This is a genomic window from Pseudomonas sp. FW305-25, assembly GCF_017351415.1.
Taxonomy (GTDB): Bacteria; Pseudomonadota; Gammaproteobacteria; order Pseudomonadales; family Pseudomonadaceae; genus Aquipseudomonas; species Aquipseudomonas chlororaphis.
In genome coordinates this window covers 1-56809 of sequence record NZ_JACNDE010000002.1, presented here as the reverse complement: position 1 = coordinate 56809, position 56809 = coordinate 1, and the positions used below count along the sequence as shown (strand labels likewise).

Sequence of the window (56809 nt, the reverse complement as noted above, 5' to 3'; positions counted from 1 at the left end):
ACAACGTGGTCTTTTATCAGAACATCCCGCAATTGCAGGAGAAGCTCGCCATGTTGCGCGCCGACCCGGCCCTGGCGCAGAGCATCGCGCGAAACGGACGCGATCTGGCGGTCTCTGGGTTCAGCTTCGCCCGTATCGGGCAGCGTATTGTCGAGGAACTCCAGCCCGCATTGCGGCCTCGTGCACCCTTGAGCTTTATCGAGCGCGTACGTTCGAAACTGGGTGTTTGACAGCGGTCACCGAGCCCTTAATAGTGATCGCACTTTGTCGTAGGTGAGAATCAAGTGCAGTTTAGTCAAGAGAGTGACATCACGTTGGTGGTCACCAGTTGCGGTCGCCTGGACCTGCTCAAGCTCACGCTGGAGAGTTTCGATCGCTTCAACAGTGCGCCGATCCGCGAAGTCTTCATCACCGAAGATGCTGGCGACGAGCGGGTGCGCACGGCTGTGCCCGCCCACTGGAAAGATCACTGTACCTTCTTCGTCAACCGGCCGAAGCTCGGGCAGTTGGCGTCGATCGACCTGGCCTACGAGCAGGTCAAGACCCCCTATATCTTCCATTGCGAAGACGACTGGGAATTCTACCGCCCGGGTTTCGTCGAGGATTCGAAAGCGATTCTCGAGCAACGCCAGGACATCCTGCAGGTCTGGTTGCGCAGTTATGCCCACGACCTGCGAATCCATAGCCCTTACATCCACTTGGGGGCTCGCGAGTTGATCGGCGGTGTGCCCTGTTATCCGCTGATCTCCGACAAACCCGAGTGGCAGAGCTTTTCCCTGAACCCGGGCCTGCGCCGGATGGCGCAATATCGGCTGTGTGCACCTTTCGCCGGGCACGGCGGCGAGAAAGCGCTGTCCAAGCGCTATGCTGAGCTGAACCTGACAGCTGTCAGCCTGGAAGGCGACGCGGTGCTGCATACAGGCTTCGGTCTGCATGTGGAGACTGCCGCCGAGCGGCAGCGTAAGGCTCGGCGCAGTCGTCGCGAGCAAATCAAGCTTGTTTTAGTCCTGTTGGTTGGAGTCGGTATTGGCTGGTTTATCAATTAGTTCTACCGGTTTCACTTTCCCGAATACCGCGAAAGGGCTATGTGCCCAATGAGCATTCTCAACATCATGTGGGCAGGCGGCAGTGCATTTGCCTCCGTTCACAAGGTTCACCAGCAGATCCTCTCTCAGGCCGAGCCAGGCACTGTGGTCAAGACCTGGCTGCTGCAAGGCTCGTCCACCGGATGCGTTGCCGAAGTGGGGGAATGCCGGGAGTGGAACCTGTCGTCGGCGCGGCTGAAGGGCAAGCATTTCTGGCGCTTGCTCAAACCCTGGCTGCGGGCGAGTTTTCGCAAGGCGTTGCAGGAGAGCGATGCCCAGGTGCTGCTGCTCGATGGCCTGGGGGTGGCGCGTACCTTGTTGCCGGTCCTCAAGTCATTGCCGCACATGCGTGCGGTGGTGGTGATCCACGGCTCCACGCGCTTGCACCGCAAGGATCAACAGCTGTTCCGGCAGTTCCCCGCTTCGCAGCTGACTCTCGCGGCTGTTTCGCAGACCCTGGCTTCATCCCTCGAAGACGATTTGCAGATGCCGGTGACGGCCTTGCGTAGCGCGTTCAATCCGCACGAGTTCAACGCAAGGCTGCTACCGCGTGCCGAGGCCCGGGCCACCCTCGGCCTGCCCGCGGGCGATGCTCCGGTATTCGGCGCGGTCGGGCGTCTGGTGGACGATAAGGGTTTTGCGTGCCTGTTGGAGGCCTTCGCCAAGGCCCTGGCGAGCCGGCCGGAGATGCGTCTGGTGATTATCGGCGAGGGTTCGAATCGCACAGCGCTCGAGGCCCGCATCAACCGGCTGGGCCTGCAAGACAAGGTTTCGCTGCCTGGGCATCTGAAGCATGCGGCGATGCTTTACAAGGCATTCGACTGGGTGGCCATCCCGTCGCTGGACGAGGGCCTGGGGCTGATCCTGCAGGAAGCGGTGATGTCCGGTGTACCGGTGCTGACCAGCGATTTGCCCGTCTTTCGTGAGCAGTTGGCTGCAACCGGGCGTTATGCGCCGGTAAATGACATCGACGCTTGGCAGGAGGCCATTCTTCAGGCCCTCGGCCTGCCCGTCCGGGGTATCGCGGCGGATCAGTACGCTGCTCTGGCCCCCGATCTGGCCTGGCAGCGCTTCAGCCAGGCGGCCACTACCCTGCTGTCATGCCGAAAGTAGGGCCTGTTCCAGCGCTTGTATCGGAAAGCTCCCGTTCAGCTTCTCCCGGGCAATATAGCGAGCGAAGTGTTGCAGGTTGCGTTTGACCAGATGGCGCGGCAATGGCCCGCGGAAGAAGCGCATGTCGGCCACGTCGATCAGGCCGAAGCGGTTATCCGGGGTGATGACGATGTTGCCCAGGTGCAGCGAGCGAAAGTAGATCCCCGAGGTGTGCAGGCTACGAATCAGCTCGACCAGGGTCGGCAAGGTCTGTTGCCAGTCGAAACCTTCCTTGCTGGCGACCTGGCGCAGGGTTTCGCCTGGCAGCGGGCGGTAGAGCACCGCGGTCATGCCGGGTTGTTCCAGGCGGTAGAAGTCCAGAACCTGCAGCGTGGGAACGCCGAGTTGTTCCAGGCGTGCGGCGTTGTCGATAAAACGCTTCGAATAGGGCCGAAACAGGGCGGATGAAAAAAGACGCTTGCGCCGGAACAGTTTCAGAATATTCCCATCCTGCAACAGGTAGACTTTCGGGCCGTAACTGTCGGCCTCCAGAATCCTGGCGCCTTCAATCATCTGATTCAAAGTGGCTTGGGGAAGCCGGGAGCATTGCATCGTAGGAAGCCTTGTCGAAGTGGCGGGCACAGTGACGGGCAATGATGCCGAAAAGTTGTTGTTTTAACCATGCCGGTTTGGCTGGTGAACCATTTAGGAGCGAATAGATGCAGGCCACACGTTGGGCGCAAGTATGGATGACAATCGGGTTGCTATGGTTTTTGCTGGCCATCGCACTGGCGCCCACCAACAAGCTCTACCAACAGGGGCTGGTGGCCTTCCTGTGGTTGCCGGCAATGATTCTGGCCTGGTCCGCGCGTGAGCGCCTGATCGAGTGGTGGCGTGCCCAGCGCTGGCTTGGCCTGGCATTGTTGGGGCTGGCGATATGGGGGCTGATCAGCCTGACATGGACGCAAGCGGCGGACCCGTCGCGCGAGGCCAAGCGCTTGTTGTACATCGCAGTGTTCCTGCTGTTCTTCCCGGTTTTCGCCAATGCCCGGACTGAGCGGGTGATCCGCACCATGCAGTGGGGCGGGCTGGGGCTGGCGGTGACGGCACTGATGGCCATCATCCAGTTCTACTGGATCAACGGAAATGTCTGGTGGGCACGCCTTGTAGGGTTGGGAGAGCTGGCTCATCCGATCCTGGGTGGTTATGTCATCGGCCTGGCCGCGATCTGGCTGCTGCACTGGGTGCCGCGTACTCGCGGTCTTCAAGCCGTATGGCTGGTGGCTTTGGCGCTGCTTGGTGGGTTTGTCGTGCTGTGCCAGAGTCGCGGTGCTGCCCTGGCTCTGTTCCTGACCGTGTTGGCGATGCCGATCTGGTGCCGCGACCGACTCAGCCGTATGTTCGCGGCCGCGGCATTGTTGCTGGCGATGCTGGCGTTCTGGTTTCTCGAACCTTTGGTCATGGCACGTGGCGTTTCCTTCCGCCCGCAGATTCTGATGGCCAGCCTGCAGATGATCGCCGAACATCCATGGACAGGCCTCGGCCTGGGCTCGAGTTATGACGTGCTGGTCGACGGTTTGACATTCGACCATGCCCACAACCTGTTCACCCACATTGCCATTGAACTGGGTATCCCCGGGCTGCTGCTCTGGGTCGTGGCCTGGTTTGCAGCGCTGCGTGAAGCCTGGCGCGCCCGTGAAACGCTTTATGGCCGGGGCGTCATCGGGATCTGGCTGTTCTCTTTCCTGGCCATGCAGTTCGATGCCGCCAGCCTGACCGGAACCCCTCGCGCCGAATGGTTCATCAGTTGGCTGCCGATCGGTCTGGCCACTGTTTTGGTCTGGGCACGGGGCGGTCACACAGGCTGTGATAAAATCCCGCGTTCCTCCTAAACAGTGAGCTCGACGATGAGTGATGCACCGCTCAAAGCGGAACAGGATTCCAGCCTGAAAATCTATTTTCGGCTGTTGGGGTATGTAAAACCCTATATAGGCATTTTCCTGCTGAGTATCGTGGGCTTCGTGATATTTGCATCCACCCAGCCGATGCTGGCGGGCATTCTCAAATATTTCGTCGACGGCTTGAGCAATCCCGAAGCGGTGCTCTTCCCCAACGTTCCCTATCTGCGCGACTTGCAGCTATTGATGGCGGTGCCGCTGCTGATCATCCTGATCGCGGCGTGGCAGGGGCTCGGCTCTTTCCTCGGCAACTACTACCTGGCGAGGGTTTCCCTGGGGCTGGTGCATGACCTGCGGGTCGAGCTGTTCAACAAGCTGCTGGTCCTGCCGAACCGCTATTTCGATACCCATAACTCCGGGCATCTGATTTCCCGCATCACCTTCAACGTCACCATGGTCACCGGTGCCGCCACCGACGCCATCAAGGTGGTGATTCGCGAAGGCCTGACGGTAGTGTTCCTGTTCGTCTATCTGTTGTGGATGAACTGGAAGCTGACCCTGGTGATGCTGGCGATCCTGCCGTTGATTGCGATCATGGTTGGCAGCACCAGCAAGAAATTCCGCAAGCAGAGCAAGAAGATCCAGGTGGCGATGGGCGATGTGACCCATGTGGCCTCCGAGACCATTCAAGGCTATCGCGTGGTTCGCAGCTTCGGTGGCGAAAGCTACGAGCAGCAGCGTTTCGTCGACGCCAGCCAGAGCAACACCGACAAGCAGCTGCGCATGACCAAGACCGGTGCGGTCTACACGCCGATGCTGCAACTGGTGATCTACTCCGCCATGGCGGTGCTGATGTTCCTGGTGCTGTTCCTGCGTGGCGATGCCACCGCGGGCGACCTGGTGGCCTACATCACCGCGGCGGGCCTGTTGCCCAAGCCGATTCGCCAGCTCTCGGAAGTCAGTTCGACCATCCAGAAAGGCGTGGCGGGCGCGGAAAGCATCTTCGAACAGCTGGACGTCGAGCCTGAAGTCGATCGGGGACAGATCGAGCGTGAGCGCATAGAGGGTCGCCTGGACGTGCGCAACCTGAGCTTCACCTATCCGGGCACCGACCGGGAAGTGCTGAAGGACATCAGCTTCTGTGCGGCTCCCGGGCAGATGATCGCGCTGGTCGGCCGCTCCGGCAGCGGCAAGTCGACCCTGGCCAGCCTGATTCCGCGCTTCTATCACCACGAAACGGGGCAGATTCTTCTCGATGACGTGGAGATCGAGGATTACCGCCTGCGCAACCTGCGCCGGCATGTGGCCCAGGTGACCCAGCATGTGACCCTGTTCAACGACAGCGTGGCCGCCAACATTGCCTATGGCGACCTGGCCGGGGCGCCGCGGGAAGACATCGAGAAGGCGGCGACGGATGCCTATGCCATGGACTTCATTTCGCAGTTGCCCGAAGGCCTGGACACCCAGGTTGGCGAGAACGGCGTGCTGCTCTCCGGCGGTCAGCGCCAGCGTCTGGCGATTGCCCGGGCCCTGTTGAAGAATGCGCCGTTGCTGATTCTCGACGAGGCTACCTCGGCCCTGGATACCGAATCCGAGCGGCATATCCAGGCGGCCCTGGACAAGGTGATGAAGGGACGCACCACCCTGGTGATCGCGCACCGCCTGTCGACCATCGAGAAGGCCGACCTGATTCTGGTCATGGATCAGGGGCGGATCGTCGAGCGCGGTACCCATGTCGACCTGCTGGCGCAGAACGGCTACTACTCGCGCCTGCATGCCATGGGCCTGGACGAGCCAGCTTCTGAAGGCATTGCCTGAGCCAACGCCAGGGTGGGCACTGCCCACCCTGGAACCGTCCCGGCGTGCAATGCGCCGGCGGTCTTTGTATCCCGCCCCTTACAGTCTTGACCAAGCCTAAATAATCCAGCGCCTCGTGCTTGTTATGGTTCCAGCCTCAATCGTCGACTGAATCGAGGGGGCCAACCCCGTCGCGCGGGTACTGGAATGCTGCAACGTTATCTGTGGAAATTATTGCCCAAGTCGCAACGGGCGTTTTTGCTTGGGCGCCTGTCGGTGGTGGACCGGCAGGTGGTGAACAAGGCCATGTCCGCCAACGTCCGTTTTCCGGCGCCATTCCGTCAGCGCGGTTGTGTGTTCATCCATGTGCCCAAGTGCGCGGGGAGCAGCCTGTGCTCGGCATTGTTCGACGGCTGGACGCCCGGCCATCTGCCCCTGTACTGGTACGAGCAACAGTTTCCCCAGCAATTCGCCAGCAGTTTCAAGTTCGCCGTGGTCCGCGATCCCCTGGAGCGGGCCTATTCGGCCTATGCCTTCCTGCGTGGCAACGAGCTCAGTCGTCGCGACCAGGCCGCCCAGCGGCTGGTCAGCCACTATCGCGATTTCGACGATTTTGTCGGTCGCTGGCTGCACCCGGAAAATATCCACAAGCAGCTGCACTTCGCCCCGCAGACCGATTTTCTGGTGGACTCCATGGGACGCCTGGACATGGATTTCATCGGCTATCAGGAGCACCTGCAGCGCGACTATCAGTTGCTCAGCGAGCATCTGGGCGTGAGCAGGGCTCTGCCGCATCTCAATGAATCGCGGCAACGGAGCGAGGCGCCCGCCCGGGACTTCTGCACGGTGCGCACTCGACGGTTGGTACGTCGGGCCTACCAGCGCGACTACGAGATGCTCGGCTATGAATGAGCCCCTGCCGCCAAGTTGCCCACAACCGGACATCCGCCCCTGCAGCCTGTCCCTGACCGCGATCGAACGGGCGGCGCTCAAGCAGCAACGTCCGCGGTGTATCTGGCTGACCGGTTTGTCCGGCGCCGGCAAATCGACCCTGGCCAACCTGCTGGAGTTGCGGTTGAACGGGCAGGGCCTGCATACCTTTGTCCTCGATGGCGACAACGTGCGCGGCGGCCTGTGTCGTGACCTGGGCATGGACGCCGAGGCGCGCAAGGAAAATATCCGGCGCCTGGCCGAGGTGGCGAGGTTGATGGTGGAGGCGGGGTTGATCGTGATCGTTTCGGCGATATCACCGTTTCGCGCGGAGCGCGCCGCTGCCCGGGCCTTGTTCGCGGCGGACGAATTTCTTGAGGTGTACGTGAGCACTGCGTTCGCTGTCTGTGCCCGACGCGATCCCAAAGGCCTCTATCAGGCGGCGAGCGAAGGGCGTATCCGGGACTTCACCGGGCTCGACAGCCCCTATGAAGCGCCACTGGATCCTGACTGCGAGATCGATACCGAAACGGTTGGACTGGCCTGCGCGACAGACCGGCTCATGGCGCTTTTGCTCAATAAATGAACAGTTTGGGGCGATCGCGAATACTCGTGCAGTGGTAGAACTAGGCAGCGTTCACCCTGTGTTAATATCGCGCCCCTGTTCATTTTGTATGTGGGTTGCTCCATGAAGTTGTCCATGCCGCGATTCGATCAAGCCCCTGTCTTGGTGGTCGGCGATGTCATGCTCGACCGTTACTGGCATGGTGGTACCTCACGGATTTCCCCTGAGGCGCCGGTACCGGTAGTCAAGGTCGAGCAAATCGAGGACCGCCCGGGCGGTGCCGCGAACGTTGCCTTGAACATTGCCGCGCTCGGCGCACCGGCCTCGCTGGTTGGCGTCACCGGCGACGACGAGGCTGCCGACAGTCTCTCCAACAGTCTTGAGGGGGCGGGCGTCCGCGCCTTGTTCCAACGCATTGCCCACCAGCCGACCATCGTCAAGCTGCGGGTCATGAGCCGGCACCAGCAACTGCTGCGTATCGATTTCGAAGAACCTTTCGCCACCGACGCCCTGGCGTTGGGCGCTGAAGTCGACCGGTTGCTGGACGGCATCAAGGTGCTGGTGTTGTCCGACTACGGCAAGGGAGCCCTGAGGAATCATCAGGCGCTGATCCAGGCCGCGCGTGCCCGTGGCATCCCGGTGCTGGCGGACCCGAAAGGCAAGGACTTTTCGATTTATCGCGGCGCCAGCCTGATCACCCCGAACCTCAGCGAGTTCGAAACCATAGTTGGCGGTTGCATCGACGAGCACGACCTGGTCAGCAAAGGCGCCAAGCTGATGCACGACCTGGAACTGGGCGCCTTGCTGGTGACCCGTGGCGAACACGGCATGACCCTGCTGCGTCCCGATCACCCGGCGCTGCACTTGCCGGCCCGGGCCCGTGAAGTGTTCGACGTCACCGGTGCCGGCGATACGGTGATTTCTACCCTGGCGGCGGCAATCGCGGCGGGTGAAGAGCTGCCGCACGCGGTGGCCCTGGCCAACCTGGCCGCCGGCATCGTGGTCGGCAAGCTGGGTACCGCGGCCATCAGCGCACCGGAGCTGCGTCGCGCGATCCAGCGTGAAGAAGGTTCCGAGCGCGGTGTGCTGAGCCTCGACCAACTGCTGCTGGCGATCGACGATGCGCGTGCGCACAAAGAGAAGATCGTCTTCACCAACGGCTGTTTCGACATCCTCCATGCCGGCCATGTGACCTACCTCGAGCAGGCGCGGGCCCAAGGCGATCGCCTGATCGTGGCGATCAACGACGATGCCTCGGTCAGCCGCCTGAAAGGGCCGGGCCGTCCGATCAACAGCGTCGACCGGCGTATGGCGGTACTGGCCGGCCTGGGCGCGGTGGACTGGGTCATCAGCTTCCCCGAGGGTACGCCGGAAAACCTGCTGGCCCAGGTCAAGCCGGACGTGCTGGTCAAAGGCGGGGATTACTCGGTCGACCAGGTGGTCGGCGCCGATATCGTCAAGGCTTATGGCGGTGTGGTGAAGGTGCTGGGCCTGGTGGAGAACAGTTCCACCACGGCCATAGTCGAGAAGATCCGCAAGACCGAATAAGGCTTGCTGCCTCACCGCCCACTCTCGCGAAAGCTGGAGTGGGCGGTGAAGCGCTCAACGTTGCCGGCTGGTCTTGGTCGGTACCATCTTGCGCAATATCTGCCGTGCCTTGCCGGTAAGACGCTGGAGTTTGGAGTCCTTCTCCGGCGCGCTCAATCCCTGCTGCTTCAGCCAGTCCTTCCAGCGAATCCGCTCGTCACGCACCAGCCAGCCTTGCTGCCGGGCGAAGCTTTCGGCCAGATACAGGCCGCGGGTGCTCGCCGGGTGCAACTGATCCTTCTTCAACGTATAGAGCTCGGCGCACGGCTGACCGTCCTTGAGTGGCATCAGGTACAGGTCCGGGCGCTTGCGATCCAGGCGAGCCACCAGTTGGTCGCCCTCCAGGCGTTCGTCGACATGGAACAGGCTCAGGGACTTGGCCTCTTTCGGCACGTCCAGGCGCAGGTCATAGATCAGCTGCAGTGAAGCGGTGGGCAGGTGCACATAGGCCCGCGGCCGTTCCAGCAACTGCAGGTTGGCGCAGCGTACCGGGCGTGCCGCGCCTGATAGCGGCGTCAGGCGAAAGGGCAGGGCCTCGCGATAGTGCAGGGCGCTCGAGTAGGGGGCGGGCAGCCAGGTGTCGTTGAAGCGCCCGCCGAGCCAGCCTTCCGGGGTTTCCAGCAGGCATTCTTCGGCGATTTCCTGGATGGCGGTATGCAGCGGCAGGTTCAGCTCATGGGCCGGGACGTAGCCGGAAATCAGCTTGAGCACCACGTCGCCGCGATCCTGCCGGCGCTGGCGCACCAGCACCCAATAGTCGCGGTTCTGCCAATGCAGGGTCAGGCGTACCGAGACGCCGAGGTTGGCCAGCTCCAGGGCGAAGCGCTCGGCGTCGGCCACCGCAACCGGGCGCCGGCGCTGCAGGGTCTGCGCAAAGTTCAGCGGCATGCCGACGCTCTGATAGCTGAGGCCTTCGGGCGTCGCTTCGACGAACAGCGGCAGGGTCTTGAAGTTGCTGGGGTTCTTTCTTATGAGCGTACGCGGCATGTCGGCTCCTTCTTGCGTCGGGGTCGGCCGCGTGGGCGGCATCAGTTCTTGCGCAACACCTGCGCGACAGTGGCGACATTATGGGCCAGGTGCAACGGATTGATGGTCCCGACAATAGCACTGGCGACGCCCGGTTGATCGAACAGCAGTTCGAAGCTGGCGCGTACCGGGTCGACACCGGGGCTCAGGCACACATGGCCGCTGGCCAGGGCTTTTTTCACCAGAATGCCCTTGCCGTGGGCTGCGGCGTAATCGATGACGGCTCGCTCGTTCTGTTCGTTCAGATTGTAGGTGACCATGGCACAGTCACCTTGTTCCAGGGCCTTGAGGCCGCCCTCGACGGTTTTCCCGGAGAGGCCGAAGCCACGGATCTTGCCTTCCTGCTTGAGCTCGGCCAGCGTCTGGTACACCTCGCACTGCTCAAGGATGTGCAGGTCATTGCCGTCGGAATGCACCAGCACCAGGTCGATGAAGTCGGTTTCCAGGCGCTGCAGGCTGCGCTCCACCGACAAGCGGGTATGCGCGGCGCTGAAATCATGGCGCGACAGGCCGTTTTCGAACTCTTCGCCGACCTTGCTGACAATCACCCAGTCCTGGCGTTGCCCGCGCAGCAGCGGGCCCAGGCGCTCCTCGCTGCGGCCATAGGCCGGCGCGGTGTCGATCAGGTTGATGCCCAGGTCGCGGGTCAGCTTGAGCAGCGTGCGGGCTTCGGCGTCATCCGGAATCTGGAAGCCGTTGGGGTACTTCACCCCTTGGTCGCGCCCGAGCTTCACGGTGCCCAGGCCCAGTGGGGAGACCAGCAGCCCGGTGCTGCCGAAGGGGCGATGCAGGTCGTGCAGGGTCGCTTGGCTCATGGCAGCAGTTGCTCCCACGCCGGTTGGGCGATGGCGGGTTTGGGCAGCGTCGGCAACGCAGTCGTGGGGCCCGGCTTGATACCGTCGCGCTCGAGGGCAGCGAACACCCGATCGGCGAAGTCCGGGGCCAGGGCCAACTTGGTCGGCCAGCCGACCAGCAGGCGGTCCTGTTCGGCGAGAAAGGCATTGTCCGGACGGGTCAGGCCCGACTGCGCGGGCTCGGCGCGGTCCACCCGCAGGGTGGCCCATTGCGCCTGGCTGAGATCGACCCATGGCAACAGGTTGCCGAGTTCTTTCTGGGCGGCGGCGATCTGCGCCGCCGGCTCGCGCGCCACGCCTTCGGCTTCGGCGATGTCGCCGCCGAGGTACCAGACCCACTGGCCGTCGGCCGCCGGGTGGGTGGTCACAGTGATCCGTGGCTTCGGCCCGCCGCCCAGACAGTGGGCGTACAGCGGTTTCAGGCTCGGGCCCTTGACGATCACCATGTGCAACGGCCGGCGTTGCATGGCCGGCTGGCTCAGGCCGAGGCTGCTCAGCAGCTCGGCATTGCCGGCGCCGGCGCTGAGCACGATGCGTTGCGCGCGGATTTCCCGCTCATCGACCCGCAGGCCCAGCAATTGCCCGTTTTCCAGCAGGGGTTCGATCTTCTGCCCGGCCAGCAGGCTATCGCCGCCCAGTTCGGCCAGGCGCCCGATCAGGCTCGGCACGTCCACCACCAATTCGGCCAGGCGATACACCTTGCCCTTGAAGCGACGGTCCTGCAGGGCTGGCGGCAACTGGTCGCCCTTGACCTGATCGACACGGCCACGCACGGCCTTGCTGGCGAAAAAACTGGTGAGGTTGCCGGCCAGGGTGCCGGGGGACCACAGGTAATGGGCCTCGGACAGCAGGCGCACACCGGACAGGTCCAGCTCGCCGTTGCCGGCCAGGGCCTCGCGCCAGCGGCGCGGCATGTCGGCGATGGCTTCCGAGGCGCCGGTCAGGGCGCCGTGCAGGGCGTACTTGGCGCCGCCGTGAATGATTCCCTGAGACTTGACGCTTTGTCCGCCGCCGAGGCTGGCGCTCTCCACCAGCACGGTGGAAAAGCCCTGGCGACGCAGGCGGGCGTTCAGCCAGAGGCCGGCGACTCCGGCGCCGACAATCAGCACGTCGGTGGAAATAACGGATGGCATGCAGCGACCTCGGAGAACAAATCGAAGGCGCAAGTTTCAAGCCTCAAGCCTCAAGCTGCAAGCGTGACGCTCACTCTTGCTGCTTGAGGCTTGTAGCTTGCCGCTGCTTTTCTAATGCCCGGCGGTCTTGGAAAACAGCTGGATCACCACCACGCCCAGGACGATCAGGGCCATGCCGAGCATTGCCGGGATATCCAGCTTCTGCCCGTAGAGGAACAGCGCGGCCACGCTGACCATGACAATGCCCATGCCGGCCCAGACCGCGTAAGCCACGCCCACTGGCACGGTGCGCACCACCAGGGTCAGCATCCAGAAGGCCACGCCGTAACCGACGATGATCAGCAGCAGCGGCAGTGGAGTACTCAGGCCTTTGACCGCTTTCATCGAAACGGTGGCGATCACTTCGGCGCAGATGGCGATGGCCAGGTAGGTGTAAGCGTTCATGGGAGAGTCCTCGTGTTTGGGCTTGCTTGATGAGGTCGGCATTCTAGAGATTGTGCAGATGGGGTAAAGTCATTACCTATCTGTTTTGAAGATGGGTTGCCTTATGAATGTGCAGTGGAATCTGGAGCAGATGCGGCTGTTCGTCAGCGTCGCCGAGCAACGTTCGTTTTCCGCGGTGGCCCGTGACCAGCACAAGGCGCAATCGGCGGTCAGCAGCGCGATTGCGCTGCTCGAGGCCGATCTCGGCGTGCTCTTGTTCGAGCGCAGCAGCGGTCGCCAGCCGAAACTCACTGAGGCGGGTCGTGCCTTGCTTGCGGAGGCGCGGGAAGTGCTGCGCCAATGCGAGCGCTTGAACGGGCGGGCGCTGGCGTTGATGCGGGGTGAGGAGGCGCGCTTGCGGCTGGCCCTGGACGAGGCCATGCCTTTCCAGCCGGTGCTCGATAGCCTTGAGGCGTTGTCCGAGCGTTTCCCCAGTCTTGAGGTCCAACTGGCCAGCAGCGCCCAGGGTGATGTGGCGCGCAAGCTGCTGGACCGTCGGGCCGACCTCGGTTTGCTGTTTCACCATGAACAGATGTCCGAGGCCCTTGAGCGACGGGCCCTGGGCAGCGTCGAGATGGTCACGGTGTGCGCGGTCGGGCACCCGTTGGCCGGCGAAAAACAGGTGGATCGCCAGCAACTGGGGCGGCATCGACAGTTGTTGATTTCCCCGCAGTTGAGCACTTACCCCAGTGGCGAGCAGGTCAGCCCGCAAGTCTGGCGTGCCGACAGCTTCTACGCGATGGCCGAGCTGCTGATGCGCGGCCTGGGCTGGGCCTGGCTGCCGCGGCATGTGGTGCAGTATCCGACCTATCAGAACCAGATGGTCGAGTTGGCCAGCGAATGGACCCCGCCGGCGCTGGTGGTGGAATTGGTCTGGCGTCGCGATGAACCCCTGGGGCCGGCGGCGCATTGGCTGGCGGAGCGTTTTGCCGTGCACTTGCGGGCGATTGGCTGAAAAAGCCGATAAACTCCGCCGCCATGAATAGAACTCTCTACACCGCGCTGTTTTACCTGGGGCTGCCATTGGTGGCGATTCGTCTGTGGCTGCGGGCGCGCAAGGCGCCGGCCTATGCCCGGCGGATTGGCGAACGTTTTTCCTGGGGGCTGCCGGCGATGCAGCCGGGCGGGATCTGGGTGCACGCGGTGTCGGTAGGCGAGAGCATCGCCGCCGCGCCGATGATCCGTGCCTTGCTGGCGCGTTATCCACAGATGCCGATCACGGTCACCTGCATGACCCCCACGGGCTCGGAACGTATCCAGGCGCTGTTCGCCAACGAGCCGCGCATCCAGCACTGCTACCTGCCTTACGACCTGCCTTGCGCCGCCGTGCGTTTTCTCGATCGGGTCCGGCCGAAGCTGGCGGTGATCATGGAAACCGAGCTGTGGCCCAATCACATTCACCAGTGCGCCAGGCGCGGGGTTCCGGTAGCGCTGGCCAATGGGCGGTTGTCGGAGCGCTCGGCCCGGGGTTATGGGCGCTTTGCCAAGCTGACCGCACCGATGCTCGCTGAAATGAGCCTGTTTGCGGTGCAGACCGAGGCCGAGGCCGAGCGTTTTCGCCAGTTGGGCGCGCGCCCGGAAACAGTCGAGGTGACGGGCTCGATCAAGTTCGACCTGAGCATCGACCCACAACTGCTGGTGCGCGCCAGCGAGCTGCGCGAGCAATGGCAAGCCGGCGAGCGTCCGGTGTGGATCGCCGCCAGTACCCATGAAGGCGAAGACGCCGTGGTGCTGGATGCCCATCGCCAACTGCTGGCCAGCCACCCGGATGCCTTGCTGATCCTGGTGCCGCGTCATCCAGAGCGCTTCAATCCGGTGTTCGAGCTGTGCCGGCAGCAGGGCTTTGAGACCATTCGCCGCTCGAGCGCCGAGCCGGTCACCGCCAGCACATCGGTGCTGCTGGGCGACACCATGGGCGAGCTGCTGTTTCTCTATGCCCTGGCGGACAGCGCCTTTGTCGGTGGCAGCCTGGTGCCCAATGGCGGGCACAACCTGCTGGAGCCGGCGGCCCTGGCCAAGCCGGTGCTGAGCGGGCCGCACCTGTTCAACTTCCTGGAGATCGCGGCGATGCTGCGCGAGGCGGGCGCCCTGCAGGAAGTGGACGATGCCCATGGCCTGGCGGTGGCGGTGCAGCGCCTGTTCGAGTTGCCCCGGGATGCGCAGAAGATGGCCGATGCCGGACTGCGGGTGATGCGCAGCAACCAGGGCGCCCTGCAGCGCCTGCTCGACGGGTTGGATCGCTTGCTGTAGCCGCCGCCGCAGGCTGTGATCGACCGGAACGGTCGTAAAAAAGGCCACCGCCATTCAATTGAATCGCGGTGGCCTTTTTGCGTGTCCTGCGGACAGGATCACAGCCTGCGGCAGCGGCTACAGGTTACTGCCCCGGCCGGGCCTTGAGCTGTTCCGCCGCGGCCTTGGCCAGGTCCGGCGGCAGGAAGTCGCGGTCCGGGTTGTAGTCGGCTTTCAGGTAGCGCGACAGGTCCTGCAAGTCGCCCGGATTGAGGGTGCCGGCGGCTTGCTTGAGGCGCAGGTTGTCGAGGATGTAGTCGTAGCGGCTGTTGTTGTAGTTGCGCACCGAGGTGTACAGCTGGCGCTGGGCGTCGAGCACGTCGACGATATTGCGCGTACCGACCTGGTAGCCGATTTCCGTGGCTTCCACAGCGCTCTGGTTGGAGATGATCGACTGGCGCCGGGCCTGGACCTGCTCGACATCGGTGTTCACCGCACGGTGCAGGTTGCGGGTGTTTTCCACCACCTGGCGCCGCAGGGCTTCACGGCGCTGCTCGCTCTGGGTCAGGCGCGAGTAGGACTCGCGGACCTGGGAGCTGGTCAGGCCGCCGCTGTAGATCGGAATGCTCAGTTGCAGGCCGATGCTGCGTTGTTCAACGTCACTGCCGTAACGCTGGCCCAGCGGGGCCGGGTTGCTGAAGCCGAGGGCGTCGTTGTCGCCTTTCTTGTATTGCGCCACGGCGTCGAGGGTCGGGGCGTGGCCGGCCTTGCGCTGCTTGAGGGTTTCCTCGGCGGCGCTGACCGCGTAGTTGCTGGCCAGCAGGTTGAGGTTCTGCTTGGCCGCGGTATCGACCCAGGCCTTGGCGTCATTCGGGGCCGGAGCCAGCACCGGCAGGCTGTGGACGATGCCCTGGATCGCGTTGTACTGGCGGTTAGTCAGGGTGATCAGGGCTTCGAAGGCGTCATCCACCTGGCGCTGGGCGAGGATCCGGTTGGCCCGCGCGGTGTCGTAGCTGGCCTGGGATTGCAGGACGTCGGTCTTGTCCGACAGGCCGACGTCGAAGCGTTCGTTGGACTGGTCGAGCTGACGCTTGAAGGCGGCCTCTTCGGCCTTGGTCGAGGCCAGGTTGTCCTGGGCGCGCAGCACTGAGAAATAGCTCTCGGCGCTTTGCAGGATCAGGTTCTGCTCGGTGGCCGAGAGTTCCAGCGCGGCTTGTTCGTTGACGTCCTTGGCCGCCTGCAGCTGGAACCAGCGGTCGGCGCGGAAAATCGGCTGGGCCAGGGTCGCCTGGTACACGGTGCCGCTGCGGGTGGCGGTCATCGACGGTTCGTCGAACTTGGTCCGGGTGTTGTTCAGGTCGGCACCGGCCGAGAGGTTGGGCAGCAGCCCGGCGCGCGCCTGTGGCACCACTTCTTTGCGTGCGTCGTAATCAGCGCGGGCGGCGGCGAGGTCGGCGTTGTTGTCCACTGCCTCCTGGTAGACGCTGACCAGGTCGGTTTTGGTGGTCAGGGGCGCTTCTGCTGCCCAGGCCATTCCATTGGACGCACAAGACACGGCGATGGCCAGTGAGAGTTTGCGCAGCATTCGGCGATCCCTAGAGTTGATATTACGAGGATAATTCTGGCGCCAAGGCTAAGTCTCGGCCTGTGCAGCGTCAAGGTTCGACGCAACCCATCGAGTGTAGATGCGCCTGCGAAGGGCAACAATCCTGCATTTACGCCATTCATCATGCTGTTTGCCTTGGGGTTGGCGTTCTGTACCGGCTTTGTCTAGACTGGCCGGGTTCTTGTCGGGGTGCCTTGCTATGAGGCTGAGATCGGATAATCCGGATCCCGTTGAACCTGATCAGGTTAGCGCCTGCGTAGGGAACAAGATTTCTCGTCACCCGGCGAGTCCTCTTGTGCTTCGTCCGGGATGTTGTTCGACAATCGAACACCCCTCGAGCACCAAGCACTGCACCAGCTGGTTTTCGCCTCTGGCTCCAGCCATGGTTGCGTCCGTTCGTTACAGGTTCGCTCCGACAAAAATCCACTGCCTGGATGCTGTCTGGAGAGCCCGTGATGACTACAAAATTAAAAAACGCTACCCACCTTAGCGAATCGGCCAAGGTCGATGAGCAGTCGGTTCAGCCCTTTACCCGCTCGCAAAAAATCTATGTCCAGGGTTCGCGCCCGGACATTCGCGTGCCGATGCGCGAAATCAGCCTCGACGTGACCCCGACCGACTTCGGCGGCGAGATCAACGCGCCAGTCACCGTCTATGACACCTCTGGCCCGTACACCGACCCCAACGTGGTGATCGACGTGCGCAAAGGTCTGGGCGATGTGCGCTCGGCCTGGATCGACGACCGTGGCGACACCGAGCGCCTGCCAGGCCTGAGTTCCAACTTCGGCCAGGAACGCCTCGCCGATCCCGAGCTGACCAAGCTGCGCTTCGCCCACGTCAACAACCCGCGCCGGGCCAAGGCCGGGGCCAACGTCAGCCAGATGCACTACGCGCGCAAGGGCATCATTACCGCCGAGATGGAATACGTCGCCATCCGCGAAAACATGAAGCTGCAAGAGGCTCGCGCCGCGGGTCTGCTTGATCAGCAGCACGCCGGCCACAGTTTCGGCGCCAGCATCCCGAAAGAAATCACCCCCGAGTTCGTCCGTGAGGAAATCGCCCGCGGTCGCGCGATTATTCCGGCCAACATCAACCACGTCGAACTGGAACCGATGATCATCGGCCGCAACTTCCTGGTGAAGATCAACGGCAACATCGGCAACAGCGCCCTGGGTTCGTCCATCGAAGAAGAAGTGGCGAAGCTGACCTGGGGCATCCGCTGGGGGTCGGACACCGTCATGGACCTGTCCACTGGCAAGCACATCCACGAAACCCGCGAGTGGATCATCCGCAACTCGCCGGTGCCGATCGGTACCGTGCCGATCTACCAGGCGCTGGAGAAGGTCAACGGCGTGGCCGAAGACCTGACCTGGGAGCTGTTTCGCGACACCCTGATCGAGCAGGCGGAGCAGGGCGTCGACTACTTCACCATCCACGCCGGCGTGCTGCTGCGCTATGTGCCGCTGACCGCCAAGCGCGTGACCGGCATCGTCTCCCGCGGCGGTTCGATCATGGCCAAGTGGTGCCTGGCGCATCACAAGGAAAACTTCCTCTACACCCACTTCGACGAAATCTGCGAAATCATGAAGGCCTACGACGTCAGCTTCTCGCTGGGCGACGGCCTGCGTCCTGGCTCGATCGCCGACGCCAACGACGAAGCGCAGTTCGGCGAGCTGGAAACCCTCGGCGAGCTGACCAAGATCGCCTGGAAGCATGACGTGCAGTGCATGATCGAAGGCCCCGGCCACGTGCCGATGCAACTGATCAAAGAGAACATGGACAAGCAGCTGGAGTGCTGCGACGAGGCGCCGTTCTACACCCTCGGCCCGCTGACCACCGACATCGCCCCGGGCTACGACCACATCACCTCCGGTATCGGCGCGGCGATGATCGGCTGGTTCGGCTGCGCCATGCTCTGCTACGTGACGCCGAAGGAACACCTGGGCCTGCCGAACAAGGATGACGTGAAGACCGGGATCATCACCTACAAGATCGCCGCCCATGCTGCGGATCTCGCGAAAGGCCACCCGGGCGCGCAGATCCGTGACAACGCGCTGTCCAAGGCGCGTTTCGAATTCCGTTGGGAGGACCAGTTCAACCTCGGCCTCGACCCGGACACCGCGCGCGCCTACCACGACGAGACCCTGCCCAAGGATTCGGCCAAGGTCGCGCACTTCTGCTCCATGTGCGGGCCGAAGTTCTGCTCGATGAAAATCACCCAGGAGGTCCGTGAGTACGCGGCCAACCAGCGCATCGAAGCGGTGGACGTGGATGTCGCCAAGGGGCTGGCGGAGCAGGCTGAGCGCTTCAAGCAGGAAGGCAGCCAGCTGTACAAGAAGGTTTAAGCGACAAGTTGCAAGCTGCAAGTTAAAGGCAACAGTGGTCCTGCTTTTTCTTGCAGCTTGAGGCTTGCAGCTAACGCGCCCTTTTCCTGCCCCGAGATAACCGTCTTGAACACTTATTCACCAGACATCGCGGTCCCCGCCGACAGGCGTGTATTCGGCGCGCGCGATCTGTTTTCCCTGTGGTTTTCCCTCGGCATCGGCCTGATGGTGTTGCAGACCGGCGCGTTGTTGGCGCCAGGCCTGGGTCTGTCCGGTGCCTTGCTGGCGATCTTTCTCGGTACGGCGGTCGGTGTCTTGCTGCTCGCAGCGGTCGGGGTGATCGGCAGCGATACCGGCCTGTCGTCCATGGCGGCGCTCAAGCTCAGCCTCGGTACTTACGGCGCGAGCCTGCCGGCGTTGCTCAACCTGTTGCAACTGGTGGGCTGGGGCTCGTTCGAGATCATCGTCATGCGCGATGCCGCCAGCTTGTTGGGTACTCGTGCGTTCAGCGAAGGCAGCTTGCTGGCCAGTCCTTTGCTCTGGACCCTGTTTTTCGGCGCACTGGCGACTTTGCTCGCGGTCAGCGGGCCGCTGACTTTCGTGCGCAAGGTCCTGCGCAAGTGGGGCATCTGGCTGCTGTTGGCGGCCTGCCTGTGGCTGACCTGGAACCTGTTCGCCAAGGCCGATCTGGCCGCGCTCTGGGCCCAGGCCGGCGACGGCTCCATGCCGCTCGGCGTGGGCTTCGATATCGCGATCGCCATGCCGCTGTCGTGGTTGCCGCTGATCGCCGACTACTCAAGGTTCGGCAAGCGTGCGCGCAATGTCTTTGGCGGTACGGCGCTGGGGTTCTTTATCGGCAATCTGTGGCTGATGAGCCTGGGCGTGGCCTACACCCTGGCCTTTGCGCCGAGTGGCGAAGTCAATGCTCTGTTGTTGGCCCTGGCCGGCGCGGGCCTGGGGATTCCGCTGTTGCTGATCCTGCTGGACGAGTCGGAAAACGCCTTTGCCGATATCCACTCGGCCGCGGTTTCCAGCGGCATTCTGTTGCGCCTGAAAGTCGAGCACCTGGCTTTGGCCATTGGTGTGCTCTGCACCCTGATCGCCTGCCTGGCGCCATTGGCCCAGTATCAGAACTTCCTGCTGCTGATCGGCTCGGTGTTCGCGCCGCTGTTCGGCGTGGTGCTGGTGGACCACTTCATCCTGCGCAAGCGCAGTGCCCAGGTGCCGTCCGTGGGCTTGCGCTGGCCGGCGTTGCTGGCCTGGCTGGGCGGGGTCAGCACCTATCACCTGCTGGCCAACTTCTATCCGGATGTTGGCGCAACCCTGCCGTCACTGGTGCTGGCAGGGCTGCTGCAGGGGCTGCTGGGATGGGCCTTCAGCCACGGCCAGGAAACAGCTCGGGTTTGAGAATGCCGTTCAGGCGGTTGTAAGGGATCTTCAGTTCAATGTGGCCCAGCGCGTAAGGCGCGATCACCGACACGTTGTACTTGAGGATTACGCCGCCGTAGGTCAGCGCCACGTTCGGGGTTTTCTGGAAGGGCCAGCTCTTGATGAACTCCGGCTCCTGGTCCAGCTTGGTGCTGATCAGCCAGCTATTGTGAGCCACCTGGGCAGCTTTCCAGAACGCGGCTTCCTGGCCCGGGCGCAGCATGTCGGACAGGGTCAGCTCCTTGTGCAGCTCGCGGGAGTAGTTGATGAAGCCGCGACCGGGCGTGCCGTGGGCGCCGCCGGTGTCCAGGTAGCTGGCCAGTTCGATGATCACCAGGCCGTCATGCTGTTCACGTACCTTGGCTTGCAGGTACATGCTGTTGCGGCTGTCGGCCTCGCGCAGGAACTTCTCCCGATAGGCGTTCAGCGTCGCTGGCACGGCCTGGTCCGCGGTGGTGCGGGTCATCTGTAGCAGGCGCTTTTCAATCAGCGCATCCAGCTGCGGCTCGTCGGCGAAGTGCACGGTGTCGATGTTCACCAGCGGGCAATCCTGATTGCTGCAGCCGGGCTTGATCTGTTCCGACTTGTCGCTGGTGCTTTGCAGGGGCTTTTGATAGCTGGGTTGGAACAGGCTTTGGCAGGCGCCCAGGGTCAGGGCCAGGCAAGCCACGGAAGCGATTTTAAGAAGCGACATGTGCGTCCTTGATAAACCAGAGGTAGGCAAAAGTTACCGGCTTCGACTGCCTGCGGGGCAATCAGTTCGCCACTAAGCTCAATAGAGGCAATTAGATTAGGTTTGCCCCCTTGCCGTCTATCCCGCTGATGGCAAAGGGGCTGCATCATCGGTCAGCGGCGCGTTAGGATGGCGCGAAGTCGAGGGGGAGCCTCGGATCGAATTGCAGGATACGAGGATTGCTATGACGGACTTTGCCAACACCACGCCGACCACTGTCGATATCGTTCGGCGCGAGAAATGCTTCCAGGGTTTTTATCAGCTTGATCGTGTGCACCTGCGCCACGAACTGTTCGCCGGTGGCATGGGGCGCGAGATCAGTCGTGAAATCTTTGTCCGTCATGATGCTGTCTGCGTGCTGCCGTACGATCCGCAACGCGATGAAGTGGTGTTGATCGAGCAGTTTCGCGTCGGCGCCATGGGGAAAACCGCGAACCCCTGGTTGATCGAGCTGGTCGCCGGTCTGATCGACAAGGACGAGCAGCCGGAAGAAGTTGCTCACCGCGAGGCGCAGGAGGAAGCTGGACTGACATTCTCCGCGCTGTGGCCGATGATCCAGTATTTCCCGTCGCCGGGGGGCAGTACCGAGTTCGTGCATCTGTACCTGGGGCGCTGCGACAGCAGCGGTGCCGGTGGCCTGCACGGATTGGAGGAAGAGGCGGAGGATATCCGTGTGTCGGTCTGGGCTTTCGAAGACGCACTGCAGGCGGTAAGGGATGGGCGGATTTCCAACGCGGCGAGCATTATTGCCTTGCAATGGCTGGCTTTGAACCGCGTTGAAGTGAGGGGGTTATGGTCGTAAACAAAGTGCGCGATCGCTATCGGGTCGATCTCGTGGGGCTGCAAGCGTCCTGCGAGGCGAACTATGCCCGGCTGATGCGCCTGTTGCCCGACATGCGCAACCAGCCGGTGGCGCGGCGGATCGCGGTGACCCAGGGCGACCAGATGCTGGGCGTGCTGGCGCTGGAGGTGCTGCTGGCCTGCCCCTATACCACCACCCTGCAGGTGCGTCAGGAACACAGCCTGCCCTGGCTGCCGGTGCCGCAGCTGGAGGTCCAGGTCTACCACGACGCGCGCATGGCCGAGGTCATCAGTGCCGAGCACGCTCGGCGCTTTCGTGGTATCTATCCGTATCCGAATGCCTTCATGCACCAGCCGGACGAGAAGGCCCAGCTCAATGTGTTTCTCGGTGAATGGCTGAGCCACTGCCTGGCTTGCGGTCATGAGTTCGAGGCCGTGCGGTAGATGTGAACTGCGTCCGGTTCGCCGGTTTCCTCTTTTGAATTTCCCCCAGCATAATTGCCCCCATTCCTCACTTCCCGTGACACGCCCTGGGAGGCCGCCTTGCCGAGCGTATCCACTCTGACCACCGACGATCCCGTGTTGCTGGTGCAGTTGTCCGACAGCCATCTGTTCGCCGAAGCGGACGGCACGCTGTTGGGCATGAATACCCGCGACAGCCTGCAGCGGGTGATCGACCTGGTGCTGGAACAGCAACCGCGGATCGACCTGATGCTGGCCACGGGCGATTTGTCCCAGGACGGTACGCTGCAGTCCTATCAGCTGTTTCGTGACATGACCCGGCAGATTCCGGCGCCGGCGCGCTGGATTCCCGGTAACCACGACGAGCCGCAAATCATGGCGCAGGCGGCGACCCAGAGTTCGTTGCTGGCACCGGTGGTGGACATCGGCAACTGGCGGATCATCCTGCTCGACTCGGCCGTACCCGGTTCGGTGCCGGGCTATCTGCAGGACGATCAATTGCAGCTGCTCGCCAGTGCCCTGAGCGAAGCCCCCGAACGCCATCACCTGGTATGCCTGCACCATCATCCAGTCTCCATCGGGTGCGCCTGGATGGAGCCCATCGGGCTGCGCAATCCGCACGCGCTGTTCGCCGTGCTGGAGCGCTTTCCACAGGCGCGCGCGGTGCTCTGGGGCCATGTGCATCAGGAAATCGACCGCCAGCAAGGGCCTTTGCGCCTGCTGGCGTCGCCCTCGACCTGCATCCAGTTCGAGCCGGGCAGCGAGGATTTCCAGGTCGGCGAGACCGCGCCGGGTTATCGCTGGCTGCGCCTGCTGCCCGACGGGCGCCTGGAAACCGGTGTCGAGCGGGTCACCGGCTTCGATTTTGAGGTCGATTACGGCAGCGACGGCTACTGATTCCGGCCCGGAGCCGCAGTCTGCGGCGGCAGGACAAAGGGATACACCTGAACACAAGTCAAGCGGCGATACACCCTGTAAACTGCGCCTTTTTGCACGATGCAAAGGGAGTGCGCATGTCCGGTTCGATCCTGTATATCCACGGCTTCAACAGCGCACCGGCGTCGAAGAAAGCCAGCCAGCTAATCGCTGTCATGGAGGCGATCGGCCGCGGTGAACAGCTGCGGGTGCCGGCCTTGCATCATCATCCACGCGAGGCCATTGGCCAGTTGGAACAGGCGATTGCCGAACTCGGACGGCCGCTGCTGGTCGGCAGCTCTCTCGGCGGCTACTATGCGACTCACCTTGCCGAGCGTCACGGCCTGAAAGCCCTGCTGATCAACCCCGCGGTCAGTCCGCACCGGATGTTCGACGGTTTTCTGGGCACGCAGACCAACCTCTATACCGGGGAAACCTGGGAACTGACCCACGACCACGTGACGGCCCTGGCCGAGCTGGAAGTGCCGGCGCCCCAGGACCCGCAGCGGTTCCAGGTCTGGCTGCAGACAGGTGACGAGACGCTGGACTATCGCAGCGCCCAGCTGTATTACCGAGCCTGTGCCTTGCGCATCCAGGCCGGCGGCGACCATAGTTTCCAGGGTTTTGCCGGACAATTGCCGGCGTTGTTGAATTTTGCCGGCATCGGCCCGGATCAGTACCAGGCGATCGATTTCACCTCGCTGTGAACCCTCGCTTCTATTTCATTGAACGACTAACGACGAGACCCCATGGCCACTCCCAGCGCTAGCTCTTATAACGCAGACGCCATCGAAGTCCTCTCGGGCCTCGACCCGGTGCGCAAACGCCCGGGCATGTACACCGACACCACCCGGCCGAACCACCTCGCCCAGGAGGTCATCGACAACAGTGTCGACGAAGCCCTGGCGGGGCACGCGAAGTCGATCCAGGTCATCCTGCATGCCGACCATTCCCTGGAAGTGTCCGATGACGGCCGCGGCATGCCAGTGGACATTCACCCCGAAGAGGGCGTGTCCGGTGTCGAGCTGATCCTCACCAAGCTCCATGCGGGCGGCAAGTTTTCCAACAAGAACTACCAGTTCTCCGGCGGTCTGCACGGGGTGGGTATTTCCGTGGTCAACGCCTTGTCGAACCAGGTGCGGGTGCGGGTCAAGCGTGATGGCAACGAATACCAGATGACCTTCGCCGACGGCTTCAAGGCCACCGAGCTGGAAGTAGTCGGCAGCGTCGGCAAGCGCAATACCGGGACCAGCGTGTACTTCGCCCCGGATCCGAAATACTTCGATTCGCCGAAATTCTCCGTCAGCCGCCTCAAGCATGTGCTCAAGGCCAAGGCCGTGTTGTGCCCGGGGCTGCTGGTCAGCTTCGAAGACAAAGGCACCGGCGAGAAGGTCGAGTGGCATTACGAAGACGGCCTGCGCTCCTATCTGGTGGACGCGGTCAGCGAATTCGAACGCCTGCCGGCCGAACCTTTCTGCGGCAGCCTGGCCGGTAACAAGGAAGCGGTGGACTGGGCCCTGCTGTGGTTGCCGGAAGGCGGCGACAGCGTGCAGGAAAGCTACGTCAACCTGATTCCGACCGCCCAGGGCGGTACCCACGTCAACGGTTTGCGCCAGGGCCTGCTGGACGCCATGCGCGAGTTCTGCGAATTCCGCAACCTGCTGCCGCGTGGCCTGAAGCTGGCACCGGAAGATGTCTGGGAGCGCATCGCCTTTGTTCTGTCGATGAAGATGCAGGACGCGCAGTTCTCCGGCCAGACCAAGGAACGCCTGTCGTCCCGCGAGGCGGCCGCCTTCGTTTCGGGCGTGGTCAAGGACGCGTTCAGCCTGTGGCTCAACGCCAACCCGGAACTGGGCATGCAACTGGCGGAGCTGGCCATCAGCAACGCCGGCCGTCGCCTCAAGGCCAGCAAGAAGGTCGAGCGCAAGCGCATCACCCAGGGCCCGGCATTGCCAGGCAAGCTGGCGGATTGCGCCGGCCAGGACCCGATGCGTTCCGAGTTGTTCCTGGTGGAAGGTGATTCCGCCGGTGGTTCGGCCAAGCAGGCGCGGGACAAGGAGTTCCAGGCGATCCTGCCGCTGCGCGGCAAGATCCTCAACACCTGGGAAGTCGACGGCAGCGAAGTCCTGGCCAGCCAGGAAGTGCACAACATCGCCGTGGCCATCGGGGTCGACCCGGGCGCCGAGGACATGAGCCAGCTGCGCTACGGCAAGATCTGCATCCTCGCCGACGCCGACTCCGACGGCTTGCACATCGCGACGCTGCTCTGCGCGCTGTTCGTTCAGCATTTCCGTCCTCTGGTGGATGCCGGTCACGTCTACGTGGCGATGCCGCCGCTGTACCGCATCGACCTGGGCAAGGAGATCTACTACGCCCTCGACGAAGCCGAGCGCGATGGCATCCTCGATCGCCTGGTGGCCGAGAAGAAGCGTGGCAAGCCGCAGGTCACCCGATTCAAAGGCCTGGGTGAAATGAACCCGCCGCAACTGCGCGAAACCACCATGGACCCGAACACCCGGCGCCTGGTGCAGTTGACCCTCGGTGAAGACTTCGCCGCGACTTCGGAAATGATGGACATGCTGCTGGCGAAGAAACGCGCCGGCGATCGCAAGAGCTGGCTGGAGTCCAAGGGCAACCTGGCCGAGGTTCTGGCCTGATGCGCAGAGGCTTTGCCCTGGCGTTACTGCTATTGGCAACCTCGGCGATGGCCGACCCCTTGCCCGAGTTGAGGCTGCTGGCCGAGCATCCGGTGGACGGCATGCGTGGCGGCAACCTGTCGGGGCTGGCGTTGTGCGGCAAGGAGCTGTGGACGGTCTCCGACCGCGACGACGATCAGATCTATCGGCTCGATACCAGCGACCGCGTCTGGCAGGCCGAAACCGTGCGCATCGACGTGCCGCCGGTGCCGGACAGCGGTTTGCCCTGGGGCTTGAACTCGCGCACCTGGGTCGCGTCGTTCGTGCGCGGCGGCGACCTGGATTTCGAGGGCATTACCTGCGACAGCGCCGGCAACAAGTATGTGGTCAGCGAGTCCCACGCGGCAGTGTTGCAGCTGCCGCCGATGGGTTCGGCCGCCTGGCTGAAGATTTCGCCGATCATGGTGCGCGAGGCGCGGGCCAGCGGTATGTTGCTGCACTTCAATGCCCTGTTCGAAGGCCTGGCGGTCAACCCGGCCGGTGACCGGATCTGGCTGGCCGCCGAGCGCGAGCGCCGCGGGCTGCTGTTGATCAAGCGCCAGCAGAGCGTCTGGGATTGCGACGGCGGCTGTGTGCTGCTCAGCGAGGCCGGGTTGGAAATGCAGCCACCACAGATGCCCAAGGCCAAGGCGGTGTCCCGGGATTTCGCCGACCTGTCGCTGTTCGAGGGCAAGTTGTTCACCCTCGAGCGCAATGCGTTCCAGGTCTGTCGTCGTGATGCGTCGACGGCCAAGGTCGAGCGTTGCTGGTCGTTCGCCGCCGAGGCGTTGCAGGAAAACCGGCGTTATCCACAGGCCTATGGCCTGACCGAGGCCCTGGTGGTGGATGCCGACGGCGCCTGGATCGGTGTGGATAACAACACCGGAGCCCGTGCCGACGGTGAAAAACGCCCGATCGTCTGGCGCTTCGCTGCGCCCGAGGGCGGTTGGAGTGCCAAGCCGTGAGCCAGCAGGCACCGGGCAAACGTGCCGGGCGCGTGCTGCTGGTGCTGGCCTGGGGTGCCGGACTGTTCCTGGCAACACGTTTTTTTGGCGAGTGGGAACAGCGTCAGGAGAACCCCAATGCTGTCGTCACTTCGCAACAACATGAGGGTTACATCGAAGTGAAACTGGTCGGCAACGGCCAGGGGCATTTCGTCGCCAGCGGCCAGATCAACGGCCAGCCGGTGAATTTCATGCTCGATACCGGAGCGACCGATGTGTCGATCCCGTCCGGGCTGGCCGAGCGTCTTGGCCTGGAGAAGGGCGCACCGGTGACCCTGAGTACCGCCAACGGTCGTAGCGAGGGTTATCGAACCCGCCTCGACCGCCTGCAACTGGGCGATATCGTCCTGCGGGATGTCCGTGCGCTGGTCGCGCCGGGCCTGGGTGGCGAGCAGGTGTTGCTGGGCATGAGCGCTTTGAAAAAACTTGAATTTACCCAGCGCGGCGGCACTTTGCTGCTGCGCCAGACAACGAACTGATGAGGCCCGCATGAGCGACTCCCTGGATCTCAGCCTGGATGGCGTAGAACGCCGATCGCTGGCTGACTTCACCGAAAATGCCTACCTCAACTACTCCATGTACGTGATCATGGACCGTGCTTTGCCGCATATCGGCGACGGCCTGAAACCGGTACAGCGGCGTATCGTCTACGCCATGAGTGAGCTGGGGCTGGATGCCGATTCCAAGCACAAGAAGTCCGCCCGTACGGTGGGTGACGTGCTGGGTAAATTCCACCCCCACGGCGACTCGGCCTGCTACGAAGCCATGGTGCTGATGGCGCAGCCTTTCAGCTATCGCTACACGCTGGTGGACGGCCAGGGTAACTGGGGTGCGCCGGACGATCCCAAGTCCTTCGCCGCCATGCGTTACACCGAAGCGCGCCTGTCGCGTTACTCCGAAGTGCTGCTCAGCGAGCTGGGCCAGGGCACTGCGGACTGGGGGCCGAACTTCGACGGTACCCTGCAGGAACCCCTGGTATTGCCGGCACGTTTGCCGAATATCCTGCTCAACGGCACCACTGGTATCGCCGTGGGCATGGCCACTGACGTGCCGCCGCACAACTTGCGCGAAGTCGCCACCGCTTGCGTGCGCCTGCTGGATGAGCCCAAGGCCACGGTCGAACAGCTCTGCGAGCACATTCAGGGCCCGGACTATCCGACCGAGGCGGAAATCATCACGCCGCGCGCCGACCTGCTGAAAATCTATGAAACCGGTCGCGGCTCGGTGCGCATGCGTGCCGTCTATCGCATCGAGGATGGCGACATCATCGTCACCGCGCTGCCGCACCAGGTGTCCGGCGCCAAGGTGCTGGAACAGATCGCCGCGCAGATGCAGGCCAAGAAGCTGCCGATGGTCGCCGACCTGCGCGACGAGTCGGACCACGAGCACCCATGCCGGATCGTGATCATTCCGCGTTCCAACCGGGTCGATCCCGACGAGCTGATGCAGCATCTGTTCGCCACCACCGAGCTGGAATCCAGCTACCGGGTCAACGTCAACATCATCGGCCTGGACGGCAAGCCGCAACTGAAGAACCTGCGCGCCCTGCTGGTGGAGTGGCTGGAGTTCCGCGTACTGACGGTGCGCCGCCGCCTGCAGTTCCGCCTGGACAAGGTCGAGCGCCGCCTGCACCTGTTGGACGGCTTGCTGATCGCCTACCTCAACCTGGATGAAGTGATCCACATCATTCGTACCGAGGACCAGCCGCGAGCCAAGCTGATCGAACGTTTCGCCCTGAGCGAAGTGCAGGCCGACTACATCCTCGATACTCGCCTGCGTCAGTTGGCGCGGCTGGAAGAGATGAAGCTGCGCGCCGAGCAGGACGAGCTGCTCAAGGAGCAGGCCAAGCTGCAAGCCCTGCTCAACAGCGAAGCCAAGCTGAAGAAGCTGGTGCGCACCGAATTGCTGCAGGACGCCGAAACCTACGGCGACGACCGTCGTTCGCCGATAGTCGAGCGCGCCGAGGCCAAGGCCCTGTCGGAAAACGAGCTGATGCCGACCGAGCCGGTCACCATCGTTCTGTCGGAAAAAGGTTGGGTACGTTGCGCCAAAGGGCATGATATCGACGCCACGGGGCTGTCCTACAAGGCCGGCGACGGCTTCAAGACCTCGGCCATCGGGCGCTCCAACCAGTTCGCGGTGTTTATCGACTCCACCGGGCGCAGTTATTCGGTGGCGGCGCATACGCTGCCATCGGCCCGTGGCCAGGGCGAGCCGCTGACCGGACGCCTGACGCCGCCGCCTGGGGCCAGTTTCGAATGCGTGCTGCTGCCGGACGATGAGGCGCTGTACGTGATCGCCTCCGACGCGGGTTACGGCTTCGTGGTCAAGGGCGAGGATCTGCAAGCCAAGAACAAGGCCGGCAAGGCGTTGTTGAGCCTGCCGAACAACGCCAAGGTGCTGTTGCCGCGGCCGGTGAGCGATCGTGAACAGAACTGGCTGGCTTCGGTGACCACCGAAGGGCGCTTGCTGGTGTTCAAGATCAGCGACCTGCCGCAGCTGGGCAAAGGCAAGGGCAACAAGATCATCGGGATTCCGGGTGAGCGAGTGGCCAGCCGCGAGGAGTACGTGACCGATATCGCGGTACTGCCGGAAGGCGCGACACTGGTGCTGCAGGCCGGAAAACGTACCCTGTCGCTCAAGGCTGATGACCTCGAACATTACAAGGGCGAGCGCGGTCGCCGGGGTAACAAGCTGCCACGAGGCTTCCAGCGAGTGGATGCGTTGTTGGTAGAAACTCTCAATTGATGCGGGTTAGAGCGTCCGATCTGCGATTTAACCGGTAGATCGGCGCTACAACACTGGAGTCATGGCGCATATTCACGGATGATATGCGCTTTCAAGCGCCGGCGTGGCTGAGCGTTATTCAGGGTTATTTTGAGTATTTACACTGTGGCTAGCCTTGTGGCCGCCACCTGGATGGGATGATGACTGCTCTGCGCCTTCCTCTTGTTTTCTTGCTCGCTGGCGTTCTTGGCCTGGCGGGTTGCAGCGTACACCAGCCGGTATCGCTGTATCAGCTGGACAGCGGAAGTCCAGCTCAACCGGCACAAAGCGCCGGTATGGCCGTATTGCTGGGGCCGGTACTGGTTGCCGACTACCTGCAACGTGAAACCTTGCTGCAACGTCAGAACGACGGCAGCCTGCTGGCTTCGACCGACGGTCGCTGGGCCGGCAGCCTGTCTTCCGATATCGATCAGTTGCTGTTGCGTCAGGTCGCCGGCCAGCTGGACAGCCAGCGTGTAGTGCTGGCGCCGGCGAGCACCGGTTTCACTCCGGATGTTCAGGTGTTGCTGTCGATCACTCGCCTGGATTCGGGCGCCTCGCAACCGGCGGTTCTCGATGCGCAATGGCGCCTGATCGATCGCCGTGGGCAGGTTCGCGACAACCGTATCGTTCATCTGCAGGAGCAGCATGCGGGTACCACCGCGTCCCAGGTCCAGGCCCAGGGCGTATTGCTGCAACGCCTGGCCGAGCAGCTGTCGGGTGCCCTCAAGCCGCTGGCCAACCAGCCTACGGTAGCCGAGGTACCCCGCAAGGCGGCGCCTGCGCCGGCGGCAAAGCCGGCCGAGCAGGAGAAGCAGCCGAAGATTCCAATGGCCACGCCTATCCGCACGGATATGGAAGTGTTCCGCTTCTGAGTGTTGCGGTTCCAGGACAAAGCCCGCTGATCAGCGGGCTTTGTCGTTTCTGGGGAGTTGTTCGGTGGCTCGGGCGCTCTGCGGTGTTCTGCAGATTGCTATTGCGGGCAATCGAGCGTCGACCGGCCGCTCCTACAGAAGCAGATAGGTGCGAGGCTTGCCCGCGATGGCGTCAGCCCGATCAACGCCCAACAAAAAGCCCGCATCGCTGCGGGCTTTTTGTTGGGCGGCTGGCTTAGAGCTTGGCTCGGGTCTCGTGCATCCGCGCCAGTTGCCGTTCCAGCATTGATGGGTAGGGCTCCATCAGGCGTTCGACGCAGCAGGCGCCTTCCGGGCTGGCGATCGGACGGATGCGCGCGCGCTGACGAATCAGGGCGTCATCGTTGATCTTGCGCTCGACCAGCAGCAGGTTGCGGCTGTGCTGGGACAGCGCCAGGGCGTCCTGGGCGGTCTCGGTCAGCAGCAGATCGATCTGGCTCAGGCCGAACAGCTCTTCGCCAAGGGTCAGGCCCAGTTGCAGCTGCAGGGTGATGCCGCTGTCGGCCACTTCGATTTGCAGGGCGTGGCCCAGGGCGCGCAGCAACTCGCCACAGCAGATGGCATTGGTCAGGTAGTCGTCGCCGCTGTCTTCGCTGTGGAACAGCATCAGCGTGCTGCCGTCGTTCAGGGTATGCAGTTCGCTCTGGTACAGCGAGGCGGCTTGGTCGAGGCAGTCGCGATAACGTTCCAGCAATTCCGTCAGACGGGCGCGGGGCAGGCGGCGCAGTTGCTCCTGGGCGCCCAGTTGCACAGCCAGTACCGCACTGTGCTGCGGCTGTGCCGGTATCGTGGGTTTCACGATCGGCTTGGCAGCGGTCGCGGTGGACGAGCTGTCGCGAAGGTCGGCGAACGGGTCTTCATCGTCGGCCAGGTCCTCTTCGGCATTGATCACGTGCCGCGGCGCGGGCTTGAGCCCGGCCACCGGAGCACTTTCATCGAAGCTCGGGTCACGCAGGTTGCGCACCTCGAAGGTCGGTTCCGCGTCTTCGCTGTCGTCGTAGTCGGTGTCGTCGATCTCGGCTTCCGGTTCGGGTTCCGGCTCGACCTTCTCGGGGGCGAAGCTGGCGTGCAGCTGGCGCGCCAGGTCGCCGATCTCGTCCTGGCGCTGGGTGGCCGGGGTGTTTTCGTCGATATCCCGCAGCCAGACCCGCAGTTGCATCAGCGGTGTGGAGATGTGCCGTCCCAGGCGCAGGCTCAAGGCCAGGGCCAAAGCCAGCAGGATCGCGCTGAGAATGCCCATGCTCTGCAGGCTGATGGTCATCGGCTGCTGGAATTGTTCCATGTCCAGGCTGATGCGCAGGTTGCCCGCGGTCACGTCCTGGAAGGTGATCTTGGTCTGGTAGACGCCTTCGGTTTCACCCAGCAGGCTGCTTTTCGGGCGCTGACCGGCTTCGGCGAGGATGCGGTTGTCCACGCTGTAGATCGCCGCATGGGCAACCAGCGGGTTCTTGGTCAGGTTATTCAGCAGCACGTTGAGGCTGAGGATGTCGTTGGACACCAACAGCTCGGTGGCCGAGGTCGCGGTCTGGGTAGTCAGGCTCTGACCCAGGGCGTCGGCTTGTTCGTGCATGGCCTGCTTGAACTGCAGGCCCATCACGCAGGCATAGATCACCAGGGCCAGGGCGACCAGGATCACGTTATGGCTGGCAATGCGCAATGCAATCGGTACACGGCGGTGACGCAGTGCACGGAAGATCAGCAGGAAGAAGTTATCGGTTTTAACTGGCGTGGGCCGGTTCACTGAGCTCGGCTCTTTTGTCCGTGAAGTTGAGGCGCAGTATAGCGACAGGCCCTAGACCGGCAAAGCGCTGGCTGTGCCCGATGGTCACTGAAAGTGGGTAGAATGCGGTTTTTTTCCACCTGCGGGGGTGCGCCTTGCGCGAAATTGTCCTGATAAACATCACTGGTGAAGACCGTCCGGGTCTCACTGCGGCCATTACCGGCGTTCTGGCCCAGGGTGGTGTGAACATTCTCGACATCGGTCAGGCGGTGATTCACGACACTCTGTCGTTCGGCATCCTGGTTGAAATTCCGGACAACGAGCAGAGTTCGTCGGTGCTCAAGGACATTCTGTTCACCGCCTATGAGCTGGACCAGCAGGTCCGTTTCACGCCGGTTTCCGAAGAGGATTACCAGCAGTGGGTCGGCGGCCAGGGCAAGAAGCGCCATATCGTCACCTTGCTGACCCGCAAGGTCACGGCCGAGCAGTTGCAGCGCGTCAGTTCGATCACCGCCAAGTACGGCTTGAACATCGACCACATCGATCGCCTCTCCGGGCGCATGCCGCTGGACACCCCGGCCGACAAGGGCAAGGGGTGCATCGAGTTCTCCGTGCGGGGCGAAGCGGCCGATCCGCAGGCATTGCGTGCCGAGTTCCTCAGCGTCGCCCAGGAGCTGAACGTCGATATCGCCTTCCAGGAAGACTCGCTGTTCCGTCGCAACCGCCGCCTGGCGGTGTTCGACATGGACTCGACGCTGATCGAGGCGGAAGTCATCGACGAACTGGCCAAGGCGGCCGGCGTGGGTGACCGGGTGGCGGAAATCACCGAGCGGGCCATGGCCGGCGAGCTGGACTTCCGTGCCAGCTTCAAGGAACGCCTGGCCTTGCTCCAGGGCCTGGACATTAAGGTGCTGGACTCCATCGGCGCATCGCTGCGCCTGACCGAAGGGGCCGAGACCCTGTTCGCCGAACTCAAGCGCCTGGGCTACAAGACTGCGATCCTCTCGGGTGGCTTCACCTACTTCGCCAAGCAGCTGCAGGTCAAGCTGGGGATCGACTACGTATTCGCCAACGAGCTGGAAGTGGTCGACGGCAAGGTGACCGGTGTCGCGGTCGAGCCGATTGTCGACGCCCAGCGCAAGGCCGATCTGCTGCGCGAGCTGGCCGCCAAGGAAGGTTTGCGCCTGGAGCAGACCATCGCGGTCGGCGACGGCGCCAACGACCTGCCGATGCTGGCGATTGCCGGCCTGGGCGTGGCCTTCCGCGCCAAGCCGCTGGTCAAGCAGTCGGCCAAGCAGGCGATTTCCACCCTGGGCCTGGATGGCGTGCTTTATCTGCTGGGCTTCCGCGATCGCGACGGCCAGCTCTGAGCTGAATCCAAGGCAAAAAAAACGCCGCGATCTGCGGCGTTTTTTTATGTCCGGCTTTTTATGCCCAAGGCTCAGGCCTTGGCCAGGCCGATGCCCTGGCCCATCTGCACTGGCGAGCCGGCCGCCAGTTCTTCGGCCCACTGCACTTGCTCCGGCCCGAACAGCACGATCGCGGTGGAACCCAGCTTGAAGCGGCCCAATTCGGCGCCCTTTTCCAGATGGATCGGCGCGCGGGCGGCTTCGTCGTAGCGCACGGTCTTCAGTTCGCGCTTGGGCGGAGTCACCAGGCCGGCCCAGACGGTTTCGATCGAGGCCACGATCATCGCGCCGACCAGGACCACGGCCATCGGGCCGCGCTCGGTATCGAAAACGCATACCACGCGCTCGTTGCGGGCGAACAGCTCCGGCACGTTTTCCGCGGTGGTCTGGTTGACCGAGAAGATCCGTCCCGGCACGTAGACCATTTCCCGCAGGGTGCCGGCCAGCGGCATGTGCACGCGGTGGTAGTCCTTCGGCGACAGGTAGATGGTGGCGAAATCGCCGCCCATGAACGGGGCTGCCAGGGCCGAGTCGCCACCCAGCAGTTCCAGCACGCTGAAGCTGTGGCCCTTGGCCTGGAATACCCGACCGTGCTCGATCGGGCCAAGTTGGCTGACCGCGCCGTCGGCTGGGCTGAGGATCGCGCCCGGGGTCTGGTCCAGCGGGCGGGCGCCGTCTTTTAACGCGCGGGTGAAAAAGGCATTGAAGTGCTCATAGGCGGTCAGGTCTTCCACCAGCGCTTGGGACATGTCCACCTGATAACGCTTGGCGAACCAGGCGGTGAAGGCATTCTTGAACCAGCGCACGCGGCACTCGGCAATGCAGCCGGCCAGGCGCGACAGCAGGTGGTGAGGCAGCAGGTACTGGCTGAGGATAAACAAACGCTTTTTCATTAACTGTCCTTAAAACCTTAAATCTCTACGGGCGTGTCAGGGTGGTTGCCCCATTCGCCCCAGGAACCGGCATAGCCTTTGACTCGCGGATAACCGAGCGCCTTGGCCACCAGATAGGTGAAGCCAGAGCGATGGTGAGTCTGGCAGTGGGTGATCACTTCTTTGTCTTTGCTGATGCCGAGCTGTTCGAGGATCTGCGGCATGTCGCTGCGGATCCGCAGGTTGCGCGCCGGGTCCATGCCTGCCGTCCACTCGAAGTTGATCGCGCCGGGAATGTGCCCACCCTTGGCGGCGAGGACTTTCTCCCCCGAGTACTCCAGGGGGCCGCGGGCATCCCAGATCGCCAGGTCGGCCGCGCCAAGACGGCTTTGCAGGTATTCGCGGGTGGCGGTCGGTTCGTCGTGCAGGGTCAGGGCGATAGGGCCGCCGACGGCCGCCGGGACTTCATTCGAGACCGGCAGGCCGTCGGCCAGCCAGGCCAGCAGCCCGCCGTCCAGGTAGTGGTAACGGGAGTGGCCGATGACATCCAGCAGCCAGATGAAGCGCCCGGCCCAGCCGCCGCCTTCGTCGTCATAGACCACGTAGACCGCGTCCGGGTTATGCCCCAGTTCGCCGAACAGGGCTTCAAGGGCTGCCTGTGGCGGCATCAGCCCTGGCGCCGGTGCCTGACCGAGCTGGGTACGCTTGGGGTCGACGAAGTGCGCGCCGGGGATATGGCCCGCGGCATAGCGGGCGGCGCTGGTCAGGTCCACCAGAATCAGTTCGCGGGCGTCGAGGCGAGGGAGCAGGTCGCTCGGCTCGATCACCAGCGGCAAGCCAGAGAAGTCAGGCATGTGAGGTCTCCAGGGCACAAAGGGAGGGATTGTAGCGCAAGCTTCAGCGGCTGCGGTTGGTAAAGCTGTGCAGGGCCTTTTCGATGCACTGCGCGGTCTTGCCGAACGCCTGTACGGAGATTTCCGAGAAGGGTTGGCCGCCCTGGTCGGCGACGATCAGCATGATTGCCCGGCCATTGCTGGGCACCGAGCGCATCAGCAGGTGCTCGCCACGAAACAGCGTGCGCAGGCTGGCGGGTAGACGGGCGGAGAACTGGGCGTTGTTGGTCGGCGTCAGGCGCACTTGCGCCGGAGCGTCCAGCAGCCTTTGCAATACGCTGCTCTGGTTGATCGTCAATGCCAGGTTCATGGCGGGGGCGGGCAGCCCGGCGATCTGATGCACGCGCAACTGGGTCCGCGTGCGGTCGACCATCAGCAGCATCACCCGGCGCATGCCGCACGCCACCAGGGCGTCGCGGGCAAAGGTGGTCAGGTGCATGGCATTGCTGAAGCGGCTGGGTTCCACCAGCAATTCGCTGCATTGCTTGCGCCACTTGGCCAGATCTTCTGCGGTCGGTGCGGGAACCGGGAGCTCGCCGCGATGCGCGCGCCGGGCCTCCCAGGGCCAGAGCAGCGCCTCGGCCGGATGCCACAGATCGGGCATGCGGTGATGCCGGGCACTCTGCGCGGCTTGCTGGTGCAACTGTTGTTGCAGTTCGTCCATCGGCATTTGCAGGTACAGGCTGGTCAGGTATTGCCAGCGCATGCAGTGCGGGCCGGTCCAGGACTCTTGCGCCGACAGGGCCAGGGCGTTGGCCAGCAGCACGCTGTTGGCCGGCTGGTTCAGCCAGCGCTGCAGGGCCGGATCGGCATCCAGGCATTGTCGCTGGTGCAGCGGATGGGCATTGTCCCGGGCGATATGCAGGGCCTTGACCAATTGGTCCTGCTCGTCGATCAGCAGGCGGTAGCCTTGCTGTACCCAGATCGGCAAGTGCCAGACCTCCACCAGGGCCTGGCCCAACTGAAGCAGGCCGACGCCGAACAGTTCCTGCTCGACCTCCTGGGCCGGTTCGGCTTTATGGACGACACGCAGCTCCCACTCTTCGAGCAGTTTTGGATAGGCCAGCGCCAAGGGCCACAGCGGCGAGAGAAACAGCAGGCTGCCCCAGTGAATGTCCTGCCAGAGCCTGGCCAGGCGCCCGGCAAAAAAGCCGTTGGCCTGTTGGGTTGCGTGCTGGCTGATCAGTTGCAACTGGCGCAGCCCGACCGGGATCTCCTGCTCGGGCTGGGCGGGCAGGCGGGCGAGCAATTCTTCGGTACGCGCCAGGCCCAGGCGGTTGAGGGCGACCTCGAGGTTCTCGGCCGGCTCGCTCATGCTGCCGTGGGTGTGGCGATTGGCTTCGCGAATCACGCTCAAGGCCAGCGCGGGGCTGTCCTGCATCAGGTCGGCAATGTCGCGCAATGAGCTGCGATTGTCCCTGATGGCTTTGCAGACCCGGTCATGGCTGGCCTGCGGCACCGGCAGGCGGACCGCGTCAAGCAGCTTTATCCAGGATTCGAGGGAGTGGGGGGCGGTAGTTGGGACTGTCGTTTCATTAGACATGGCTGGGCGCAATCATCGTCTGCTGTAAACACGCCCAGAGCGGGCCAAACTGGCTTTTCGCCTTAACGGCCTATAGTCTGGCGCAGTTTTGCCGATAAGTAGAAGAAGAGTTTTAAGAACTTCCGAATATGACCTTGAACCCGACTCAGTAAGTACCTTCCTACCTATGGCTAAAATTATCGGCATCATCGTCGTGTTCGCGAGCGTGCTCGGCGGATACGTGCTTTCTCACGGCAAGATTGCCGCCCTGATCCAGCCTTTCGAGGTCTTGATTATCGGCGGCGCCGCGCTGGGGGCGTTCCTGCAGGCGAACCCCGGCTACATGACCATGCACGTGCTCAAGAAGTCCTTGGGGATGTTCGGTTCGCGTTTTTCCCAGACCTTCTACCTGGAAGTGCTGGGCCTGATCTACGAGATCCTCAACAAGAGCCGCCGCGAAGGCATGATGGCGATCGAGGGCGATATCGAAGACGCCGCCGCCAGCCCGATTTTCGCCAAGTATCCATCCGTGCTCAAAGACGAGCGCATGACTGCGTTCATCTGTGACTACCTGCGCATCATGTCCTCCGGCAACATGGCTCCCCACGAACTGGAAGGCCTGTTCGACATGGAGCTGTTCAGCCTCAAGGAAGACCTCGAGCATCCATCCCATGCGGTCAACGGCATCGCCGACGGCATGCCGGGTTTCGGTATCGTCGCGGCGGTACTGGGTATCGTGGTGACCATGGCGTCCCTGGGCGATGGCGACCAGAAGTCCATCGGTCTGCACGTAGGTGCGGCACTGGTCGGTACCTTCTTCGGTATTCTCGCGGCCTACGGCTTCTTCGGCCCGCTGGCCCATTCCCTGGCCCACGACGCCAAGGAAGAGCTGAACGTCTACGAAGCCATCAAGGCCTCCCTGGTGGCCTCGGCTTCCGGCATGCCGCCCTCGCTGGCCGTGGAGTTCGGGCGCAAGGTCCTGTACCCGGCGCACCGTCCGAGCTTCGCCGAGCTGGAACAAGCGGTTCGCGGTCGCTAAGCCATGGAAAACAATCAGCCGATTATCATCAAGCGCGTCAAGCGCTTTGCCGGCGGGCATCACGGCGGGGCATGGAAGATCGCCTTCGCCGACTTCGCCACGGCGATGATGGCGTTCTTCCTGGTGCTGTGGCTGCTATCCACTGCCACCCCGGAACAGAAGATCGCCATTGCCGGTTACTTCAAGGACCCGATCGGCTTCTCGGAAAGCGGCACGCCCTACATCATCGACCTGGGCGGTTCTCCCGAGCTGGCGCCGGAAAACACGCTCAACCCCGAGATCAAGTCGCAGCCGCAGCCGGACAAGGTTACGGTCGATACCGACCAGGTCGAGAGCATGGCCGAGCAGGTTGAGAGGGAGCGTCTGGAGCTGTTGCTTCAAGAGCTGCAGAACAAGGTCGAAGAAAACCCGCAGTTGCAGAAGTTCAAGGACCAGATTCTGTTCGAGATCACTCCGGACGGCCTGCGTATCCAGATCATCGATTCGGAAAACCGGCCGATGTTCGACTCCGGCAGTGCACGCCTGAAGCCGTACTTCGAGGACATCCTGCTGGCCATGGCCGACACCATCAAGGCGGTGCCGAACAAGATCAGCATCAGCGGTCACACCGATGCCAAGCCTTACTCGGGCACCGGCGATTTCGGCAACTGGGAGCTTTCGGCCAACCGTGCCAACGCCGCGCGTCGGGCGCTGGTGGCGGGCAGCTATCCGGACGGCCAGGTGGCTCGCGTGGTGGGGTATGCCTCGTCATCGCTGTTCGATCGCAAGGACCCGTTCAACCCGATCAACCGGCGTATCGACATCGTGGTGCTGACCAAAAAGGCCCAGCGCGCGATCGAAGGCGAAGTCGCTCCCGAGGCCCCGGCACCGACCCAGGGCCAGGGCGCCCCGGGCGAAGTGCCGGTCGACCCGAACGCCTTGCCGCCGGAGCAGGAGCCGCTGCCGGCCCATGAGCTGCGCGAGCGCCTGAATATCTTCGACGACGCAGCTCCGAAGACCGAAGGCGCGGCTGCACCCGCAGCTACGCCTCCAGCCGCGCGGTGATTGGTAACGGCGGGCTCTGTATAAAGAGTGCTCGATAAAAAAGGCCGCGATCATCGCGGCCTTTTTTTTCAGCGTGGTGCTACCTATTAATAGCTGCTGTCCGGCAGGCTGGCGATGATCGAGCGATAGCTGTTCATCCGTTGCTGCTGGATCCGCCCGTCTTCCAGGGCCTTGAGCAGGGCGCAGCCCGGTTCGCGGTCATGCTTGCAGTCGCGGAAACGGCAGGTGCCCAGCAGGTCGTTGAACTCGATGAAACCTGCTTCGACATCGGCGCGACTGACGTGGCCCAGGCCGAATTCGCGAATCCCCGGGGAGTCGATCAGTTCGCCACCGCCCGGGAAGTGGAACAGGCGCGCGGTGGTGGTGGTGTGGGTGCCCTGGCCGGACAGCTCCGACAAAGGCCCGACGCGGGTTTCGACTTCCGGCAGCAGGCTGTTCACCAGCGACGACTTGCCCACGCCCGACTGGCCGACGAACACGCTGATCCGTCCGTCCAGCTGCGCTTGCAGCTGTTCCATGCCGTCGCCGTGGTGCGCCGAGACTTCCAGCACCGGGTAGCCCAGTTGCCGATAGACCGCCAGCAAGGCGTTCAGGGCGGGGGCATTCTGCTCGTCGATCAGGTCGAACTTGTTGAGCAGCAGCAGCGGACGGATGCCGGCATGTTCGGCGGCGACCAGGTAGCGGTCGATCAGGTTGGCATGGGGCTCGGGCAGCGGGGCGAAGACGATCACGATCATGTCGACGTTGGCGGCCACCGGCTTGAGCTGGCCGCGGCTGTCGGGACGGCACAGCTCGGTGTGGCGCGGCAGTTGCGCGACGATCACGCCGATACCCTGGTTGCCCGGACGCCAGACCACCTGATCGCCGGTCACCAGCGCCGGCAGGTTGGCCCGCAAGTGGCAGCGGAACACCTGGCCGGCCAGTTCGCCCTCGCGCGCCTCGACCTCGACCTGCACACCGAAGTGGGCGATCACCAGGCCGGTCTGTTCGGGGCCGAGATCGCCGCCTTCCAGTGCTTCCACGGCAGAGGATTCACGTTTGGCGGCGCGGGCGGCGCGTTCGCCTTGAATCTTTTCGATGCGCCAGTTTTGGCGACGATTGAGCTGGCGTTTGGCCATTGGTGTTCCGTGTCGATAATGCGGCGGTTAGGTAAAACGGCCGCGAGTTTAGCACGCCGGCAGGTCCCTCTAGGCTAAACTGCGCAACTACGCCGAGGAGCCCACACATGCAAAACCCGCAGAATCTGATCTGGATCGATCTGGAAATGACCGGTCTGAACCCTGATACCGACGTCATCATCGAGATGGCGACCATCGTCACCGATAGCAATCTCAATACCTTGGCTGAAGGTCCGGTCATCGCCATCCACCAGAGCGATGAAATTCTCGCCGGCATGGATGAGTGGAACACCCGCCAGCACGGCGGTTCGGGGCTGACCCAGCGCGTGCGTGAAAGCCGCATCAGCATGGCTGAAGCGGAAGCGCAGACCATCGCCTTCCTGGAGCAGTGGGTGCCCAAGGGCAAGTCGCCGATTTGTGGCAACAGCATCTGCCAGGATCGCCGCTTCCTGTATCGCCATATGAAGGCGCTGGAAAGCTACTTCCACTACCGCAACCTTGATGTTTCCACCCTCAAGGAACTGGCGGCCCGCTGGGCGCCGGACGTGCGCGACAGCTTCAAGAAGGGCAGCACCCACCTGGCCCTGGACGACATCCGTGAGTCGATCGCCGAACTGCAGCATTACCGCAAGCACTTCATCAAGCTCTGATGGTGCGCTGGCGCCGGTTCTGACGCCATCGCGGACAAGCCTCGCTCCTACGGGGTCGCGCAAGGCTTGCTCGCGATAGATCGCTCCAGGGGGCTCCAGCAATTCCAGCCGGTGCCCCCTTTTGGTGCCGACAGCAACTGAGTAGACTGCGCGCCTTCCTGTAAGGACCGCCATCATGCTGCTGATGCTTTACCTGATTGCCATTACCGCCGAAGCCATGACTGGCGCCTTGTCCGCCGGTCGTCGCGGCATGGATTGGTTCGGGGTGGTGTTGATCGCCTGCGTCACGGCCCTGGGTGGCGGTTCGGTGCGTGACGTGCTGCTGGGGCATTACCCGCTGACCTGGGTCAAGCACCCGGAGTACCTGGTGTTGACCTCGGTTGCGGCCCTGGTGACGATCTTCATCGCACCCTTGATGCGCCACTTGCGTTCGCTGTTCCTGGTGCTCGACGCCGTGGGGCTGGTGGCGTTCACCCTGATCGGTTGCATGACCGCCCTGGAAATGGGCCACGGCATGGTGGTGGCTTCGGTCAGCGGGGTGATTACCGGGGTGTTCGGCGGCATCCTGCGGGACATCTTTTGCAACGATATTCCGCTGATCTTCCGGCGTGAGTTGTATGCCAGCGTCTCGTTCGCCGCGGCCTGGTGCTACATGCTCTGCATCTATCTGCAATTGCCCGGCGAGCAGTCGATCCTCATCACCCTGTTCGGCGGTTTCCTACTGCGCCTGCTGGCGATCCGTTTTCACTGGGAAATGCCCAAGTTCGTCTACAACGACGAGCAATGACGGCTGGCGTGCTGCTTCAGCGCCCATTCCACGTGTTCGCGCACCAGTTCTGACGGGTAATCCCGCCGGGCTTTCAGGGCTTCCAGCACCGGAATGCTCGACGGTGCGTTACCCAGCCCCACCGCCAGGTTGCGTAGCCAGCGCTCATAGCCGGCGCGGCGCAGCGGCGAGCCTTCGGTGCTGCTGAGAAACTTGTCCTCGTCCCACATGAACAGTTCGGCCAGCTCGGCATTGTCGAGGTTGTGGCGTGGCTTGAAGTCGCCTTCGCCGGAAGGGCGGGCGAAGCGGTTCCACGGGCAGACGATCTGGCAATCGTCGCAGCCGAACACCCGGTTGCCGATCAGCGGGCGCAGATCCTCGGGAATGGCGTTTTTCAGTTCGATGGTCAGGTACGAAATGCAGCGCCGGGCGTCCAGTACATAAGGGCCGACGAAGGCCTTGGTCGGGCAGATGTTCAGGCATGCCGTGCAGCGGCCGCAATGCTCGGTGGCGTGTGGCTCGTCCACCGGCAAGGGCAGGTCGACGAACAGTTCGCTGAGGAAGAAATAGCTACCGGCCTTGCGGTTGAGTACCAGGGTGTTCTTGCCGATCCAGCCGAGCCCGGCTTGTTCGGCGATGGCTTTTTCCAGCACCGGGGCGCTGTCGACGAAGGCGCGATAGCCGAACGGGCCGATTTCCTTCTGGATGCGCTCGGCCAGTTGCTGTACGCGCTTGCGAATCAGCTTGTGATAGTCGCGGCCCAGGGCGTAGCGCGAGACATAGGCCTTTTCCGGCTGGGCCAGGCGCTGCGCCATCTGGGTGTCGCCGGGCAAGTAATCCATGCGCAGGGACACCACGCGCAGGGTGCCGGGCACCAGTTCATCCGGATGGGAGCGTTTGCTGCCGTGGGCGCCCATGTAGTCCATTTCGCCGTGGTAGCCGGCCTCGAGCCAGCGTTCCAGGTGCTGCTCATGCTCGGCCAGGTCCAGGCCGCTGATGCCGACTTGCTGAAAGCCCAGCTCGCGGCCCCAATCCTTGATCGATTGGGCGAGGGCGGGCAGATCGGTGGTAATGGCAGGCATGAGGCGAGAGAAACCGGGGCTGAGGTGCGTATAATTCTGCCAGACATCGGAGCCCGAAGACGCATGCCGCAGACAAAACACCCTTTACCCGACATTCAGCCGTTGATGCCCGACACGCTGCCGCGGCTGGCTGCCCGTTCGCCAAGCGCCCATAAAGGCCAGTTCGGGCACCTGTTGCTGATCGGCGGCGATCGCGGTTTTGGCGGCGCGGCGCTGCTCTGCGCCGAGAGCGCCCTGCGCAGCGGTGCCGGGATGGTTTCTCTGGCGACCCGCAGCGAGCACGTTGCGGCCGCTCTGGCGCGGGTCCCGGAGGTCATGGCCCTGGGCACCGACTCGGCCAACCAGTTGATGGGCTTGCTGGAGCAGGCGTCGGTCATCGTGGCGGGCCCCGGGCTGGGGCAGGCGGCCTGGGGGCGCAGCCTTTTATCTGCCGCCGCCAATGCGCCGCGGCCCCAGGTCTGGGATGCCGATGCGCTCAATCTGCTGGCCAAAGGCGGTTTGACCTTGCCGTCGGGCAGCGTGATCACCCCGCACCCGGGGGAGGCCGCACGGCTGCTGGGGGTTTCCACCGCGCAGGTGCAGGCGGACCGCCCGGCCGCCGCGCGGGCGCTGAGCAAAAAATACACAGCTGTCGCCATCCTGAAGGGCGCCGGAAGTCTGGTGGCCAGCCCTGATGGCCGCCTGGCCCGTTGCGACCGGGGGCATCCGGCCATGGCTACGGCGGGGCTGGGGGATGTACTGGCCGGTCTGGTCGGGGCGCTGCTGGCCCAGGGGATGCCGGCGTTCGATAGCGCTTGCCTGGCGGTCTGGCTGCATGCCGTCGCGGGCGAGCATCAAGGTAAATTGGGCCGGGGGCTGGCGGCCAGCGATCTGATCCCGGTCATTCGTCAGTTGCTGGAGGAGCAATCACCGTGTCTGAAATAACCCTGTATCTGGCAGACGAAGACGCCATGATCGCCTTTGGCGCGCGCCTGGCGCAGGTCACTCAAGGGGTGGGTGTGATCTTTCTGGAAGGCGATCTCGGGGCGGGGAAAACCACATTGTCCCGGGGGCTCATCCGTGGCCTGGGACATGCCGGCGCGGTGAAAAGCCCGACCTTTACCCTGGTCGAGCCCTACGAGATCGGCGATGTGCGGGCCTTCCACTTCGATCTTTATCGCCTGGTCGATCCGGAAGAGCTGGAGTTTCTCGGCATCCGCGATTATCTCGAGGGCGATGCACTGTGTCTGATCGAGTGGCCCCAGCGTGGTGCGGGCTTTTTGCCAAAGCCGGACCTGACCATTACCATTAGCCCGCATAACAGCGGGCGTTCCCTGCATTTGTTGTCGCAAGGCTCGCGTGGCGAGGCCTGGTGTGCCGCTTTGGCGTTGGAATTCAAATAATTGATGGGGTTAGGTATGCGCATTCGCGCGTTGGTTGCTGTCGTAGGACTGTTGCTTACGGCATTGGCCGTCGACGCTCTGGCCGCTACACAGGTCCGCAGCGTTCGCCTGTGGCGGGCACCGGATAACACTCGACTGGTATTTGACCTGTCCGGGCCGGTCCAGCACAGCGTTTTCACCCTGACGGCCCCTGATCGTCTGGTGATCGATATCAACGGTGCGACCCTCGGCGGGCCGCTGAATGTCTCCACGGCGAATACGCCGATTACCGCCATGCGTTCGGCCCAGCGCACGCCTACCGACCTGCGGGTGGTCATCGACCTGAAAAAGGCCGTCACCCCCAAGAGTTTTACCCTGACGCCCAATGCCCAGTACGGCAATCGCCTGGTGGTCGACCTGTTCGACAACCCGGCCGATGCTGCGCCGACACCACCGCCCGCGCCGAATGTCGCGACTGTGCCGGCGGTCCCGGTAACGCCGACCAAGCCTGAGATCAAGCTGCCACCGGCCCCGGCCGGCAAGCGCGATATCGTCGTGGTCATCGATGCCGGTCACGGTGGCGAGGACCCGGGTGCCTCCGGCTCGCGCGGCCAGCATGAGAAAGACGTGGTGCTGGCCATCGCCCGCGAACTGCAGCGCCAGATCAACGGCCTCAAGGGCTTCCGCGCCGAGCTGACCCGTACCGGCGACTACTTCATCCCGCTGCGCGGCCGCACCGAGATCGCCCGCAAGAAAGGCGCCGACCTGTTCGTCTCGATCCACGCCGACGCGGCACCGTCCCGCGCGGCCTTCGGGGCCTCGGTGTTCGCGCTCTCCGACCGTGGCGCCACGTCCGAGACGGCCCGCTGGCTGGAGGACAGCGAAAACCGTTCAGACCTGATCGGCGGGGCCGGCAACGTCAGCCTCGATGACAAGGACCGGATGCTCGCCGGCGTATTGCTGGACTTGTCCATGACGGCCTCGCTGACTTCCAGTCTCAACGTCGGCCAGAAAGTGCTCAGCAACATCGGCCGGGTCACCCCGCTGCACAAACAGCGCGTCGAACAGGCCGGGTTCATGGTGCTCAAGTCTCCGGACATTCCGTCGATCCTGGTGGAAACCGGCTTTATCTCCAATGCCAACGAAGCGTCCAAGCTGGCCACTGTCAGCCACCAGCAGGCATTGGCGCGCTCCATCAGCAGCGGTGTGCGGCAGTTCTTCCAGCAGAGTCCACCGCCGGGCACCTACATCGCCTGGCTGCGTGATTCCGGGAAAATTGCCCAGGGACCTCGCGACCACCGCGTGAGCCCGGGGGAAACCCTGGCGATGATCGCCGTGCGTTATCAGGTTTCCGCCGCCACCCTGCGCAGCGCCAACAACCTGAGCAGCGATGAGCTGAAAATCGGTCAGACCCTCACCATCCCGGGTACAGAACTGGCGGCCAAGGAATGAATGACGCAGTCATCAGCAGCGCCCGCATCGAGCTGCTCAGCCCGCGACTGGCGAACCAGATTGCCGCCGGTGAGGTGGTCGAACGTCCGGCCTCGGTGATCAAGGAGTTGCTGGAAAACAGCCTCGACTCTGGAGCCAAGCGCATCGATGTGGATGTCGAGCAGGCGGGTGTCAAGCTGCTGCGGGTACGCGACGACGGCAGCGGCATCTCCGCGGACGATCTGCCGCTGGCCCTGGCGCGCCACGCCACCAGCAAGATTCGCAACCTTGAGGACCTGGAGCAGGTCATGAGCCTGGGCTTCCGTGGAGAGGCACTGGCTTCCATCAGCTCGGTCGCGCGCTTGACCCTGACTTCCCGTACCCGCGACGCCGACCAGGCCTGGCAGGTGGAAACCGAAGGCCGCGACATGGCTCCGCGCGTGCAGCCGGCGGCCCATCCGGTCGGTACCTCGGTGGAAGTCCGCGACCTGTTCTTCAATACCCCGGCCCGGCGCAAGTTTCTCAAGGCCGAGAAAACCGAGTTCGATCACCTGCAGGAAGTGATCAAGCGCCTGGCCCTGGCGCGTTTCGACGTGGCCTTTCACCTGCGCCACAACGGCAAAAGCGTCCTCAGCCTGCATGAAGCCAACGACGATGTGGCGCGTGCACGGCGGGTTGCCGCGGTGTGCGGTTCGGGCTTTCTCGAGCAGGCGCTGCCGATCGAGGTCGAACGTAATGGCTTGCATCTGTGGGGCTGGGTAGGCTTGCCGACCTTTTCCCGCAGCCAGGCGGACCTGCAGTATTTCTACGTCAACGGCCGCGCGGTGCGCGACAAGCTGGTGGCCCATGCGGTGCGCCAGGCTTACCGCGACGTGCTGTTCAACGGTCGGCATCCGACCTTTGTGCTGTTCTTCGAAGTCGACCCGGCGGTGGTCGACGTCAACGTGCACCCGACCAAGCACGAAGTGCGCTTTCGCGACGGACGCATGGTCCACGACTTCCTGTATGGCACCCTGCATCGCGCCTTGGGCGATGTCCGGCCGGAAGACCATCTGGCGGCGCCGGCCGCGGTCGCCGGCATTGTGCGGCCGAGCGGGATCGAGGCCGGCGAGTTCGGCCCCCAGGGCGAAATGCGCCTGGCGGCGAACATGACGCTGGAGCAGCCGCAGGCCCAGCCGGCGTTCAATCCGCCGGGGACTGGCTCGGGTGCGGGTTATCAGTATCAGTACACGCCGCGTCCGCAGCCAGTGTTGCCGGCGGCCGAGGCGCAAAGCGCCTATCGTGAGTTCTTCGCGCCACTGCCGGAATCCGGCGCAGCGTCCTTGCCGGATGCCCAGGGCGATATCCCGCCGCTGGGCTATGCGCTGGCGCAGCTCAAAGGCATCTATATCCTCGCGGAAAACGCCCAGGGCCTGGTGCTGGTGGACATGCACGCGGCCCACGAGCGGATCATGTACGAGCGCCTGAAGGTGGCGATGGCCAGCGAAGGCCTGAGCGGCCAGCCGCTGCTGGTGCCGGAGTCGATCGCTGTCAGCCAGCGCGAAGCGGATTGTGCCGAGGAGCATGTCAGCTGGTTCCAGCGCCTGGGCTTCGAGTTGCAGCGCCTGGGCCCGGAATCGCTGGCGATCCGGCAGATTCCGGCCTTGCTCAAGCAGGCGGAAGCCAATCGCCTGGTGCATGACGTCCTGGCCGACCTGATGGAGTACGGCACCAGCGACCGTATCCAGGCGCACCTCAACGAGTTGCTGGGTACCATGGCCTGCCACGGTGCGATCCGTGCCAATCGCCGCCTGGCCCTGCCGGAAATGAACGGCTTGTTGCGCGACATGGAAAACACCGAGCGCAGCGGTCAATGCAACCATGGCCGACCGACCTGGACCCAGTTGGGCCTGGACGATCTGGACAAACTCTTCTTGCGCGGTCGTTGATGAGCCAGCTTCCTCCAGCGATCTTCCTGATGGGCCCGACTGCCGCTGGCAAGACCGACCTGGCCATCGAGCTCACCAAGGTTCTGCCTTGCGAACTGATCAGCGTCGATTCGGCGCTGGTCTACCGTGGCATGGACATAGGCACCGCCAAGCCGTCCAAGGAAATCCTGGCCGAGTTTCCACACCGTCTGATCGATATCCTCGACCCGGCCGAGAGCTATTCGGCGGCGGATTTCCGCACCGATGCGCTGGCCGCCATGGCCGATATCACCGCGCGCGGCAAGATTCCGCTGCTGGTGGGCGGCACGATGCTCTATTACAAGGCTTTGCTCGAAGGCCTGGCAGACATGCCGCCGGCCGACCCACAGGTTCGTGCGGAGCTGGAAGAAGAGGCCGCACGCCTTGGCTGGCAAGCCTTGCATGACCAACTGGCGATAATCGACCCCGAATCGGCGGCGCGGATTCATCCCAATGATCCGCAGCGCCTGACCCGGGCCCTGGAAGTCTATCGGGTCAGCGGCCTGAGCATGACCGCCCACAGACTGCGACAATCTGCGCAAAGTACTGAAGCAGCCGCTTCGGGACGGGGACAATTGCCCTATACTGTCGCGAACTTGGCCATTGCCCCGGCAAACCGTCAGGTACTGCATGAGCGTATTGCACAAAGATTCACAATTATGTTGGAACAGGGATTCGTCGACGAGGTCGTAGCTCTGCGTTCTAGAAGTGACCTGCATGCCGGGTTGCCGTCTATACGTGCTGTAGGCTACCGACAGGTCTGGGATCATCTGGATGGCAAGCTGACATTCGCCGAGATGCAGGAGCGCGGCATCATTGCCACGCGCCAATTGGCGAAGCGCCAGTTCACCTGGTTACGCAGCTGGGCTGATTTACACTGGCTGGACAGCCTGGATTGCGACAATCTGCCACGCGCCTTGAAATACCTGGGAACGGTCTCCATATTGAGCTGAGTCCTTGCAATTGCCGTCTATCCTTGGGGGTGGGGCGGTTTTAGCCATCTGTTTTCCGATTTTTTATTATTGATCCTTAAAGGAGTGCGGCACATGTCAAAAGGGCATTCGCTACAAGACCCTTACTTGAATACTTTACGTAAAGAGAAAGTTGGGGTTTCCATCTATCTGGTCAACGGGATCAAGCTGCAAGGTACGATCGAGTCTTTCGACCAGTTCGTCATCCTGCTGAAGAACACCGTCAGCCAAATGGTTTACAAGCACGCTATCTCGACAGTGGTGCCGGTTCGTCCAATTCGCCTGCCTAGCGCATCCGAATCCGAACAGGGTGACGCTGAGCCAGGTAACGCCTGATAGGAGTCTCCTTTGTTCTTTGAGCGCCACGGTGGTGGTGAACGTGCAATTCTCGTTCACTTGGATGGTCAGGACCCTGAGGCGCGCGAAGATCCGCAGGAGTTTCAGGAGTTGGCAATATCGGCCGGCGCCGAGACCGTCGCGTTTGTTAACGTGCCGCGTCATCGGCCAACCGCCAAGTACCTGGTTGGCAGCGGCAAGGTCGAAGAATTACGCGACCTGGTCAAAGCCGAACAGGTCGACCTGGTGATTTTCAATCACATCCTCACACCCAGTCAGGAACGTAACCTCGAACGTGCTTTCGAGTGTCGCGTGATTGACCGCACGGGTCTGATTCTCGATATTTTCGCCCAGCGCGCCCGCACTCACGAAGGCAAGCTCCAGGTAGAACTGGCCCAGCTTGAATATATGAGTACCCGTCTGGTTCGTGGCTGGACTCACCTTGAGCGGCAGAAGGGCGGTATCGGCCTGCGTGGTCCGGGTGAAACCCAGCTCGAAACCGACCGGCGTCTTCTGCGGGTTCGCCTGCGGCAGATCAAGGCCCGGTTGGAGAAAGTTCGCAGCCAGCGTGAGCAGGCCCGTCGCGGGCGCAAGCGTGCCGACATTCCTTCGGTATCGTTGGTGGGCTACACCAACGCCGGCAAGTCCACCTTGTTCAACTCCGTGACCGAGTCCGATGTGTTTGCGGCCAACCAACTGTTCGCCACCCTTGATCCGACCTTGCGCCGGCTCGAACTGGACGATCTTGGTCCGGTCGTGTTGGCCGATACCGTGGGGTTCATTCGTCATCTGCCGCACAAACTGGTCGAGGCGTTTCGGGCTACGCTCGAAGAGTCGAGCAACTCCGACCTGCTGCTGCATGTGATCGATGCTCATGAGCCGGAGCGCATGGCCCAGATCGAACAGGTCATGGTGGTGCTCGGCGAGATCGGGGCCCAGGACTTGCCGATACTGGAGGTCTATAACAAACTCGATTTGCTCGAGGGGGTAGATCCGCAGATCCAGCGCGATGCCGATGGCAAGCCGCAGCGGGTCTGGTTGTCGGCTCGTGAAGGGCAAGGGCTGGACCTGCTCAAGCAGGCCATTGCCGAGTTGCTCGGCGAGGATTTGTTTGTAGGCACCTTGCGCTTGCCGCAGCGTTTTGCTCGACTGCGAGCGCAGTTCTTCGAGTTGGGCGCAGTGCAGAAAGAAGATCACGACGAGGAAGGTGTCAGCCTGCTGGCTGTCCGCTTGCCGCGAGTCGAGTTGAATCGACTGGTAAGCCGCGAAGGCATGCAGCCGCTGGAGTTCATCGAGCAACACACTTTGCAATAAAAGCCTGAGAAAGCGGTTGTGCCGCTGTAGCAGGCATTCTGTAGCATTGGTCGGCGCGCCGTGGGTGCGTCTTTGCTTTATCAGATGGAGAGCGCTATGGCTTGGAATGAGCCGGGTGGCAACTCGAATAATCAGGATCCTTGGGGTGGTAAGCGCCGCAACAATGGCGACCGCAAGGGGCCACCGGATCTCGACGAGGCCTTCCGCAAGCTGCAGGAAAGCCTGAATGGGTTGTTCGGTGGTGGCAAGAAACGTGGTGACGATGGTGGCAGTTCCGGCAAGGGCGGCGGTCTCGGCCTGCTCGGTATCGGTCTGGTCGTGCTGGCGGCCGTGTGGCTGTACAGCGCGGTGTATGTCGTGGACGAGCAGGAGCAGGCCGTGGTGCTGCGCTTCGGCAAGTACTACGAAACCGTCGGCCCGGGCCTGAACATCTACTTCCCGCCGATCGATCGCAAGTACATGGAAAACGTCACGCGCGAGCGTGCCTATACCAAGCAGGGTCAAATGCTGACTGAAGACGAGAACATCGTCGAAGTGCCGCTGACCGTGCAGTACAAGATCAGCAACCTGCAGGACTTCGTGCTGAACGTCGATCAGCCGGAAATCAGCCTGCAGCACGCCACTGACAGTGCGCTGCGCCACGTAGTGGGTTCCACCGCGATGGACCAGGTGCTGACCGAAGGTCGTGAGTTGATGGCCAGCGAAATCAAGGAGCGTCTGCAACGCTTCCTCGATACCTATCGCACCGGTATCACCGTTACCCAGGTGAACGTACAGAGCGCAGCGGCACCGCGTGAAGTGCAGGAAGCCTTCGATGACGTGATCCGTGCCCGTGAAGACGAGCAGCGTTCGCGCAACCAGGCTGAAACCTACGCCAACGGTGTCGTGCCGGAAGCCCGTGGTCAGGCCCAGCGCATCATCGAGGATGCCAACGGTTACCGTGGCGAAGTGGTTTCCCGCGCCAAGGGTGAGGCCGATCGCTTCACCAAGTTGGTGGCCGAATACCGCAAGGCGCCTGAAGTGACCCGTGAGCGTCTGTACCTGGACACCATGCAGGAAGTCTTCAGCAATACCAGCAAGGTTCTCGTGACCGGCAACAAGAACGGCCAGAGCAATCTGCTGTACCTGCCGCTGGACAAAATGGTCGAAAGTGGCCGCAGCACCAGTGCTCCGGTGACCGGCGCAGCAGCCAGCAGCAACGAAGCGAATGCGCGTGCGGCAGCTGATCTGCAGCAACAGCAAGCGCGTACCAGGGAGAGTCGCTGATGAGCAATAAATCGCTGATCGCCCTTATCGTTGGCGTCGTCGTGGCGATCGCTGCCTGGAACTGCTTCTACATCGTCGCTCAGACCGAGCGCGCGGTGTTGCTGCAGTTCGGTCGTGTGGTCCAGGCTGACGTTCAGCCGGGCCTGCATGTGAAAGTGCCCTATGTGAACCAGGTGCGTAAGTTCGACGCTCGCCTGATGACCCTGGATGCACCGACCCAGCGTTTCCTGACGCTGGAAAAGAAAGCCGTGATGGTCGATGCCTATGCCAAATGGCGTGTGAAGGATGCGGAGCGTTTCTATACCGCGACTTCCGGCCTCAAGCAGATCGCCGACGAGCGTCTTTCCCGTCGTCTGGAGTCGGGCCTGCGTGACCAGTTCGGCAAGCGCACCCTGCACGAAGTGGTTTCCGGTGAGCGTGATGCGCTGATGGCGGACATCACGGCTTCGCTCAACAAGATGGCCGAGAAAGAGCTGGGCATCGAAGTGGTCGATGTCCGGGTCAAGACCATCGACTTGCCGAAGGAAGTGAACCGCAGCGTCTTCGAGCGTATGAGCACCGAGCGTGAGCGTGAAGCGCGTGAGCATCGCGCCAAGGGTAACGAGCTGGCGGAAGGTATTCGTGCCGACGCCGATCGTCAGCGCCGCGTACTGCTGGCCGAAGCCTATCGTGAGTCGGAAGAGATTCGCGGTGATGGTGACGCCCAGGCCGCAGCCATCTACTCCAAGGCCTACGGTCAGGACCAGGAATTCTACGGTTTCTACCGTAGCCTGCGTGCCTATCGTGAAAGCTTCGCGAACAAATCCGACGTCATGGTCCTGGATCCAAGCAGCGACTTTTTCCGTTACCTGGAAAAGGCCAAGCCTTGATGCGACGTTGACCTGAATCGCCCCGCCCGGCGGCTAAAGTGTCTGGCGGGGTGATCCTTTGGGAAAACGAGTGTATGATGCGGCAGCCGGGAAATTCCCGGCTTTTTTGCGTCTGCACGTTTGATTGTGGTTGTTGGTGCAAGACGGCGAGTTGAACGACTCGACAGTTTTTTTCGAGGAAAGTGAGTGGCGAAGCCGGGTTCAGGCTTTTCGCCCCGTCGCCCATGCGCGTGGTTTGCACATGGGCCGATCATTTTCTGCTTCACTCAAGGCCCGCCCATAGGCTGGCCGCCTGGATCACAGGGGAATGGCGTAATGGCAACGGTAGACCGCTGGCTGCTGCCAGATGGCATCGAAGAAGTACTGCCACCTGAGGCGGCGCGCATTGAAGTTGCGCGTCGCCAGGTGTTGGATCTGTTCCAGAGCTGGGGTTACGAGTTCGTCGTGACCCCTCATATCGAGTACCTGGAATCCTTGCTGACTGGCGCGGGCCAGGACCTCGATCTGCGTACCTTCAAGGTCATCGACCCGCAATCGGGTCGGCAGATGGGTTTCCGCGCCGACATTACGCCGCAGGTGGCCCGTATCGATGCGCATACCCTGCGTCGCGAAGGCCCGAGCCGCCTGTGTTACGCCGGTAGCGTGCTGCATGCGCAGCCGCGTGCCTTGTCGTCCTCGCGCAGCCCGATCCAGCTGGGTGCCGAGTTGTATGGCGATGCGAGCCCGAGCAGCGATGTGGAAGTCATCAGTCTGATGCTGGCTATGCTGCAACTGGCCGATGTGCCGGATGTGCACATGGATCTGGGGCATGTCGGTATCTACCGTGGCCTGGCCCGCGCGGCCGGTCTCTCCGGCGAAGTGGAACAGCAGCTGTTCGATGCCCTGCAACGCAAGGCCATCGACGAAGTCATTACCTTGACCGAAGACCTGCCGGCCGACTTGTCCGGCATGCTGCGGGCGCTGGTCGACCTGTGCGGCGGCCGTGAAGTACTGGCTGCAGCCCGCGAACGCCTGGCCAATGCGCCGGCGCCGGTACTGGCGGCCCTGGATGACCTGTTGGCGATTGCCGAGCGTCTTTCTGTGCGTTTCCCTGAATTGCCGCTGTACTTCGACCTGGGCGAGTTGCGTGGCTACCACTACCACACCGGTGTGGTATTCGCGGTGTTCGTGCCGGGCGTTGGCCAGTCCATTGCCCAGGGCGGTCGTTATGACGACATCGGCGCCGACTTCGGTCGCGCCCGTCCGGCAACCGGCTTTTCTACCGATTTGAAAACCCTGGTGACCCTGGGGCGTGCTGAGATCGAGCTACCGTCTGGCGGTATCTGGATGCCGGACAGTACGGATGCAGCCCTCTGGCAGCAGGTTTGCCAGTTGCGCAGTGAGGGTCAGCGCGTGGTTCAGGCCTTGCCTGGACAACCATTGGCCGCCGCCCGTGAAGCGGACTGCGACCGGCAATTGATTCAGCAGAACGGGCTTTGGCAAGTATTGCCGCTGGCTTCTTGAGTTTTCCCGCCGGCCGTTGCCGGCACCAAGTTTGCGCGAATGAGGACAAGTGTTATGGGTAAGAATGTCGTAGTCCTGGGCACCCAGTGGGGTGATGAGGGCAAAGGCAAGATCGTTGATCTGCTGACCGAACATGCTGCCGCCGTAGTGCGCTACCAAGGTGGCCACAACGCTGGCCACACCCTGGTGATCGACGGCGAGAAAACCGTCTTGCACCTGATCCCTTCGGGTGTGCTGCGCGAAGGCGTCCAGTGCCTGATCGGCAACGGCGTGGTGGTTGCGCCGGACGCCTTGCTGCGTGAAATCGTCAAGCTGGAAGAGAAAGGCGTACCGGTGCGTGAGCGCCTGCGTATCAGCCCATCCTGCCCGCTGATCCTGTCCTACCACGTAGCGCTGGATCAGGCGCGTGAAAAGGCCCGCGGCGAGCAGAAGATCGGTACCACCGGTCGCGGCATCGGCCCGGCTTACGAAGACAAGGTCGCTCGTCGCGGCCTGCGTATCGGCGACCTGTTCCACCGCGAGCGTTTCGCCGCGAAGCTGGGCGAGTTGCTGGACTACCACAACTTCGTACTGGTCAATTACTACAAAGAGCCGGCCATCGACTTCCAGAAGACGCTCGACGAGTGCATGGAATACGCCGAGCTGCTCAAGCCGATGATGCTGGACGTGACCGCCGAGCTGCACCAGCTGCGTCGCGCGGGCAAGGACATCATGTTCGAAGGCGCCCAGGGCTCGCTGCTGGACATCGACCACGGTACCTATCCGTACGTCACCAGCTCCAACACCACTGCCGGCGGCATCGCCACCGGTTCGGGCGTTGGCCCGATGTACCTGGACTACATCCTCGGTATCACCAAGGCTTACACCACTCGTGTAGGTTCGGGTCCGTTCCCGACCGAACTGTTTGATGACGTGGGCGCTTTCCTGGCCAAGCGTGGCCATGAGTTCGGTGCAACCACCGGCCGTGCCCGCCGTTGCGGCTGGTTCGATGCCGTCATCCTGCGTCGCGCCATCGACGTCAACAGCATCTCGGGCCTGTGCCTGACCAAGCTGGACGTACTGGACGGCCTGGAAACCATCAACATCTGCGTGGGCTACAAAAACCAGGATGGCGCAGTCATCGACGCGCCAACCGACGCTGACAGCTATATCGGCCTGGAGCCGGTATACGAGCAGATGCCAGGCTGGAGCGAGTCGACCCTGGGGGCCAAGACCCTGGAAGAGCTGCCGGCCGCTGCCCGTGCCTACATCAAGCGTATCGAAGAGCTGGTCGGCGCGCCGATCGACATTATTTCGACAGGCCCGGACCGCAACGAGACCATCGTTCTGCGTCACCCGTTTGCTTGATAAGCTATTGATGTAAAAAACAAAGGCCCCTTCATAGGGGCCTTTGTCGTTTCTACCTGCCGGGCGGCACGACCCTTGCTGTGATTTGCTCTTCCAGAGTGCCATTAATTTGATGGCGTTGAAGTAGAGGGATTTCCTGTGTCGGCCGTTCTCTCACTGTTACAAAGCCGTTTGTTGCGACCTGTGTTCGTTACCCTTGGTATCGCCCTTTTGGTGCAGGTGCTGGTTGCCGTTGCCCTGACCCGGAGCACGGTAACGGCGCTGGAGGCGGATCTGGCCGCTCGTCTGGGCGTCGATAGCCAGAAGCTGTCCGGCGAACTGGAACAGGCGGCTCGTGAGGTCACCTCGAGCCTGGAAAGCCTTTCCAGCAACACCCGGCAACGCTTGACCGCCGGGCTCTCCTCGCGCCTGGAAGAGGAGCAGGCGCAATTGCGCGCGACGCTGGAGAAGGATCTCAAGGATTCAGCCAACGATATGGCCCAGTTGCTCGCTTCGGTGGCCCCGCGCGCCATGTGGGACAGCGACGTTCCGACCCTCTCCGAGTTCGCCCGGCGCGCCCAGCGCAATCCCAACGTGCTGTTCGTGGTGTACGACGATGCCAATGGCGAGCACCTGACCCGCTATCTGAACCGGGAAAACCCGATCAACAAGGCGCTGCTGGAGAAGGGCAGGGGCGAGCGTGCCCTGGACAAGGTGCTGGACGCGGCCAAGAACGATCCATCGGTCTACTACCTGGAGGCCTCCATCAGTCCTAACGGCGTGGAGATCGGCAAGGTGCTGATGGGGGTTTCCACGGCGTCGGTCGAGGCTGATGTGGCGGCGCTGGACAAGCGTTTCGAGGCCTTGATCGCCAGCAGCGACCAACTGGTTGGCGATAGCCTCAAGGGCGCTTCGGCGGACAGTTCGGCGGCCATGCGTGCGCGCCTGCAGTCGGCGCAGACCACTGCTTCGGACATGCAGGCCAACACTGCGGGTACCGTGCAGGACGCGGCGGCCACCCTGCGCTGGCGCATCGGCATGGGCCTGGCGCTGGTCGGCTGCGGGGTCTTGCTGTTGCTGGCGGTGGTGCTGGGGCGGCGAGTGGTCAGCAAGCTGCATCTGCTGATCGCCGCGTTAAACGATCTGGCCGCCGGTGAGGGTGATCTGACCAAGCGGGTCCAGCTCAACAGCAATGACGAGATCGGCGACATGGCCTCGGCGGTCAATCGTTTTGTCGACAAGTTGCAGCCGATCGTGCGTGAGGCCGGCGATGTGGCGCAGCGTACTGGCGTCGAAATCGGCGCGATGAGCCTGCGTAATGCTGGGGCGGACGCCGCGGCCGAGGCCCAGCGTGACGAGGTGGCGGAGAGTTTGCGGGCGCTGTCGCAGATGGCTGACGAAGCCCAGGCGGAAAGCCAGGCGATGCAGGCGGCCTTGCAGCAGGTGGTGGAGATCCGTCAGGCGACCGACGAAAACACTCGGACCTCGGCCCAGGTGGGCGGTCTTATCGAGGCACTGGCGGGGCAGGTCGACACGGGGGCCAAGGTCATCGAACGCCTGGCGCAGCAGAGCGAACAGATCGAGGTGGTGTTGACGGTGATTCATGGGATTGCCGAGCAGACCAACCTGCTGGCCTTGAATGCGGCCATTGAAGCGGCGCGGGCCGGGGAAACCGGGCGCGGCTTTGCGGTGGTGGCCGACGAGGTCAGGGCGCTGGCGAGCAAAACGCAAAGCTCTACCGGCGATATCCAGGCGCATATCGGTGCGCTGCAGCAGGGCGCGCGCGAGGCGGTGGCGGCGATCGGCCAGGCTGGAAGGCAGGCCAACGAAGGGTTGCTGGTGTTGCGCGACAGTGCGCGGTTGCAACAATCGGTGCAGTCGTCGGTGGAGCAGGTGCACGCGGCGATTGGCCTGGCGACCCAGGCGGCCGCCCATCAGGCTCAGGGCGCGCAAGCGGTGCGCGGCCGGGTCGAGACCATTCATGCCCAGGCTGAGCGTGCAGCTCAGGCTGTGGTGGAGACCACGGCCAGCGGCAAGGTACTGGATAGCCTGGCAGCCCAATTG

At 63.0% G+C, this 56809-nt stretch carries 50 protein-coding genes, 2 pseudogenes and 1 riboswitch (1 of these 53 cut by a window edge); of the genes and pseudogenes, 39 read left to right on the top strand and 13 right to left on the bottom strand.

Annotated features, from left to right (window positions below):
* The 3 genes in view from J4E58_RS02650 to J4E58_RS02640 are tightly spaced (at most 54 nt apart) and all read left to right on the top strand, a layout consistent with a single transcriptional unit that may run on beyond the window.
* Positions 1 to 230, top strand: the end of a protein-coding gene (locus J4E58_RS02650; protein WP_087089845.1) for a glycosyltransferase. The gene continues 727 nt to the left of window position 1, outside the view; 230 of the gene's 957 nt are visible here — the last part of the coding sequence; the start codon falls outside the window, past its left edge; the stop codon is at positions 228 to 230.
* A gap of 54 nt (positions 231 to 284) precedes the next feature.
* A complete protein-coding gene (locus tag J4E58_RS02645; RefSeq protein WP_087089847.1) occupies positions 285 to 1046 on the top strand; it encodes a hypothetical protein in 762 nt (253 codons plus the stop codon).
* A 48-nt stretch (positions 1047 to 1094) separates the two neighbouring features.
* Entirely contained in the window at positions 1095 to 2198 is a 1104-nt protein-coding gene (locus tag J4E58_RS02640; RefSeq protein WP_087089849.1) for a glycosyltransferase, read from the top strand.
* Here J4E58_RS02640 and J4E58_RS02635 read toward each other — a convergent pair.
* Positions 2184 to 2789: a toluene tolerance protein gene (locus J4E58_RS02635; protein WP_087089851.1), complete on the bottom strand. Its 606-nt coding sequence runs from the start codon at positions 2787 to 2789 to the stop codon at positions 2184 to 2186. The two genes, J4E58_RS02640 and J4E58_RS02635, sit on opposite strands and share 15 nt — an antisense overlap.
* Positions 2790 to 2896: 107 nt before the next feature.
* On the opposite strand from J4E58_RS02635, the gene J4E58_RS02630 reads away from it, so the two are divergent.
* The 5 genes from J4E58_RS02630 to hldE all read left to right on the top strand — a co-directional run bounded on the left by J4E58_RS02630 (position 2897) and on the right by hldE (position 8915).
* Positions 2897 to 4069: an O-antigen ligase gene (locus J4E58_RS02630; RefSeq protein ID WP_087089853.1), complete on the top strand. Its 1173-nt coding sequence runs from the start codon at positions 2897 to 2899 to the stop codon at positions 4067 to 4069.
* Between the two features lie 15 nt (positions 4070 to 4084).
* Positions 4085 to 5893: a lipid A export permease/ATP-binding protein MsbA gene (gene msbA / locus J4E58_RS02625; RefSeq protein ID WP_087089855.1), complete on the top strand. Its 1809-nt coding sequence runs from the start codon at positions 4085 to 4087 to the stop codon at positions 5891 to 5893.
* Between the two features lie 186 nt (positions 5894 to 6079).
* Positions 6080 to 6784 carry a sulfotransferase family 2 domain-containing protein gene (locus J4E58_RS02620; protein ID WP_087089857.1) on the top strand — a complete coding sequence of 235 codons (705 nt, stop codon included), beginning with the start codon at positions 6080 to 6082 and terminating at the stop codon, positions 6782 to 6784.
* Positions 6777 to 7388, top strand: a complete 612-nt coding sequence (gene cysC / locus J4E58_RS02615) for an adenylyl-sulfate kinase (protein WP_087089859.1) — start codon at positions 6777 to 6779, stop codon at positions 7386 to 7388. The genes J4E58_RS02620 and cysC overlap by 8 nt, the downstream gene beginning before the upstream one ends.
* Positions 7389 to 7490: 102 nt before the next feature.
* Positions 7491 to 8915 carry a bifunctional D-glycero-beta-D-manno-heptose-7-phosphate kinase/D-glycero-beta-D-manno-heptose 1-phosphate adenylyltransferase HldE gene (gene hldE / locus J4E58_RS02610; protein ID WP_007921454.1) on the top strand — a complete coding sequence of 475 codons (1425 nt, stop codon included), beginning with the start codon at positions 7491 to 7493 and terminating at the stop codon, positions 8913 to 8915.
* A 54-nt stretch (positions 8916 to 8969) separates the two neighbouring features.
* Here hldE and J4E58_RS02605 read toward each other — a convergent pair whose 3' ends face one another.
* The 4 genes from J4E58_RS02605 to J4E58_RS02590 all read right to left on the bottom strand — a co-directional run bounded on the left by J4E58_RS02605 (position 8970) and on the right by J4E58_RS02590 (position 12411).
* On the bottom strand, positions 8970 to 9941 hold the full coding sequence (locus J4E58_RS02605) for a metal ABC transporter ATPase (RefSeq protein WP_087089861.1): 972 nt from the start codon (positions 9939 to 9941) through the stop codon (positions 8970 to 8972).
* A gap of 41 nt (positions 9942 to 9982) precedes the next feature.
* Positions 9983 to 10795: an aldo/keto reductase gene (locus J4E58_RS02600; RefSeq protein WP_087089863.1), complete on the bottom strand. Its 813-nt coding sequence runs from the start codon at positions 10793 to 10795 to the stop codon at positions 9983 to 9985.
* The gene (locus J4E58_RS02595; RefSeq protein ID WP_087089865.1) at positions 10792 to 11967 is read right to left on the bottom strand and encodes an FAD-binding oxidoreductase; all 1176 of its coding nucleotides are present in this window, start codon (positions 11965 to 11967) and stop codon (positions 10792 to 10794) included. Before J4E58_RS02595 ends, J4E58_RS02600 begins: the two co-directional genes overlap by 4 nt.
* Before the next feature lie 111 nt (positions 11968 to 12078).
* Positions 12079 to 12411, bottom strand: a complete 333-nt coding sequence (locus J4E58_RS02590) for a multidrug efflux SMR transporter (protein WP_007921448.1) — start codon at positions 12409 to 12411, stop codon at positions 12079 to 12081.
* 109 nt (positions 12412 to 12520) lie between these two features.
* Between J4E58_RS02590 and J4E58_RS02585 the strand changes: the two genes are divergently transcribed.
* Positions 12521 to 13405, top strand: a complete 885-nt coding sequence (locus J4E58_RS02585; protein WP_172963019.1) for a LysR family transcriptional regulator — start codon at positions 12521 to 12523, stop codon at positions 13403 to 13405.
* Between the two features lie 23 nt (positions 13406 to 13428).
* Entirely contained in the window at positions 13429 to 14700 is a 1272-nt protein-coding gene (gene waaA, locus J4E58_RS02580) for a lipid IV(A) 3-deoxy-D-manno-octulosonic acid transferase (RefSeq protein ID WP_087089869.1), read from the top strand.
* A gap of 124 nt (positions 14701 to 14824) precedes the next feature.
* Here the strand turns inward: waaA and J4E58_RS02575 are convergent, their stop codons facing one another.
* Entirely contained in the window at positions 14825 to 16264 is a 1440-nt protein-coding gene (locus tag J4E58_RS02575) for a TolC family outer membrane protein (RefSeq protein ID WP_009041884.1), read from the bottom strand.
* Between the two features lie 196 nt (positions 16265 to 16460).
* Positions 16461 to 16565, top strand: a riboswitch (TPP riboswitch).
* A gap of 175 nt (positions 16566 to 16740) precedes the next feature.
* Here J4E58_RS02575 and thiC point away from each other — a divergent pair.
* Together thiC and cytX are read left to right on the top strand one after the other, a co-directional pair.
* The gene (gene thiC, locus J4E58_RS02570) at positions 16741 to 18630 is read left to right on the top strand and encodes a phosphomethylpyrimidine synthase ThiC (RefSeq protein WP_087089871.1); all 1890 of its coding nucleotides are present in this window, start codon (positions 16741 to 16743) and stop codon (positions 18628 to 18630) included.
* A 96-nt stretch (positions 18631 to 18726) separates the two neighbouring features.
* Entirely contained in the window at positions 18727 to 20016 is a 1290-nt protein-coding gene (gene cytX / locus J4E58_RS02565; RefSeq protein ID WP_087090451.1) for a putative hydroxymethylpyrimidine transporter CytX, read from the top strand.
* On the opposite strand, the gene J4E58_RS02560 is transcribed toward cytX, so the two are convergent.
* Positions 19985 to 20731 (bottom strand): RsiV family protein, encoded by a 747-nt coding sequence (locus tag J4E58_RS02560; RefSeq protein WP_053259409.1) that lies wholly within the window; start codon positions 20729 to 20731, stop codon positions 19985 to 19987. The two genes, cytX and J4E58_RS02560, sit on opposite strands and share 32 nt — an antisense overlap.
* Before the next feature lie 223 nt (positions 20732 to 20954).
* On the opposite strand from J4E58_RS02560, the gene J4E58_RS02555 reads away from it, so the two are divergent.
* The 9 genes from J4E58_RS02555 (at position 20955) to J4E58_RS02515 (ending at position 30268) form a co-directional block, all read left to right on the top strand.
* Positions 20955 to 21572, top strand: coding sequence for an NUDIX domain-containing protein (locus tag J4E58_RS02555; RefSeq protein ID WP_087089873.1), 618 nt, complete (start codon positions 20955 to 20957; stop codon positions 21570 to 21572).
* Positions 21563 to 22015, top strand: coding sequence for a DUF1249 domain-containing protein (locus J4E58_RS02550; RefSeq protein WP_007921426.1), 453 nt, complete (start codon positions 21563 to 21565; stop codon positions 22013 to 22015). Before J4E58_RS02555 ends, J4E58_RS02550 begins: the two co-directional genes overlap by 10 nt.
* Before the next feature lie 99 nt (positions 22016 to 22114).
* Positions 22115 to 22930 carry a 3',5'-cyclic-AMP phosphodiesterase gene (cpdA, locus tag J4E58_RS02545; protein WP_087089875.1) on the top strand — a complete coding sequence of 272 codons (816 nt, stop codon included), beginning with the start codon at positions 22115 to 22117 and terminating at the stop codon, positions 22928 to 22930.
* A gap of 116 nt (positions 22931 to 23046) precedes the next feature.
* Positions 23047 to 23655: a YqiA/YcfP family alpha/beta fold hydrolase gene (locus J4E58_RS02540; RefSeq protein ID WP_007921424.1), complete on the top strand. Its 609-nt coding sequence runs from the start codon at positions 23047 to 23049 to the stop codon at positions 23653 to 23655.
* A 42-nt stretch (positions 23656 to 23697) separates the two neighbouring features.
* Positions 23698 to 25605: a DNA topoisomerase IV subunit B gene (gene parE, locus J4E58_RS02535; RefSeq protein WP_007921422.1), complete on the top strand. Its 1908-nt coding sequence runs from the start codon at positions 23698 to 23700 to the stop codon at positions 25603 to 25605.
* A complete protein-coding gene (locus J4E58_RS02530) occupies positions 25605 to 26588 on the top strand; it encodes an esterase-like activity of phytase family protein (protein WP_087089877.1) in 984 nt (327 codons plus the stop codon). The genes parE and J4E58_RS02530 overlap by 1 nt, the downstream gene beginning before the upstream one ends.
* Complete coding sequence (locus J4E58_RS02525) at positions 26585 to 27106, top strand: TIGR02281 family clan AA aspartic protease (RefSeq protein ID WP_087089879.1); 522 nt, start codon at positions 26585 to 26587, stop codon at positions 27104 to 27106. The genes J4E58_RS02530 and J4E58_RS02525 overlap by 4 nt, the downstream gene beginning before the upstream one ends.
* A gap of 10 nt (positions 27107 to 27116) precedes the next feature.
* Positions 27117 to 29375: a DNA topoisomerase IV subunit A gene (parC, locus tag J4E58_RS02520; protein ID WP_009041892.1), complete on the top strand. Its 2259-nt coding sequence runs from the start codon at positions 27117 to 27119 to the stop codon at positions 29373 to 29375.
* Between the two features lie 179 nt (positions 29376 to 29554).
* Positions 29555 to 30268, top strand: coding sequence for a membrane integrity-associated transporter subunit PqiC (locus tag J4E58_RS02515; RefSeq protein WP_087089881.1), 714 nt, complete (start codon positions 29555 to 29557; stop codon positions 30266 to 30268).
* Positions 30269 to 30503: 235 nt separating this feature from the next.
* Here the strand turns inward: J4E58_RS02515 and J4E58_RS02510 are convergent, their stop codons facing one another.
* Positions 30504 to 32048, bottom strand: coding sequence for an AhpA/YtjB family protein (locus J4E58_RS02510; protein ID WP_087089883.1), 1545 nt, complete (start codon positions 32046 to 32048; stop codon positions 30504 to 30506).
* 134 nt (positions 32049 to 32182) lie between these two features.
* Here J4E58_RS02510 and serB point away from each other — a divergent pair, with 134 nt between their 5' ends.
* Positions 32183 to 33397 (top strand): phosphoserine phosphatase SerB, encoded by a 1215-nt coding sequence (serB, locus tag J4E58_RS02505; protein ID WP_102673002.1) that lies wholly within the window; start codon positions 32183 to 32185, stop codon positions 33395 to 33397.
* 71 nt (positions 33398 to 33468) lie between these two features.
* Here serB and asd read toward each other — a convergent pair whose 3' ends face one another.
* The 3 genes from asd to J4E58_RS02490 are packed head-to-tail and all read right to left on the bottom strand — an operon-like array spanning position 33469 to position 36744.
* Entirely contained in the window at positions 33469 to 34329 is an 861-nt protein-coding gene (gene asd / locus J4E58_RS02500; RefSeq protein WP_053259415.1) for an archaetidylserine decarboxylase, read from the bottom strand.
* A 17-nt stretch (positions 34330 to 34346) separates the two neighbouring features.
* Positions 34347 to 35162, bottom strand: coding sequence for a thiosulfate sulfurtransferase (rhdA, locus tag J4E58_RS02495; protein ID WP_087089887.1), 816 nt, complete (start codon positions 35160 to 35162; stop codon positions 34347 to 34349).
* A 43-nt stretch (positions 35163 to 35205) separates the two neighbouring features.
* A complete protein-coding gene (locus J4E58_RS02490; RefSeq protein ID WP_087089889.1) occupies positions 35206 to 36744 on the bottom strand; it encodes an HDOD domain-containing protein in 1539 nt (512 codons plus the stop codon).
* A 166-nt stretch (positions 36745 to 36910) separates the two neighbouring features.
* Here J4E58_RS02490 and motA point away from each other — a divergent pair, with 166 nt between their 5' ends.
* Together motA and motB are read left to right on the top strand one after the other, a co-directional pair.
* The gene (motA, locus tag J4E58_RS02485) at positions 36911 to 37762 is read left to right on the top strand and encodes a flagellar motor stator protein MotA (RefSeq protein WP_007921402.1); all 852 of its coding nucleotides are present in this window, start codon (positions 36911 to 36913) and stop codon (positions 37760 to 37762) included.
* 3 nt (positions 37763 to 37765) lie between these two features.
* The gene (motB, locus tag J4E58_RS02480) at positions 37766 to 38806 is read left to right on the top strand and encodes a flagellar motor protein MotB (protein WP_009041899.1); all 1041 of its coding nucleotides are present in this window, start codon (positions 37766 to 37768) and stop codon (positions 38804 to 38806) included.
* An 86-nt stretch (positions 38807 to 38892) separates the two neighbouring features.
* Here the strand turns inward: motB and rsgA are convergent, their stop codons facing one another.
* Positions 38893 to 39924, bottom strand: coding sequence for a small ribosomal subunit biogenesis GTPase RsgA (rsgA, locus tag J4E58_RS02475; RefSeq protein WP_007921400.1), 1032 nt, complete (start codon positions 39922 to 39924; stop codon positions 38893 to 38895).
* Positions 39925 to 40031: 107 nt separating this feature from the next.
* On the opposite strand from rsgA, the gene orn reads away from it, so the two are divergent.
* A complete protein-coding gene (gene orn / locus J4E58_RS02470) occupies positions 40032 to 40574 on the top strand; it encodes an oligoribonuclease (protein WP_007921399.1) in 543 nt (180 codons plus the stop codon).
* Positions 40575 to 40746: 172 nt separating this feature from the next.
* Positions 40747 to 41361, top strand: coding sequence for a trimeric intracellular cation channel family protein (locus tag J4E58_RS02465; RefSeq protein ID WP_169915460.1), 615 nt, complete (start codon positions 40747 to 40749; stop codon positions 41359 to 41361).
* Here the strand turns inward: J4E58_RS02465 and queG are convergent.
* Entirely contained in the window at positions 41343 to 42422 is a 1080-nt protein-coding gene (gene queG / locus J4E58_RS02460) for a tRNA epoxyqueuosine(34) reductase QueG (RefSeq protein ID WP_087089892.1), read from the bottom strand. The two genes, J4E58_RS02465 and queG, sit on opposite strands and share 19 nt — an antisense overlap.
* A 63-nt stretch (positions 42423 to 42485) precedes the next feature.
* Here queG and J4E58_RS02455 point away from each other — a divergent pair, with 63 nt between their 5' ends.
* The 13 genes and pseudogenes from J4E58_RS02455 to J4E58_RS32155 all read left to right on the top strand — a co-directional run.
* Complete coding sequence (locus J4E58_RS02455; protein ID WP_087089894.1) at positions 42486 to 43346, top strand: NAD(P)H-hydrate dehydratase; 861 nt, start codon at positions 42486 to 42488, stop codon at positions 43344 to 43346.
* On the top strand, positions 43334 to 43804 hold the full coding sequence (gene tsaE / locus J4E58_RS02450) for a tRNA (adenosine(37)-N6)-threonylcarbamoyltransferase complex ATPase subunit type 1 TsaE (RefSeq protein WP_009041903.1): 471 nt from the start codon (positions 43334 to 43336) through the stop codon (positions 43802 to 43804). The genes J4E58_RS02455 and tsaE overlap by 13 nt, the downstream gene beginning before the upstream one ends.
* Before the next feature lie 3 nt (positions 43805 to 43807).
* Positions 43808 to 45235: an N-acetylmuramoyl-L-alanine amidase gene (locus J4E58_RS02445; RefSeq protein WP_207255309.1), complete on the top strand. Its 1428-nt coding sequence runs from the start codon at positions 43808 to 43810 to the stop codon at positions 45233 to 45235.
* Positions 45232 to 47142, top strand: coding sequence for a DNA mismatch repair endonuclease MutL (gene mutL, locus J4E58_RS02440; RefSeq protein ID WP_007921383.1), 1911 nt, complete (start codon positions 45232 to 45234; stop codon positions 47140 to 47142). The genes J4E58_RS02445 and mutL overlap by 4 nt, the downstream gene beginning before the upstream one ends.
* Positions 47142 to 48113 (top strand): tRNA (adenosine(37)-N6)-dimethylallyltransferase MiaA, encoded by a 972-nt coding sequence (gene miaA, locus J4E58_RS02435; protein ID WP_053259423.1) that lies wholly within the window; start codon positions 47142 to 47144, stop codon positions 48111 to 48113. Before mutL ends, miaA begins: the two co-directional genes overlap by 1 nt.
* A 93-nt stretch (positions 48114 to 48206) precedes the next feature.
* Positions 48207 to 48467, top strand: a complete 261-nt coding sequence (gene hfq / locus J4E58_RS02430) for an RNA chaperone Hfq (RefSeq protein ID WP_007921378.1) — start codon at positions 48207 to 48209, stop codon at positions 48465 to 48467.
* A 12-nt stretch (positions 48468 to 48479) separates the two neighbouring features.
* Positions 48480 to 49781: a ribosome rescue GTPase HflX gene (hflX, locus tag J4E58_RS02425; RefSeq protein WP_007921372.1), complete on the top strand. Its 1302-nt coding sequence runs from the start codon at positions 48480 to 48482 to the stop codon at positions 49779 to 49781.
* A 96-nt stretch (positions 49782 to 49877) separates the two neighbouring features.
* Entirely contained in the window at positions 49878 to 51047 is a 1170-nt protein-coding gene (gene hflK / locus J4E58_RS02420; RefSeq protein ID WP_007921369.1) for an FtsH protease activity modulator HflK, read from the top strand.
* Entirely contained in the window at positions 51047 to 51916 is an 870-nt protein-coding gene (gene hflC, locus J4E58_RS02415) for a protease modulator HflC (protein ID WP_007921367.1), read from the top strand. Before hflK ends, hflC begins: the two co-directional genes overlap by 1 nt.
* Before the next feature lie 315 nt (positions 51917 to 52231).
* Positions 52232 to 53419, top strand: coding sequence for an ATP phosphoribosyltransferase regulatory subunit (locus tag J4E58_RS02410; protein WP_087089898.1), 1188 nt, complete (start codon positions 52232 to 52234; stop codon positions 53417 to 53419).
* A gap of 54 nt (positions 53420 to 53473) precedes the next feature.
* A complete protein-coding gene (locus J4E58_RS02405) occupies positions 53474 to 54766 on the top strand; it encodes an adenylosuccinate synthase (RefSeq protein ID WP_009041907.1) in 1293 nt (430 codons plus the stop codon).
* Between the two features lie 474 nt (positions 54767 to 55240).
* Positions 55241 to 55933: pseudogene (locus tag J4E58_RS32160) on the top strand (methyl-accepting chemotaxis protein); the annotation flags it as partial.
* A gap of 396 nt (positions 55934 to 56329) precedes the next feature.
* A pseudogene (locus tag J4E58_RS32155) lies at positions 56330 to 56809 on the top strand (methyl-accepting chemotaxis protein); the annotation flags it as partial.

What these genes read in the sequence shown, in the direction of transcription:
- orn (WP_007921399.1), top strand. Translation starts at nt 40,032, where the DNA reads ATGCAAAACCCGCAGAATCTGATCTGGATCGATCTGGAAATGACCGGT.
- J4E58_RS02455 (WP_087089894.1), top strand. Translation starts at nt 42,486, where the DNA reads ATGCCGCAGACAAAACACCCTTTACCCGACATTCAGCCGTTGATGCCC.
- queG (WP_087089892.1), bottom strand. Translation starts at nt 42,422, where the DNA reads ATGCCTGCCATTACCACCGATCTGCCCGCCCTCGCCCAATCGATCAAG.
- parE (WP_007921422.1), top strand. Translation starts at nt 23,698, where the DNA reads ATGGCCACTCCCAGCGCTAGCTCTTATAACGCAGACGCCATCGAAGTC.
- hflC (WP_007921367.1), top strand. Translation starts at nt 51,047, where the DNA reads ATGAGCAATAAATCGCTGATCGCCCTTATCGTTGGCGTCGTCGTGGCG.
- parC (WP_009041892.1), top strand. Translation starts at nt 27,117, where the DNA reads ATGAGCGACTCCCTGGATCTCAGCCTGGATGGCGTAGAACGCCGATCG.
- thiC (WP_087089871.1), top strand. Translation starts at nt 16,741, where the DNA reads ATGACTACAAAATTAAAAAACGCTACCCACCTTAGCGAATCGGCCAAG.
- miaA (WP_053259423.1), top strand. Translation starts at nt 47,142, where the DNA reads ATGAGCCAGCTTCCTCCAGCGATCTTCCTGATGGGCCCGACTGCCGCT.
- J4E58_RS02540 (WP_007921424.1), top strand. Translation starts at nt 23,047, where the DNA reads ATGTCCGGTTCGATCCTGTATATCCACGGCTTCAACAGCGCACCGGCG.
- cysC (WP_087089859.1), top strand. Translation starts at nt 6,777, where the DNA reads ATGAATGAGCCCCTGCCGCCAAGTTGCCCACAACCGGACATCCGCCCC.
- msbA (WP_087089855.1), top strand. Translation starts at nt 4,085, where the DNA reads ATGAGTGATGCACCGCTCAAAGCGGAACAGGATTCCAGCCTGAAAATC.
- J4E58_RS02405 (WP_009041907.1), top strand. Translation starts at nt 53,474, where the DNA reads ATGGGTAAGAATGTCGTAGTCCTGGGCACCCAGTGGGGTGATGAGGGC.
- hflK (WP_007921369.1), top strand. Translation starts at nt 49,878, where the DNA reads ATGGCTTGGAATGAGCCGGGTGGCAACTCGAATAATCAGGATCCTTGG.
- waaA (WP_087089869.1), top strand. Translation starts at nt 13,429, where the DNA reads ATGAATAGAACTCTCTACACCGCGCTGTTTTACCTGGGGCTGCCATTG.
- motA (WP_007921402.1), top strand. Translation starts at nt 36,911, where the DNA reads ATGGCTAAAATTATCGGCATCATCGTCGTGTTCGCGAGCGTGCTCGGC.
- J4E58_RS02530 (WP_087089877.1), top strand. Translation starts at nt 25,605, where the DNA reads ATGCGCAGAGGCTTTGCCCTGGCGTTACTGCTATTGGCAACCTCGGCG.
- J4E58_RS02555 (WP_087089873.1), top strand. Translation starts at nt 20,955, where the DNA reads ATGACGGACTTTGCCAACACCACGCCGACCACTGTCGATATCGTTCGG.
- rhdA (WP_087089887.1), bottom strand. Translation starts at nt 35,162, where the DNA reads ATGCCTGACTTCTCTGGCTTGCCGCTGGTGATCGAGCCGAGCGACCTG.
- J4E58_RS02590 (WP_007921448.1), bottom strand. Translation starts at nt 12,411, where the DNA reads ATGAACGCTTACACCTACCTGGCCATCGCCATCTGCGCCGAAGTGATC.
- J4E58_RS02560 (WP_053259409.1), bottom strand. Translation starts at nt 20,731, where the DNA reads ATGTCGCTTCTTAAAATCGCTTCCGTGGCTTGCCTGGCCCTGACCCTG.
- J4E58_RS02575 (WP_009041884.1), bottom strand. Translation starts at nt 16,264, where the DNA reads ATGCTGCGCAAACTCTCACTGGCCATCGCCGTGTCTTGTGCGTCCAAT.
- J4E58_RS02620 (WP_087089857.1), top strand. Translation starts at nt 6,080, where the DNA reads ATGCTGCAACGTTATCTGTGGAAATTATTGCCCAAGTCGCAACGGGCG.
- mutL (WP_007921383.1), top strand. Translation starts at nt 45,232, where the DNA reads ATGAATGACGCAGTCATCAGCAGCGCCCGCATCGAGCTGCTCAGCCCG.
- rsgA (WP_007921400.1), bottom strand. Translation starts at nt 39,924, where the DNA reads ATGGCCAAACGCCAGCTCAATCGTCGCCAAAACTGGCGCATCGAAAAG.
- J4E58_RS02600 (WP_087089863.1), bottom strand. Translation starts at nt 10,795, where the DNA reads ATGAGCCAAGCGACCCTGCACGACCTGCATCGCCCCTTCGGCAGCACC.
- J4E58_RS02605 (WP_087089861.1), bottom strand. Translation starts at nt 9,941, where the DNA reads ATGCCGCGTACGCTCATAAGAAAGAACCCCAGCAACTTCAAGACCCTG.
- J4E58_RS02410 (WP_087089898.1), top strand. Translation starts at nt 52,232, where the DNA reads ATGGCAACGGTAGACCGCTGGCTGCTGCCAGATGGCATCGAAGAAGTA.
- J4E58_RS02515 (WP_087089881.1), top strand. Translation starts at nt 29,555, where the DNA reads ATGACTGCTCTGCGCCTTCCTCTTGTTTTCTTGCTCGCTGGCGTTCTT.
- J4E58_RS02490 (WP_087089889.1), bottom strand. Translation starts at nt 36,744, where the DNA reads ATGTCTAATGAAACGACAGTCCCAACTACCGCCCCCCACTCCCTCGAA.
- asd (WP_053259415.1), bottom strand. Translation starts at nt 34,329, where the DNA reads ATGAAAAAGCGTTTGTTTATCCTCAGCCAGTACCTGCTGCCTCACCAC.
- J4E58_RS02630 (WP_087089853.1), top strand. Translation starts at nt 2,897, where the DNA reads ATGCAGGCCACACGTTGGGCGCAAGTATGGATGACAATCGGGTTGCTA.
- hldE (WP_007921454.1), top strand. Translation starts at nt 7,491, where the DNA reads ATGAAGTTGTCCATGCCGCGATTCGATCAAGCCCCTGTCTTGGTGGTC.
- hfq (WP_007921378.1), top strand. Translation starts at nt 48,207, where the DNA reads ATGTCAAAAGGGCATTCGCTACAAGACCCTTACTTGAATACTTTACGT.
- J4E58_RS02445 (WP_207255309.1), top strand. Translation starts at nt 43,808, where the DNA reads ATGGGGTTAGGTATGCGCATTCGCGCGTTGGTTGCTGTCGTAGGACTG.
- J4E58_RS02550 (WP_007921426.1), top strand. Translation starts at nt 21,563, where the DNA reads ATGGTCGTAAACAAAGTGCGCGATCGCTATCGGGTCGATCTCGTGGGG.
- J4E58_RS02635 (WP_087089851.1), bottom strand. Translation starts at nt 2,789, where the DNA reads ATGCAATGCTCCCGGCTTCCCCAAGCCACTTTGAATCAGATGATTGAA.
- J4E58_RS02640 (WP_087089849.1), top strand. Translation starts at nt 1,095, where the DNA reads ATGAGCATTCTCAACATCATGTGGGCAGGCGGCAGTGCATTTGCCTCC.
- J4E58_RS02595 (WP_087089865.1), bottom strand. Translation starts at nt 11,967, where the DNA reads ATGCCATCCGTTATTTCCACCGACGTGCTGATTGTCGGCGCCGGAGTC.
- motB (WP_009041899.1), top strand. Translation starts at nt 37,766, where the DNA reads ATGGAAAACAATCAGCCGATTATCATCAAGCGCGTCAAGCGCTTTGCC.